Source organism: Sphaerimonospora thailandensis (assembly GCF_016863115.1).
GTDB lineage: Bacteria > Actinomycetota > Actinomycetes > Streptosporangiales > Streptosporangiaceae > Sphaerimonospora > Sphaerimonospora cavernae.
The window spans coordinates 1-57,671 of the sequence record NZ_BOOG01000043.1; the positions used below are offsets into that span (position 1 = coordinate 1).

The following is a 57,671-nucleotide window of genomic DNA, read 5'->3' on the forward strand; positions in this document are numbered from 1 at the left end:
AGGCTGGCGGTCTTGCCGTAGCTCAGCGGTAGAGCTCCCGGCTCTGGGACCGGGTGGACGCCGGTTCGAGCCCGGCCGGCAAGGTCACCATCCATCGCCAACCGGCACGACCATCATGCCCGCCGTTAACCTGTGGCGCCCGGCAGGCCGTATCGAGCAGACTGGGTCTCGGCCCGCCGTAGCTCAGCGGTAGAGCTCCCGGCTCTGGGACCGGGTGGACGCCGGTTCGAGCCCGGCCGGCGGCGCCACCCACGATCAACGGGGCGCCCCTGCCGAAGCCCAGCGGCAGGAGGACCAAGCGCGCCGTCGACTTGTTGCCGGCCGCCCTGGAAGAGCTTGCAGGAAGCCCACCAGGTCACGGCGGACTGAAAGCAGCAGCTCAGGTAGGAGGGAAACCGGCAGGTCGACGACGTGTTCGGGATCGGATTCGCCGCTGAGTCCGCCGTCCTGGCACACGCGTAGCCGCTCGCCGTCCAGTGCGATCGATGGAGACGGGTCGTGTCCCAGCCACAGGTATTCGCCGCTGGGGACCTGTGCCCACTCCCGCCAGGACTCCAGCCCGCAACAGCATCCCGGGACGACCGTCACACCGGTGCCGAGGTCGCGCATCTCGAGACCGCCGGGAAGGATCAGCCCGTCCCTGCCGAGGAGACCACCGAGCAGCGCGGTCGTGTCCGACCCGGCCAGATCCGGACCATCCCCGGCATCCAGATTCATCTGTGCCAAGGTGGCGACGACCGCGCCGATCTCGGCGGGCGCGAGCCGGTCGGAGATCGCGATCCGGCCTGCACTCTCGGCGACGGGCCAGGCCCGGAAGCCGCCGATCCCGCTGAGCTCGGCCACCGGGAGGAACCGTACCTGCCGGTCGTCAGAACCCATCCGGGCGCCTCGACAGCCAGTCGTGGTGCGCGGCCTTCAGACGGTCGCGTTCTTCGGTGGTTTCCAGAATGCAGTCCGCCCCGCCGTCGTAGGGGTGATACAGCCGGCGCAGCCCCGTGTCGGTGATGAGGACGTCAGCGCATTCGTCGTCGGCCACGGCGCGCAACAGCGGGTCGATCATCCCGGGCTGCCACGGGCGTTCGCTGACGTACAGATGCACGAACCGGCACTCCCCTGGATCGCCGTCCCGCACCGTCGTCCAGAGCTCGGATCCGGGGTTCAGCGTGTGCGGGTCGCGCCCGCCGAAGAATTCGACGGGCTTCCCCATGGGTCCGTAGCCGGCGAACGCGTCGTGGGCTTCACCCGCGCCCAGGTCTCGCTGCCGATGTCATCGGCCACCCCTGACCAACGCGGACACCGCTTCCACGCCGGCCTGTTCGAGCTCCACCTGTTTCACGACCTCGTGCTGCTGCAACGAGCACTCTGGGACGGATCCTCCGCGATCAACCTGTTCGCCATCGAGCCCGGCACCGACCGAAAGCACCGCCTCCTGCGCGCCCTGCGCTCACCATCACCCCCGCCCCTCGCCGACGTGCTCGACGAGGGCGAGTTGCTGATCGACCTCACCATCGGGATGGACATGGGTGTTGGCGTGCCGCCTGGTGCGAGGCGAAACGCCTCTCCCGGCAGATCATCAGGGAAGTACGCGCTAGAGAGATCTGGGCATGATCAAAGGTGATGAGTAGTCACTGGCATTGCCCGAGAAAGGGGACAGACACTGACGAGTCGAACCGGCATCGCGTCTCGGCGCCACTTCACGACGATCGACGTCCCACTCGATCGTCAGGTCCAGTTCTGGGAACGCTACAACGCCGACTCCCTGATCGCTCTGCAGTGTGACGTGCCGACCGAGCAGCCGTTCCGGGCGCTCGAGGTCAACGTCCAGCTCGGCGAGCTCCATCTCGCATTCGTCCGTGGCAGCCGACACGCGATCCATCGCACTGCGGCCGTGGTCGACGACCAGCCGGCCGATGCCATCGCCATCTACGCAGCGCTGCGCGGGGAGGTCGTCCTGGAGCAAGCTGGCCGACGTCACGTCCTCCGCCCGGGTCACCTGCTGGTCTGCGACGCCGACCAGCCGTTCGCGCGTACCTTCGCGCGTGGGCTCGAGGAACTGGCGGTGAAGCTGCCCCGGAGCAACTTCGAGGCCGCCACCGGCCTGTCGTCCGTGCCCGCGCCCGTCGTGCTCGACACCCGCGACAGCAGCAAGGCAATCGCCCGAGCCCTCGTCCGCATCGTCGGACAGGCGGTCAGGCCCAAGGACGCCGTGCCCGCCGACGAGGCGGCGGTGCTGGACCTCGCCTCCGCCCTCGCCGCGGGCGAGCGGGGGCCTCGCTCCTTGGCACATCGCAGCACCGCCAAGGCCTTCATCGAGGAGCATCTCACCGACCCCGGTCTCGGGGCAGTCGAGGTCGCGGCCGCAGCAGGCATCAGCGATCGGACCCTGTCGCGAGTCTTCGCCGAGGCCGGCACCAGCGTGCCGCGCTACATCCTTGCCCGCCGACTCGACCTCGCCTACAGCCTGCTCGCCGGCGGCGACGCTGCACGACTACGCACGGTCGACGTCGCCGCGCGATGTGGGTTCAACTCGAGGGCGTACTTCTCCCAGAGCTTCGAGCGCAGGTTCGGCGTGGCGGCCGGCGAGGTGCGACGCGCACATAGTTGAAGGTTCGCATTTCCGCCATCGCCCTACTCCCGGCGTGACGCCGGTCACCTCCGGCGCCGAGAATCGCCGGAGCGCCCGGCACCTGGGCCGGCGAGAACGGAGTCAAGCGCGATGCCAGTGTTCGATGACGGCCAGGCCGCAACCGCCCTGCCCGAGTCCGGTCAGGGGGTGGAGACCGACGTGCTCGTCGTCGGGTCGGGACCGGCGGGCGCGTCGGCGGCGTTGTTCCTGTCGACGCTTGGCATCCCCAACATCATGATCACCAAGTACCGGTGGACCGCGAACACACCGCGGGCGCACATCACGAACCAGCGGGCGATGGAGATCTTCCGCGACATGGGGATCGAGCAGGAGGTGCTGGACGACGCGACCCCGCACGAGCTGTGCGGCGACACCGTCTTCTGCACCTCGATCGCGGGCGAGGAGATCGGGCGCATCCTCACCTGGGGCACCCACCCAGGGCGGGAGGCGGACTACCAGCTGGCGTCCCCGTGCCTGACCGTCGACATCCCGCAGACCTACCTCGAGCCGATCCTGGTGCGCAACGCGACGATGCGCGGCACACAGAGTCGGTTCTCTACCGAGTACCTGTCGCACACCCAGGACTCCGATGGCGTCGACGTGCGGGTGCTGGACCGGCTGACCGGCCAGAAGTACACCATCCGCGCCAAGTACCTCATCGGCGCTGACGGCGCCCGGTCGAAGGTCGCCGCGGACATCGACCTGCCCTACGAGGGCCAGATGGACATCGCCGGGTCGATGAACATCACCTTCAGGGCCGACATCTCGGCGCTGGTCGACCACCGCCCGTCGGTCCTCTACTGGGTGATCCAGCCCGGCTCGAACGTCGGCGGCATCGGCACCGGCCTCGTGCGGATGGTCCGTCCGTGGAACGAGTGGCTGATCGTCTGGGGATACGACATCAACTCCGAGCCGCCGAAACTCGACGACGAGGCGGCCAAGAAGATCGTCCGCGACCTGCTCGGCATGCCCGAGCTCGAGCCGGAGATCACCGGCTACTCGCTGTGGGGCGTCAACGAGATGTACGCGACACACCTGCAGAAGGGCCGGGTCTTCTGCGTCGGCGACGCCATCCACCGGCACCCGCCGAGCAACGGCCTCGGCTCGAACACCTCGGTGCAGGACTCGTACAACCTCGCCTGGAAGATCGCGGCGGTGCTCCGAGGCCATGCCGACCCGTCGCTGCTGGGGTCCTACTCCGCCGAGCGGGCGCCCGTCGCCAAGCGGATCGTCACCCGCGCCAACAAATCGGCGCGGGAGTTCGGGCAGCTCTTCGAGGCCCTCGGCATCGCCGACCTCGAGGACCCCGCCGACATGGCGGCGGCGATCGAGGAGCGCAAGGCCAACACCCCGGAGGGCATCGCCAAGCGCGCCGCGCTGGTCGAGGCGATGGAGCTGAAGAACTACGAGTTCAACGCCCACGGCGTCGAGCTCGGCCAGTTCTACGAGTCCTCGGCGATCGTCTCCGACGGCACCCACCCGCCGGCCAGCGCGGACCACGACCTCTACTACGTGATGTCGACCAGCCCCGGCGCGCACCTGCCGCACGCCTGGGTCGGCGACAACGTCACGAAGCTGGCGCTGATGGACCTCGCGCCGTACACCCGGTGGACGCTGCTGACCGGCGTCGCCGGCGAGGCGTGGGCGCACGCGGCGGACAAAGTCGGGCACGAGCTCGCCGTGCCGCTGGAGGCGGTCGTGATCGGCCCGGGCCGTGAGGTCACCGACCTCTACTACGACTGGGCGAAGTTGCGCGAGGTCGACGAGAGCGGCGCGATCCTGATCCGCCCAGACAAGCACATCGCCTGGCGGTCGATGTCGATGGTGGAAGATCCCGAGGAGGCGCTACGCTCGGCGCTGACCAGGACCCTGGGTCGATGAGGTTCGTCCATGACACCCTCCCCCAGCGCGTCGTGTTCGCCTCCGGCGGTGCGACGGAGGGCGTCGCGACCGAGGTCGGGCGCCTGGCCGCCGCGCGGGTGATGGTGATCGCCGCGCCGGCCGCGGCGGAGCTCGCCGACCGCGTCACCCGGGGCATCCCCGTTGCGCTGCGCCACGACGAGGTGGTCATGCACGTCCCGCTGGACGTGGCCGAGCGGGCCCGGGAGGCCGCGGCGGCCCACAACGTGGATGCGATCGTGTCGGTCGGAGGCGGCTCGACGACAGGGCTTGCCAAGGCCGTCGCGCTCACCACCGGCCTGCCCGTGGTCGCCGTGCCGACCACGTACGCCGGCAGCGAGGCCACCGACGTGTGGGGACTCACCGAGGGGGCGACCAAGTCGACCGGCAGCGATCGGCGGGTACTGCCGCACTCGGTGGTGTACGACGCCGAGCTCACGCTCGGCCTGCCGAAGAGGATGACCGTCGCCTCGGGGCTCAACGCGCTGGCGCACTGCGTCGACTCGCTGTGGGCCCCGAAGGCGGACCCGATCAATGCAGCCCTGGCGACTGAGGGGGCACGAGCACTCGCCGACGGGCTGCGACGAGTGGACGCCGACCCCACCGACCTGGCCGGGCGCGAGCACACCCTCTACGGTGCCTACCTCGCCGCCGTCGCGTTCGCCTCGGCTGGCTCCGGTCTGCACCATAAGATCTGCCACGTGCTCGGCGGGCGCTACAACCTGCCGCACGCGCAGACCCACGCCGTGGTGCTGCCCTACGTGCTCGCCCTCAACGCGCCGAACGCCCCCGAGGCCGAGGCCAGGCTGGCCCGGGCCTTCGGCTCCGCGACCGCGCTGGAGGGCCTGCAGTCGCTCCGGGCGGCGCTCGACGCCCCCCGCGCCCTGCGCGACCACGGCCTCGCCGAGGCAGATCTGCCGGACGCGGTGACCGCCGTCCTCCCCGTCGTCCCCCCGAGCAACCCCACCCCCGCCACCGCAGACAACCTCGGTGCGCTGCTGCGCGCCGCCTGGGAAGGAGCCGACCCGTCATGAGCACCGACATCTCGCCCGAGCAGGCCGCCCGCGAGCAGGGCCTCGTCGACCGGGTGCTGCAGTCCTTCGACCACTGCCCCGACGCGCGCCTCAAGGAAGTCATGCAGGCGCTGGTGCGACACCTGCACGACTTCCTGCGCGAGGTGCGGCTGACCGAGGCGGAATGGGCGAAGGCCATCGAGTTCCTCACCCAGGCCGGCCACATCACCGACGACAAGCGGCAGGAGTTCATCCTGCTGTCCGACGTGCTCGGCGCCTCGATGCAGACCATCGCCATCAACAACGAAGCCTACGGCGACGCGACGGAGGCGACGGTCTTCGGGCCGTTCTTCGTCGAGGGTTCACCGGAGGTGCCGATCGGCGGCGACATCTCGTCCGGCGCGATCGGCCAGCCGTGCTGGATCGAGGGCACGGTGCACGACACCGACGGCAACCCGGTCCCCGATGCGCGGATCGAGGTATGGGAAGCGGACGAGGACGGTTTCTACGACGTGCAGTACGCCGATGGCCGCACCGCCGCGCGGGCACACCTGTTCACCGACGACTCGGGAAGCTTCGCCTTCTGGGGCATCACGCCGACGCCGTACCCGATCCCGCACGACGGCCCTGTGGGGCGGATGCTCGAGGCGGTGGGCCGCTCGCCGATGCGGGCTTCGCACCTGCACTTCCTGGTCACGGCGCCCGATCTGCGGACACTGGTGACGCACATCTTCGTGCGCGGTGACGAGCTGCTCGACTCCGACACCGTTTTCGGCGTGAAGGACTCCCTCGTCAAGGACTTCCACACCCATCAGCCCGGCACGCCCACGCCGGACGGGCGCGCGCTGGACGGCACGTGGTCACGCGCCCGGTTCGACATCGTGCTCGCACCCATACGCACCTGAGAACCGTCCTCCCCGCGACCGGGGAGTGGCACACCAATGTTCGATCGGATGGACATGCCGAACCCCACTCACCTGTACGACCTGCTCGAGTCCCGCTGGGAGAACGTCGCCGACGGCTTCGCCGCCGTCTGGGCCGAAGGACTGACGGTCGAGGAGACCGCCCGGCGGCTCGGCGCCGACCTGGGCAGCGCGACGGCGCTCACGCTGGAGGACATCGGACTCGGCTTCGAGGGTGATGAGATGCCCGGCGACGAGGACGGGATCATCCTCGTCGGCCCCTGGGACGCCTGGACCCTGGCGGTGCAGATCCAGTGGATGGACGTCACAGAAGAACCCCGGTTGTCGGAGCTCTCGCGCGACGGCGGCCGGGCCATCGCGATCGGCTGGCACGGTGATGGGCGGCGGCCCCCGCTGGGCCACGCCAACCTCAACTGACTGGGCCGCAACGCGATCGCTTCCTCGTCCCCCGGGCAAGGGCCTGCGGCCGCTCGGCACGGCGGTGCTACCCGAGGCCAGCACCGTCAGTGCCACTGTCGTGGACGAGGACGGCGTCTGAAGCGCGAACCATTCGGATCCCGGTGACGTGAAGTGGCCACCGGTGACGTCGGCGGTCAGTGATCTGCTGTCGCTCGTTCTACGGCTGAGAACGGCTGCCAAGCTCACCGGTGCGCTGGAACTGGTTCTCGTCAGCTGAGCAGCCTCCGACCTGGCCGCACGCCCTCACCTCTCCCGGCTCCTGTAGGTGGCCCGCAGCTCGATCAGCTTCTCCCTGGCCACCTCGTCCAAGGCGTGGCGCAGATCCTGGTCCTCCTCCCAGGTGGCCTCCGCGCACAAGACCCTGGCCGCCTCGTGCGGCTCGGCGTCGCGCACCACGTACCAGACGGTGTCGCCACAGCCGTGCCTGTCGTGGTCGCGGCGCAGGACAGTCACGATGCCGGAGACGAGGATTTGCCTTGTCCATGGGTTCCTGGCCAGAATCTGCCGATCTACCGTCAGCCCCTCGTCCATGAGCTCTCCGCCGAGCATGTCGTCCTCCCACCGCCACACGCGGCGGCTGACACCCGCCGGCACATAGAGGGCGCCGCGGCCTTCGACGGGCACCGAGAACGTATGCGTGCCGCCGCGGCACAGCTCCTTGGCGATGCGCTCGCCGTCGGCGTACTCGCGCAGCCGATCCTCGCCCAGGTCGCGCCCGGACAACGAGCCCCACCGCGCCTGCTCGGCGTAGTAGCGGTCGATCAGCGGATCCTTGAACCGCCCCGCACGCATCCGCGGCGTGGTGCAGCAGGCAGGGGTGAGGTCCACCCCGTCCTCGATGTCGACCCCGGCCGCGCGTAGCAACTCGTGAACGGTGACGCCCCTGTCCTCCGCTTTGCGGCGCAACCTACGCAGCCAGCCGTCGAAGGTGTCCAGGTCCGGGTCCGCGCGCAGCGACGCCCAGTCCGCCACCGCCGAGACCGGCACCGGCACCTCCCGCCGCGCCGGAGGTTGCACGAGCTGCTCAGGCTCGAGGTCGATCGAGTAGTACAGCACTCCGCGCGCGATGTAGGAGAACGGCGCCGCGTGCGTGATCGGGTCGAAGACATCCCGGATCGGCCAGAACCTCAGCAGCCACGCCTCCGCGCACTCACCTGTGGCATGCCCGTCGCTCGGCTCGGGTTCACGCAGGTACATGTCCACGCCGTACTCGAAACGCGGCGGCCCGATCAGGAAGTCATGCCCCCTGCCGTCCATCATCGTCACGATTGCGACCACACCACTCTCCGCGACGAACGTCCCAGAACTGACCGGCGTCCACGAGGCGTCCGCGGCCCCCGGCTCGGCGTCCCAGGACTCCAGGCGCACGGCCGCGACGAAGTGGTAGAGCTCGTCGGTGGGAGAGTCCCACTCCGGCAGGTCGGTGCCGTCCAGCCCGAACGTGTTGTACTCGACGTAAACCTCGTCGTCGAGCCTCCGCAGCAACTGTGCCATGTCAACGCCTTCGCCTTGTTGATGATCACCCTGGCTAGGCGGAGTATGACCCACCGCACTGACAATCCGAGGCGACGTGCACATACGCCGCGCTGGCATCCACGTCGTCCACGTAGGACAACGCGGCGGGCATGTCCCAGAAGACGTCCTGATCGAAGTCAATGGTGTGCCGTTTACGAGATCGGCGATCGGTCCGGGGCTGGGGGCGGTGGATCGCCAAGCGTTAGGGGACCTGGTCACTGCCGTGGATCCGTCGTCGATAGTGGGGCGGCGACCCGTTGGGTGACTTTGGCGGTGGCCTACCCGTAAACCTTGAGAGGAGAAACGAGGTGAACGCCGATACAGCGAACCTGCTCTTCGATGTCGTCGAACGGCTGGAGAGGAGCATCGTCGCTCGCGACTGCCCCGCGATGGTCATGCTGGAAGGTCACCCACGAGCCACGGCCCCGGCGTTGTTGTGGTTTGTCCGGTTTAGTGATCGTTGGTCAGATGTCGTAGACGGGACCCGCCCGCGCCCTCCTGTCGATGCGGAGGTCACTGTCGCCGTCCACGCCACGACCGAATCGGAGCCGATACTGCGTCAGGGGAAGGAGACTTCTCCGGAACGCAGCAATGGCGGGATCAGAAGGGACGCCGAGCCACGACGGTAGAGCGCTGCTGGACGCCCGATATCCGGTATGCGCCGCTCGCCCGTGGGTTGGAGAAAGCCTTCCGTCCGGGTTACCTTCCTGCGGAAGTTGCTGGGATCAAGTTTGAAGCCCCACACGGCTTCGTAGATGCGGCGCAGGTCGCCAACGGTGAACGGCTCGGGGCAGAAGGCCGCGGCCACCGTTGTGTGCTCCAGTTGCGTTCTGGCTCTTTCCAGTCCGTCACGCAGGATCGCGGCGTGGTCGAAAGCCAGCGGCGTGCCGCCGTCGAGAGCTGTTGAGACGGGTGACCATTGTGCTGCCGTTGCGTCCGTGCCCGCGACGGGGAGCGGCAGGTCGGGGCCGAGGTACGGCCGTGCCCTGATTGGCTACGCGAACGTCCGGACCAGCACCATATCAACAAGGTCATCGACGACCCCTACGGGGATGTTCACCACTTCCTCGAAATCGGTGCCAGCGCCACCGGTGAACTGGTCACGACGGTCTTCCTCCGGGTGACTGTCAAGGGCCGGGCGCTCAGCCTCGATTTCGCCGCGTGCGCCCTGACCCGCACCCCCACCGAATACCACCGTCTCGACGGATACGGCGAGATCGGTGCGGGTGCCGTGGTCCGCTCCACCGTGCGCAGGCTCTTCGACCTCCCCGGTGAAGTCGCCGGAATCTGGCACCTTGCCGAGGCCCCTGTGTTGCTGGCCAATGTCGTACGCGCGCGTAAGAACCGCATGTTCAAACCCCGGCGCGGCATGGCGATCGGGGCCCGCCTGAGCATCCGGGAACTCCAGTCGACCCCGTGGAAGTACGCCCAACTGGACAAGGTGATCATCCACGATCACGTGAAACTCATCGAGCAACGCCTACTCACGGCGGTCGAAGACTTCCTCGGTGGGCACGGGATCGACACCTCGGCGTTCCAGAAGAAAGCACTGAGCATCATCAACACCGGCGTGCTCAACATGGGCGGCAGGACCGAGATCAACCAATCGGCCGTCGGTACCAACTCCCAGGTCCGCGCGGACGCCCGCGACGAACCCGGCGGAGGCTCCCAACCACACCCGACCAGCGATGGAGGTCAATGATGCGCGACAACAGCGGCGTCGTGAACTACGGAGGAACCACCCAGATCAGCCAGTCCGCCATCGGCCACGGGGCGCGGGTCACCCTGTCTGCAGACCATGACAAGGGCGCGGGACAGCCCAGACGCGCCGACGTGGGCGTGATCACCGTCAAGGGAAACGAGGCTCACGCCGTCCACAAGGTGCTGGGCCTGCATCGGGTCCCGACAGGCGGGCTTCCCTTCTGGGAAGGAGAAGTGAATGCGCGAGACAACCTCGTCCGCGTCGCCGCGATCCGCGCCTTGGCCCAGGGACAGCGGTCGACCGTCGTGGCCTTCGACCACCTCCGGCGGCACTACAACCCCGCGGTCGTCGCACTGCCCGGAATCGCGGGCGGCATCGACCCCGAGCTCCCGATCGGGGACGTCGTGGTCACTACCCAGGTCGTCTACTACGACCTGCGTAAGGAGACCCCGGATGGGCGACGGCGCAGAGGAGAGGAGAAGGACGCACCCGCCGCCATCGGCCACGCCGTGAACTCGTTCTTCACCGACTACGGCGAGCCCGCCCGGCTCGTGAGCACCGACGACGACGGCGCCACCCATGACTACCGAGTGCATACCGGACCGATCGGCTCGGGGGACGCGGTGATCGCCGACGCCGAGTCCGAGATCGTCAAATACCTGAAAGCGTACAACGACAAGATCCTCGCGGTGGACATGGAGGCCGGCGGCCTCATGCAGGCATTCCACGAGCAGGACGGGCCCGCTGCCGTCAACGGCTGGATCGTCGTCCGCGGCATCTCCGACGACGCCAGCCAGCGGAAGGATGACAGCAAGCAAGATCTCGCCGCATACCGTGCGGCGATGGTCCTGCGCAGCCTGCTCCCCTATCTGTCAATCGACGGTGGCTGACACCCGCCTCCCTCCCAGCCCGTGATCAAGGAGACGAACGTGGATGCGTTCATGCTCGGCGTGGTCAGCTCTCTTCTCGCGACCGCGATCACCGTCGTCGGGGGATGGCTCTTGTCCGTACGTTCCCGCCAGTGGCCGGTCACGCTCCTGTCCCGGCTGACGGGCCTGGGAGTCCGCCGCGTCTTCCCCCGCCAGCGGCAGGCTTCCCAGGAGCTGGCGGCCGAGTTGGCCCGTGCCCGCTGGGTACACGTCCTCGCCGGACGCGGGAACGAGTTGACACGAGACGGATTCGCCACCCTTTGGCAGACGGCGGGCAGTCGCCTCGAAAGCGTCCAGGTCCTCTTGCCCGACCCCGACCTCGGCCCCGACTCCTGGCTCTCCCACAGGGAAGCCGAAATGCGCCGCGTGGACCTGGGCTTTGCTCCCGGCATGCTCGCCGAGCAAGTACGCATCAACGCCGCCTACGTCACCGAAGTCGCCAGACACCGCGACCACGTCACCCTGCGCTTCTACGACCTACCCAACCTGCACCGCGTCATCGTCACCGACAACGCCGCGTTCCTCACCATGTACCGTCAGTCCGAACACGGCCGAGACTCCCCATGCATTCTCGCCCACCGGCCCAGCCTGATGTACGACTACGCGCTCCTCCTCTTCACGACTGCCTGGGAGCACAGCCGCCCAGCACCATGAACATCCCCAAGTGAGCGGCGACGGAGGCGTCGACATCATCGCCGTCGCAGCCACCGGAGAGCGGTTCGTCGTCCAGTGCAAGAGGTGGGCGAAATCGGTCGGCTCCCCCGAGATACGCGATCTTCTCGGCGCCCTGCACGCCTACCCCGGCCACCGTGGCGTCCTGGTCACCACGGCGGGCTTCACCGGCCCAGCCAGACAGGCCACCGCGGGCACCGAATTGATCTTGATCGATCGTACGTAACTCGCCGCGTGGCTGGCGGGCTCCTTCGTCCTCACGGTGCCCTTCCGCGTACGCCACGGTTCTCAGTCCTCACCTAGTCCCGGCGATATCACCAGCCCACAGTGACCTCACCCTCGGCGGAGCGTTCGACCAGCAGTCCTCAACCGTGCCCCTGGATTGCCTCTCTGTGCGGGAGCGTGGCATGGAGTTCCAGGTTCTCGGCTCGTTCACCCGCGCCTTCACAACTCCAGCAAACACAATGCGCGCATGGTCGACTTCAAACAGTAATATTACGTGTCCTGAGCTACTCCAGCTCTGCGCCCCCTGCGTGAACCCTCGTACGCCCCGTGGAAGATGTTGAGGCCCCGTTGAACCACCCCTGGATCATCTACCTGCGAGCCTGCCTGTCCGTTCGGGTCCACCGCGCCCGGACGGCCCCGACACGTGGAGCCTCAGCCGTGGAATGGGTGATCATCACGGCCATCATCGCCGGGGTCGCACTGGGCCTGGCCACTCTGATCAAAACCGTGGTGGAACAGAAGCAAGGCGACATTCAAGCCAACCTGAGCGGCGGCAGCACGGGGCCATGACCCGATCGCCGGCCGCCGTCGGCGTCCTCCTTGTCCTGGACGGTCATCTGGTGCTCGTAGGCAACCCCACTCGGCGGTGGTCGTGGACATGCGAACTCCTTTCGAAAAGGCGGTACGGGACAAAGAGAGGCAGGCAGTGCCGTACAGGTCGGCACGGCACCGGCGGCAGGAGCATCGAGCCGTACGGGCGGCCCGGTGTCATCGGGTCGTAGGCGATCCTGCCGGTCAGACTGATGTGGATGTCGAGCACGGGTCCCCTCCCCTTCACTGTGGCACTGCCGCCACACGGGTTTCCTGCGTCCTTGACCTGAAGGGCAGCCGCCTACGGTGACCCCGGCCGGGACGCCGAGACCATGGCGAAGGCCGAGTTCAGGAGGACCGTACGACCTCCCAGCATCAGGTGCCGGCAGCACCTGCCCGCCGTGCCGTCCGGCTCGCAGAAGGGTGCGCTTCAGCGATCTGGAAGCGGCGGTCGATCGCACCGCCGGGGACGGCCCAGTGTCGTCGTCGGACCGGCGGATCATCAGCAGGTCTCCGGAGTCGTTGGTGACGATGACGTTGAAGGACGGTGCTCCGGGTCCGCCCTCTGCACGCGGTAGAAGGCGACGCCGCACCCGTCTCGCAGGACCTCGTCGTACCGGAGGGCGGTCGCACGGGAACACTGTGCGGCCGCATCCCGCAGCTCCTCCCAGGAGGCATCCGAGATTTCCATGGAGCACCTTTCCGAGGAAAACGCAGGTCAGGCCGCGGCCGAGTGCGTACGAGCGACCCAGCCGAACGTGGCCGTACGGGTGTCCCGGCAGGACAGCAGGCGCCAGGCGCCGGGGGTCCAGGCGAAAACGGCGTCCTGGCCGTAGCGGTGGCCGAGTGCGCGGGCCGCACGGTCGTCCAGACCGGCGACGGCCACGCTGTCCTCGACATGCCCCGCGGCGAAATCCCCTCCGGCGGCGGGCCACCACCGCAGACCGAGGGCGTCGATCTCGGCGACCAGCGCCGCCTGGGCGCGGGCGTTGACGTCCCGGGCAGCCGTACGGCCACCCGGGTTGAACGCGGTGATCACGTGGACCGCCGCAGCCGGCGGCAGGACGCCGGCGCACGTCCCCGGCGCGGCCGGCGTCAGTTCCACAACGGCGGCGTCCAGCTGGAAGCGGACGACCGCCGTGCAATAGAGGTCCCAGGACGAGGTCATGAGGGGTCCTTGATGTTCCGGGACCCCCTTACCCGAGGGCAGGGAGATCCGCGCTTGCCCCTGCCGGGCCGGCAGCGGCCAGGTCTTCCCTGGAGGGCACCTTGCGCGGTGAGGCGAGGTTGCCAGCCGACTCTGATCCAGGGGCGTGGTCGGCTTCGTGACCCGGGCCAGATGCTGGCACAGCCGTCCGGTTTCTGTCCAGGTGTTGCAGTCGGTGGTCGTGGTGGGAGCCGAGGAGCGCCTCGTCCTGGAGGTCGCCCGCCGCTTCGGCCAGCCGGCCGTCCTGCGCTGGACGGCGGGGCTGTTGACCCCGATCGGCACCCACACCCGGGAACCTCTCGCCGACGGCGACGCGGTCGTCGTCACCCGGCTGCCGCAGCGGCCCTGTGTGATGACCGGCGAGGTCCGGGACGAGGTCTGCCGCAACCCGGGAGGGCCGTGGATCAGCAGGTCGAGGGTTGTCGGCACGGACTGGAACGACCGGCGCACCTGCCTCTACACGGCTCTCGGCTGCGACACCTGCCAGGGGGCCCGGGCCGGTGGAATCGCCGGCGCGGCCGCCCGCGTCGTATCCATCCGGCCCAGCGTTCCCAGCCGGTACGGCCTCGCACGGCGGGCGACCGTCACTGGACCGTAACAAAAAGACTGTGGATTTAATTCACATAAGCCGCATAAGGTGTGATCTCTACCTCTTACACCTTAGTTGTCCGGCTTCCTCCCGAAAGACCAATAGATGGAACTCCTCGACGCCTGCGCCAAGCTCGGCGCTCTCGCTCCTCACCTGCTCGACGCCGAGGTTCGCCGGTCGATCGAGACGCTGGCGGCCCGCGCCCCCGGCGTCGAGCCGATCCCCGACAGCGACGACGCCGAGGAGCTTCTGTATGCGGTGACCGACGAGGTGATCCGCATCGGCCATGAGATCGGGCAGATGGGCTGCGCGGACGACCACATCCTGGCCCGCCGGATCGTCGCCGACCTGCTCCGGCCGCTCCGCGAGCGGAACCTCCTGGACTTCGCCAATGCGCTCGGCATGCTCTCCTCGCTCCTTGCCGGGCGGGGACGCCACGCGGAGGCCGTGGACGCTCTCGAGGAGTGCGCACATGTGCTCCGGCCCCACCTGGTGCTCGGCGTGCGCCACCGCGGCATGTACGCCCACGCTGTGCGGGATCGGGGCACCTCGCTTGTCGAACTGGGGCGGGTGGAGGAGGCGGTGGCCGCCAACCGTGAGGCGCTGCGCCACTACGAGCGCTGCGTGGCCGACGACTCCAGCTATGCGCTGAACCTCGCGCTGACCTGTCAAACACAGTCCGGGCTCCTCCTCGAACAGGGAGAGCACGCCGAAGTGCTGGAGATCGCCGAGCTGGGCGTGTCCTGGGCTCGGGTGGTCGCCGCCACCGGCGACGACTGCCGGTTCAATCTCGCGATGATGCTGCGCTACCGGGCGAGCGCGCTGCTCCGGCTCGACCGGCTGGAGGAGGCGGTGGAGAACGGACTGAAGGCAGCGGCCGTCCTGCGAGAGATCGCCGGGCATCCGGTGAACGACATCCAGCTCGCGCTCATGCTGCACCTGATCTCTGACCCGCTGTCCGCGCTCGACCGGGACGACGAGGCGCTGGCCGTCGCGGCGGAGGCCGTTGAACTCGTCGAGAGGCTCGACCCCGAGCCCGCCCTGCGCGCACTCATGCTCTGGACGTACGGCAGGCGGCTGCTGGAGCACGGCCGCCTCATGGAGGCGAAGGACGTCTACCTCGCCGCCGTTCCCGGGAGCGAGGACTTCCGCGAGGGGCTCGCGCCGGAGCTGTACCGGCTGGCGGAGATCCTCGCCGGAGAGGGCCTGCTCGGCGAGGCGTCCTCCGTCCTGACGGTGACCGCGCGCCAGTACAAACTGCTGGCCGCCGCGGACGCCGGCTGGGCCGCACCGTACGCGGGGCTGCTCGGCCGCCTCGCGGAGCTGGAGTTCCACCGCGGGCACCACGAGGCGGCGCTGCGCCTCGCGGAGCGGGCGGTGGCCGCGGCGCGGAACTCCGGGGACCGCGAAACCATCGCACGGGCCATGGGCCACCTCGGCAGCAGCCTCGCGGGCGCCAGACGCCATGAGGATGCCGAGCGGGCGGCCCGCGACGCGCTGGAACTGTGGCAGGGGCTCTACGAGGAGAACCCGGACGCCTACCTGCCCACCCTCGCGGGCGCCTGGAACAACCTCGCCAACAAGCTCCGACCGCTGGGGCGGCGCGAGGATGCCGTGGTGGCCGCGCGGAAGGCCGTCGCCCTGTACGAGCAGGGCGACGAGCCGCAGCACCTGGCCAATGCGCTCAACAGCCTGGGCGCGCACCTCGCGTCGCTCGTGCTGCCCGAGCAGGCACGCGACGCCGCCGCGCAGGCCGTGACCATCTACGATCGGCTGGTCCCAGGCGAGCGCAGGCATCTGCGTGACCTGGCCGTCGCGCTGGACAACCTGTCCGGCTACCACGCGGTGCTCGGCGAACTCGACGAGGCCTGGGCCGCGGCCGATCGCGCGCTGACCATCCGCCACCAGTTGTGGCTCCTGGACCCGGAGGCCGTCGAGCCCTACCTGCTGGCATCGGCACGGCAGGCCTCCGACCACGCCTCGCAGACCGGACGCTTCGAGGAGGCGGCGTACGCGAACGCGATCAGAGTCGAGGTGTTCGAGATTCGCGAGGAGGCGGGCGTCGAGCTGGCGGAGGCACTCGCCGACCTGGCCAGTTCGCTGACCGGCACCCCTCGCCTGCGGGAGGCCGCGGAGGCGGCCGAGCGCGCGGAATCCCTCGCCGCCGTGATGCCCGAGGTGCCGGGGCTGCACGCCTTCTGCGTGGACCGGCTCGCCTGGTGCCGCGCGCAGCTCGGCCGTCCCGACGAGGCCGTACGGCTGGCCCGCCGTGGCGTAGCTCTGCTCGAACCGACCACCGGAGACGACCGCGACCCCCACTTCCCCGAGCTGGGCGTGCTGCTGTGCGACCTCACCGGCTACCTGCTCGCCTGCGAGCGGCCCGTCGAGGCGCTCGACGCCGCCACGCGGGCAGTCGCCGTACGCGAACGCCTGCACGCGCGCGACCCCAAGCGGTTCGGGGGCGACCTGGCCGAGGCGTTGCGGCGGCTCGGCGACGCGCTGGCCGCACTCGGACGCGGGCAGGCCGCGGCAGAGGCCCGGCTGCGTGCCGCCGACCTGACCGGACCCGTACGCGACGGCGCCCCCGCCGGGGAGACGTACGAGGGATGCACGGCGGCCGACCTGGCCAGGGAGTACGACCGGCTGGAGGGCACGGCGGAGCACCGGCCCAAGATCTCCGCGGCGCTGCACGCGCTCGCCGAGACCACCGCGGGCCTGGCCATCGTCCCCGCCGACGGACCGGACTGGCTGGCGCTCTCGCTCAGCGACCTCGCCGGCGGGCTGTGCCTGCGGGGCCGGCCCGAGGACGAGGCCGAGGCGCTGCGGGTCGTCGTGGCGCTGCGGGAGGCCACGGAGCCCATGACCGAGGAGGCCGCCGGGGAGCTCGCGCTCGGCGTGGGCAGGCTCGGCTCGGCACTCAACCGCGCCGGCCGGTCCGCCGAGGCGGCGCCCGCGAGCCTGCGCGCGGCGACGATGCTGGAGGGCCTCGTCGCAGCGGGGCATCCCGGGCTCCGTTACTTCCTGGCGCAGGCGTACGAGGACGCCGGGCACGCGCTGTCCCGCCTGGGCGAGCCGGAGGACGCGGCCGCGCGCATGTGCCAGGCGGTCGAGACGTACGACGATCTCGCGGCGGACGATCCCGGTTGCCGGGACCTCCTGGCCCGCGCCTCGGGGGCTCTCGGCGACCTGCTCACCGGCCTCGGCGACCTGTCCGGCGCGGCCGGGGCGTACGAGCGGGCCGTGGGCCTCTACCGCGCGCTCCTCGCCGAGGGGCGCACCGCCGTACGCGCGGACCTCCGCAGGGCCTTGATCTCGGCGGCGATGACCTGCGACCGGGCCGGGGACACGGCCGGATCGCTGACGTTCATCCGGGAGGCGATCGGGCTTCTCGAACAGGCCGTCCTGGTCGACGCGGACGCCAGGCCCACTCTCGCCGATCTTCTCGAGGCCGCCGCCGACGGGCTCGCCGAGGTCGGCGATGACGAGAACGCGGCCGGCGTGGCCCTGCACGCCGCCGACGTCGCGCGGCGTCTGCCGGAGGAGGATGGCGGGGCGGTGCGGACCGGGCGGTGCCTGCTGCTGGCCGGTCTGGCCACGTGCCGCCTCGGCGAGATCGGGGAAGGGCTCGGCCTGCTCCGCCGGGCGGTGTCGCTCCTCGACGCCGCCGACGGCACGGACGCCATGCCGGACCTCGGCCAGGCCCTGCACACGATGGCCGTGATGTCCTCCGGCGACGAGGCGTACGACGCCGCCGAGCGGGCCATCGCCTGCTACCGGCGACTCGACCGGGAGACGCCGGGGACGTGGCGGCGCGCTCTCGTGCTGACCCTGGCCCTACTCGCGCGCCGCGCAGCGGAGACGGAGCGCTGGCGGGTCGTCGCGGACGCCGCGGAGGAGGCGATCCCCGACCTGCTGGAGAACGCGCCCGACGACGAGCGCGCCCGCGAGGTGCTGCCGGAGCTCCTCGGCGACTACCGCACGGTGATCATCCGCCTGAACATCCCGGACACGCGTCTGGCGTACGCGGAGGCGGCGCTGCGCCGCCTCACCGAGACACCGGTCACGACCGCGGGCTGACGGGACGGCGCTTCGGCTCGGCACGCAGGATAAGAATGACGGGGCTCGTCTTGCTCGCCGTATCTCGGGCCCTCCTGCGTGAGAACTGCCGCAGGTGCTGAGCCCGCCACTGTCGGGCTGCGCCCTCGACCCATTCGAGGCGATCGGAGGGCACCGAGCCGAAGAGAGCAGTCTCGCTTCTACAACTCTCCGGCTGGCGAACCCCTATTCTGATCTTCATGCCCCCCGTGTCGATGCGAACGATCGCCGCTGGACCACTCGCCGTGATGTGCGGCGTCATGTGCACCGCCATCGCCACGGGATGCGCCGTGCCCCGGCAGCCGCCCGCTTCCCAGAAGAGCGCCGCGGCTTCCGAAGAAGGCCCCGTTCTTTCCGGGGAGAGCGTCCAGCCGTACGCCGGAGAGGCTGACCGCAGCGTCGTACGCGTCATCGGGACCGCGCGCGCCTGCGAACGCGATGTCGCGGGAACCGGGTTCGTCTACGCCCGGGAGCGGGTGATGCTGACCGCGCATACCGTGGCCGGAGCGGATCGACCCCTGAGGGTGTCGCTCGCCGACGGGCAAGGCTTCGACGCCGAGGTGGTGCTCTTCGATCCGCTTACGGACATCGCGGTGCTGTGGGTCAAGGGTCTCCCCTTGCCGCCCATGCCGTTACAGGCGAAGCGGGAGGCGTCGGCAAGGGTGGTTAGCTACGAGGAGGGGGGCACCACCCCGTCGGACCAGCCCGCCATCGTGGGTGATCGCCAGCGTGCCGAGTCTCGCGGGATCTACGACAATCAACTCGTCGAGTTCGACAGTTACATCTTCCGGGGGCCACGTGTGGGGCGGGGCATGTCGGGAGCTCCCCTCGTCTCCCGCGACGGACGGGTTCTCGGCATGGTCTTCGCCGCGGATACGGATCATGAGGACAAGGGGTACGCACTCACGACTCGGCAACTCTCGGCGGCTGCGAAGACGGGAAGGCACGCGACCGCCCCGGTCTCCACCGAAGGGTGCGCATGACCATCGCCCCCCGCATCCCGACCAGCCTGACCATCCGCCCAGGTGTCCAGCAACCGCTGCCGCGCCACCGCTTTGAGCGTCTCCAGCTCGGCGTCGTCGTGCGCCGACCCGATGTGCTCGATCTCCCGCGCCCCACGACGGGAGGAGGACACGATCTGCACCGCCCGGGCCCCTGAGGCCGTCTCACCGTCCGCGTACGGAGACACGGCCACCAGCGTAGAGACATGACCGACTTGGTGCGCACTTTTCGCCGTTCCCGGCGGGAAACCACGAGGTCAGCACCATGGGCTCAATTCTGATCTTTCGACGTGAGCCAGGTCACATCAGCGTCGTTGGCATCGCGCGCGCGGACATGGGAAACCTTCAGCCGCAACTGGCACACCGACACCCGGCACGTCTTCACCTGGACGCGGCCGGTTCCGGCCCCGCATCACCACAAGTGGCAGCACCGCCAATGGACAAGCCCTGGTAAGGATCATAAGCCTGCCGAATCTCGCGGCTGGGTGACGTGTCGACGGTCCGGGACGGGGGATGACGTCTGATCCTGCGGTCCAACGACGGTCCAGAAGACGAAAGGCCGAGTCCGCTTGTCCACGGCTCGGCCTTTGACCTGGGAAAATATGGTGGGCGATACTGGGATCGAGCCAGTGACCTCTTCGGTGTGAACGAAGCAATCAAGGCCATGGCGGAAGGGATCCCGCTCTCGGTGGTTCGCCTTTCGCGTGGTCGTGGGAGTATGACCCACTAACTAACCCAACCCGATGCCTTTACGCTGTAGATTCACTGAGCGCGATCCGGTCAAAACGGGCGGCTCCGGTGATTGGCGGGGGAGCTCATTTGAACACACTGGGTCGGAGCATCCTCGTTGACCGTGGATGCCCTGGTCACGGCCGGGATCGAGGGGCACCGGTCAGGACTGGTCTGACACGCTCAGCTTCACGGTCAAACGACGGTCAGACATCAAAAAGGCCTGATCACTTTTCTCGTGATCAGGCCTTTGACCTGCTAGAACTCTGTCGGAACCGCAGGATTTGAACCAAGACCGCGAAGTTAAGCCGTGAGCGCCATCGTCAACTGGGTTGTTTCTGCAGGTGACAGCTGATCTATGGAAACCGGTGACGGCGTGAGGGCGTAGACGGCGGGAGCGATCTTGCAGATCAGGCCCTTGCTCGCCCACTGGGACAACTGCACGCGGAAGCTGTTGAGGTTGGCGATCCCCAAGACCTGCGCGAGTTCTCGTCCCCGCCAGGCGCGGCCGGGATCAGCGCGAAGCAGCGCCAGCACCTTGTGTTTTCGACTGGGGGCCGGCTGCATATCCTGCTCCTGCTCCTGCTCCTGCTCCTGCTCCTGCTCCTGCTCCTGCTCGGGTGGCCGTGAGGGCGGGATGGTCTGCCCCTCGTAGACGTCGATCACGATGTGGGTGATGTTCATGCTGGTCAGCGGGCGGTCGTCATCACGCGGGCGAGCGTGGTAGCGGGAGATCGGGGATTTGACCTTGCGGGCGCTGGTGCGGTGGCGGCGGGGCGGCAGCAGATCGGCCAGGACGGCACGGCCGATGACGCCGACCAGGTCCACCGCGCCGGTCGCGACGACGCCGGACGCGGTGATGACCTGGTCACGGGCGGTCTGCACGGCAGTGGTGAAGCAGGCCCGGTCCGGATCGAGGCCGGGCACCGACTCGATGGCGGCCACCATGGCCATCCGCAGCACCTGATACAGCGTGAGCAGCGCCCACATCTCCTGCTCCAGGCCGACCGGGTCGCCTGAGCGCAGGACCCGCCCGCCCAGCAGGGTGTGCCGGAGCGCGAAGTATGCCGATTCGATCTCCCACCGCTCGTGATACAGCCTGATCAGGGCTGGGGCGGGATCGCGGCGGGGATCGAGCAGTGTGGTCGCCAGCCGGTAGCGGCCGGCGATCCGCCTGCCGTCGGCGCAGACCACGGTGATGTCGGCGTCGATGATCCGCACGCTCAGATCGCCGAACTTGCTCAAAAACGAGCCGTCGCACAGCGGGACCAGCACCGGTGGGCGGCGAGTGGACTTCAACCGGACCAAAAAGTGCGTGCCACGTCCGGCCACGGCCGACAGCAAGTCGTTGCCGTCGAAGCCGCGGTCGGCCAGCAGCAGCATGTCCGGTGTGAGCAGGTGCGCCAGCCGGGAGGCGTAGGTGGTCTCGCCGCTGGTGGCCGGGCCGAAGACCGCGCCGATCAGGCCGCGGGTGCCGGTCTCCACCAGCGTCATCAGCATCAGGGTCGGGTATCCGGCCCAGGCCAGCCGATACTTGATCTTCCCGAGCCAGCCGCGGTTGCGTTCGGCGTCCGGGGCCTTGATCGAGCCGCAGCCGTCGAAGGCGACGGTGCGCCAGCGCCGATACCGCGTCCCGGGCGTGCCCGGCTGGGCCAACGGCCCGGCCACGGGGTACCCATCGCCACACTGGAGTGCACCGTCGCCGGGTCCAGCACCTTGGCGATGCCGAAGTCGATGACGACCGGTCCTTCCGGGCCGAGGAGAACGTTGCTGGGTTTGAAGTCGCGGTGCACGATGCCGGCCTCGTGGATCGCCATGAGGGCGGTCATGGTACCGACTGCGAGCCGGGTCAGCCCGCCGGCGTCCCGTGGTCCTTCACGGCGAACCCGTTCGGCCAGCGACACCCCCTCCACATACTCACTGACGATGTACGGCTGACCGCTGTCCATGCCCGCATCGATGACACGAGCCGTGCAGAAGGCGGCGACCTGCCGAGTCGCCGTGACCTCGCCCAAGAAACGCCGGGTGTCATCGTCTCCCGGAAAGCGAGCGTGAAGCACTTTCACCGCGACCTTGGTACCGTCCGGGGCCTTGCCCAGATAGACCACGCCTTGCCCGCCCTCGCCAATAATGCGGCCCAGGACATAACCACCGAGACGCTTGGGAGCTATGCCACGGACTCCTCTCGACAGCGCCAGCAGGCGGGAGCGGTCGGCAACGTCAGCCCTGGCTACCCGAAGCCAACGGCCGATCATGGATGTTCTTCCAGCAAGGCAGTCCGCAGAATCAATCGCACTGTTTACTTGGTTATCTACTTATGGAGCACTTGAAGCCCGATACGGGCAAACGGTAGGGCAGTGCCGTAACGCAAGCAAGACGTCGTCTCGTCCGTGCTGGAAGAGTTGCCCGACCCCGTTCCCTGCCCCTACGAGGACGGTTGCTCATCGCCATAGGGCTCCTCCTCGTCTGGGATGACGGCGATGCGACGAGACCAAGGAATCCAGCCGCTCGGACGATATGCCGGCGGTCCTCTCGATGGCGGCCATGTACTTCGACGGCGCCACGCCTCCGATCTTGCGATTCGTGGCTGCGGACAACGGCGTCTTGTTGACGATGCTCTCGCGGCGCTCGTCGTCGATGCTGTGATCGAGGCACCACTTGTAGGGGAAGATGTCGGTTTGAACCGGATCTGGTCGTTGCCGGTCTTGAGCAACATCACCACCCCCATGGGGTGGTGCTGCAGGACCGTGACGAGCAACTGACGGATCCGCTCATCCTCCCATTTGTAGCCACGCTGGAAGTCGGGCAGCTGGATCTTCCCGCTGGTAGTCCAAACCAGATAGTCGGCCAACTGGTAGAGCGGCGTCTGGAAACCCATTCGTACTCGTCCTCCGGATAATCGATCTCGCCTGGCATATTGCGAGGCCGGGGCAGTCTGGGATGTGTCGACTACATCGCCCCACCAGTGGCGGCGGCATGGATCAGAAGGGTGCGGTGCCGGCGGTCCAGGTCTTCGACCAGCTCGCGCGGATGCCGGTCGCTGCCATGTCCCCGAAGTCGACGCCGGCGAAGGGGCCGGCGACGTACCGCACCTGGTCGTGCTCGGGGCCGGCCTTGCTGACGGTGACCAGTGCGAGCCGGTAGTGGGGGACGGCGTTCTTGCCGGTGATGATTTCGTTGTGAGTGACGTAGAAGTCCTCGGCCCCCTCTAGCCGCGCCTTGACCTCGATGCGGATGGAGGGTCCGCCGTCGGCGGGGAGGGACAGGACGTCATAGCCGGGGTTGTCGAACGCCTGCTCCTGCGGCTGCCGGCCGAGAGCACGCTCGGTGGCGAGCACCAGGTCGACGCCGCGCCGCTCGACGGCTTTGGTCTCCTTTGCACGGATGGGGGCGTCCGCTGCGATCTCGGTCTTGACCATGGCCAGCGGCAGCACGAGCGCGGCGGTCATGATGCGGGGCGGCTGGATGGCCAGCTGAGCCTGCTGGTCCAGCAGCGCCAAACGAATCTCCCGCCGGGCCTGGAGCTCCTGCGCCTTGCGCATAAGACTGTCAGAGCTCTCCTTCGGCCTGATCCCGGCCCGCTCCTTTTCCTGGGCTGCGATCGCTTCGCCGATGAGCCGGTTCGACTCGTGGGCCAGCCGCTGGTCGACCCGGATGCGGGTGCGTTTCACCTCCGTGAACCGGCGGGATGAGACCTCGGCCAGGTACTCCTTGAGCTGGTGGCCGATGATCCAGGTCTGGGCCCGGGACTCGGCCTCACTGAGCCAGCCCAGTTTTGTGGCTGCGGCCACGGCGGTGGTGTGCGGGGCGGCCACACAGTCGAGGTATGGCGCGGGGCCAGCGGGCGTGACCTGGCCGGCGGCGTCGACGTAGGCGTAGCCGAACCGTCGGGCGATCGACTTCCCGGTACCGTCGACGATCTCCTCAACGACACCGACCAGCAGGTTCGGCTCCTCGATCTCCGGGGAGACCAGGACGGTGCCGCGTTCGAGAGTGGGCCGGAGCTGGGTGATGGTGAGGTCGGCGACTGCGTCGTGGAGCGGATGCCCGGGGGCGAGCAGGTCGGCACGCGCCCTGTCGTCGACGTCGATACGGTCCAGCTCGAACGTTACTCGCTCGTAGCGGGTGGTGACGGGGCCGTGCTTGGTGACGGCACGAACGGCTGCGGGGACGTGGGTGATCTCGTAGCGGCCGCGCTCACGCCTCGTGAGCCGGCCGCCGAGGCGCTGGAAGGCAAGGCGGAAGGCCCACTCGACGTAGTGCGGCTGCAACCGGCGGGCGCGGGCCTCCTCCATGCCCCGCTGCATCCGTGCCAGATCGGCGTCCGACATGGCGTCATGGGTGAGTGCGCGTTCCTCGAGGAGCTCCTTGAGGCCATGGGCGACCGAGTCGTCGATGACCTGCTCCATCTTGGCCCGGGTCTCGGGGAGGTCGCCGTACCGGATGGCCTCGATCAGCAGCTCCCGCAGCGGCGTCTCATCGAAGGCCGACCCCAGAACGTCAAAGACCTTGCCGCCGTAGGCCTTGCGCTGCTCCTCGACCTTCTGCAGCAGCCGAGTGAACACTTCGCCCTCGCGGGTGTTCGCGGCCACGAGGTTCCACAGGCGGCACACCTCGGTCTGACCGATGCGGTGGACACGACCGAAGCGCTGCTCGATCCGGTTGGGGTTCCACGGAAGGTCGTAGTTGACCATCAGGTGGGCGGCCTGAAGGTTGAGCCCCTCGCCGGCCGCGTCTGTGGCCAGCAGCACCTGGCAGGCCGGGTTCTTGGTGAACTCCTCGGTGATGGCGCGTCGGTCGGTGCGTCGGACACCGCCGTGGATGGCCTGCACGATGTCGGGCCTGCCGAAGAGCGAGCGGATCTTTCGGGCCAGGTAGTCGAGAGTGTCGCGGTGCTCGGTGAAGATGATCAGCTTGCGTGGCTTCTCGGCGCCTGGGTGGATGAGGTCGTTGTCCTCCAGGATCTTGCGCAGCTCGACCCACTTGCGGTCGGTATCGAGATTGCGGACCCGACGGGCGACCTGGATGAGCTGGTCGAGATCGGCCAGCTCGATGTTGAGCTCCTCGATGGTGCGGGCCGCGGTGGCCGCGTCCAGCAACTCCTCCTCGACCTGCTCGATCTCTTCGGCGCTGCGTTCGTCATCGTCCCAGTCGCCCAGGTCGATCGAAGCGGGTTCGTCGGCGACACCGCGGCCATTGATCAGGTCGTCGCGGCGGCGCTTGAGTCGTTCCGCGCGTCGCACCAGGGACTGGTAGATCGCCTCGGGGCTGGAGGCCAGGCGTCTCTGGAGCACCGTGAGCGCGAAGCCGACGGTGTTGCGGCGCTTGTCGTCCAACCGTGCGGCCCGGTTCATCCCCTCGCGGACGTACTCGGTGACGCGCTCGTAGAGGTCCTGCTCGTCTTCGGTGAGCTCGTACGGCACCGTCTGGGCGATGCGTTCGGGGAAGAGGGGCTTGCCGTCGAAGGTGAGCAGGTCCTCCTTGACCATGCGTCGCATGAACCCCGTGGTGTCCGCGTTGTGTACGCCGGCCTTGAACTTGCCCTCGAAGCCGTCGCGCTCGAGCAGGGTGAGGAAGAGCTGGAAGTCCTCCTCCTTGCCCGCGTGTGGGATGGCTGTCATCAGCAGCAGGTGACGGGTGCGGTCGCGCAGGCTCTCGCCGAGCTGAAAGCGTCGGGTTTTGTTCAGCCACCGCCGAAGTAGTGCGCGCCCATCCGGTGGGCCTCGTCCACGACGACCAGGTCGAACTCGGCGTCGGCAAGCTGGGCGGCCAGATCCTCGTTGCGCGCGAGCTGGTCCATCCGTGCGAGGAGCAGCGGGTACTGCTCGAATACGGTCGATCCGAGTGCGGCGTCGACCAGGTCCCGGCTGAGGATGTCGAAGCGCAGGCCGAACTTGAAGTAGAGCTCGTCGTGCCACTGGTCGACCAGTCCGCCAGGGGCCACGATCAGACAGCGCTTCACGTCGTCGCGGAGCAGGAGCTCCTTGATGTACAGGCCAGCCATGATCGTCTTGCCGGCGCCCGGGTCGTCGGCCAGAAGGAACCGCAGCGGTGTGCGGTCGAGCATCTCGCCGTACACGGCTCGGATCTGGTGGGGCAACGGCTGCACGTCGCTGGTGGCCACCGCCAGCATCCTGTCGAACAGTCCGGCCAGGGAGATCCGCTGCGCCTCGGCGACCAGCCGGAAGTCTTCGGCATCGGCGTCGAACGGCCGGCTGCCCGCGTCGGAGGGACTCAGCTTGGCCTCGTCGGCGCGGAAGAGCACCTGCTGGCGCAGTCTCCCGTCGAGGGTCTTGTAGGTCAGCTCCAGAGCGTCGGAGCCGTGCCACTGCGCGGCGATCACCGAGACCGTCTCGCCGGGCACCACCCCGGCCACCCGGACCCCGGACGAGAGATCCTCAAGCCTCACCGACTACCTCCAAATCGACAGCCTGCAGACCGTACTGACGAGCACCAACGTTGACGAGCACAACATCGGCACCGATCTGTGGCCTTGGAGGTCCCGTTCCCCGTCGTGGGCGGGTGCTTTACTATCCCCTACGCTAACCCATCGATTCCCCGTAGCGAGGCATGAACAAGACAGAGCGCGAACAGATCCGTCGCCTCGTGGCGGACTTCAAGCAGTGGGGTCAACGAGCCGCAGACGTGCAGGCCTGGCACCACACTGTCAAGGACGCCGCAAGCAGCGGCGAGCGCAATCTGCGCTCACGCAGCGTCGAGATCATCCGGGCGGGTCAGGCCGCCTGGCGCGTAGTGCCGCTCCAGATGAACGACACTGGCATCGTCATGCGCCTGTGGGAGCGGGCGAACCTCCCGGTGACGACGGCCGGCGACCGTGCCTTGCTGCGGCTGCTCACCGAGGACGTGCCCCGCGCCATCGCTGAGGTCGGCCCCCTGCTCAGCGTGCGTCGTTTCTTCACCGGATCGGCGAGGAAGCAGTCGGCGGACGCCGCGGGTGAGTCCCTGCGTCGTCACCACCTGGCGGTCACCGGGGCCGACGGACCCACACGTCTGGAGCAGCTCGGCTTCTTCACCGCGCCCGTCGACCCGGCACGGCTCGGGTTCGATGCACTGCTCGACCCGGCCCTTCGCTTCGACCTCATATCCAGGCGAACTGGCCCGGAGCCCGAGATCTTGGACCGGTCGGTCTTCGAGGGCCTGTCCGAGGCGCTGGCCGCCATCGCCAAGGTCGTCGCGAGCGAGGCCTCGTACCGCTCGGCTGCACGCGATGCGGGCGAGAAGGTGCGACACGCCGAGGTTCAGCGGCTCCTGCAGGAGATGCCGGTGGATGCGTTGAAGGCCGCCACCCGCGACCGCCTCCGACTGGGTGCACTTTCCCAGGCGGGCATCGGCACCGTACAGGAGGTGCTGAACTGGGGTTGGTCCCTACAGACGCTTCCAGGCGTCGGGGAGACCTCGGCACGGCACATGCTCGGAGCCGCCCAGACGCTCTGGCAGACGACATACGACGAGATGCCCGTACGCATCGACATCAACAGCCGCCGCCCGGAGACCACCCATCTGCTGCGCCGCCTCGCCGAATGGGACTCGTGCCGTCAGACCCGAGGCGCATCAGCCGACCTTGAGCGTGCAGCCGAGCTCGCACCGTTGCGGACAGCCGTCAGAGGCGAGACGCGTCACCTTCTGGTGATTCCGACCAGAACGCTCGCAGCCGCAGGGCTCGTCGAGAGCATCCAGATCGTCAAGCGGCGAGCCGAACTGCTCGGCGCGTCGTCTGCTTCCGGCCCGAAGGGCGTCGGCTCGGACCCGTGGGACGACTTCCTCACCCGGCCTGCCGACTACTTCGCCATGCTCTCCGAGCTCGGTTTCATCACCGAGGACGAGAACGCGGTGCACGGGGATCTCCCGGAGGAGATCATCAAGGCGGTGCGCGACCAGGCGCTCAGCGGTGAACACCTGACCGCGTCACTGCGCGGCTATCAAAGCTTCGCGGCCCGCTTCGCCCTCGTGCAGCGCAAGGTCATCATCGGGGACGAGATGGGCCTCGGCAAGACCATCGAGGCCCTTGCCGTGCTCGCCCATCTGCGCAGCCGAGGTGAGACCCACTTCCTGGTGGTGTGCCCGGCCGCAGTCGTGACCAACTGGGTCCGCGAGGTGAGTAGCAAGTCGAAGCTGCGAGCGCACCGGGTCCACGGACCGGAGCGTGACCGCGCGGCCCGGACATGGGTACGCGATGGCGGGGTCGCCGTCACGACGTACGAGACCCTGGCGTGGTGGGAGCCGGCCCTGAAGGAGCTCCCCGATCTGGCGTGCACCGTGGTCGACGAAGCCCACTACATCAAGAATCCGCAGGCACTGCGGACGATCAGGACCAACGACCTCATCGCGCGCTCGGACCGCGCGATCCTCCTCACCGGCACGCCGCTGGAGAACAGGGTCGACGAGTTCCGCAATCTGGCGTCCTATGTCCGCCCTGACCTCACCGTCGATGCCACGGATCTCTCGCCGAGGACGTTCCGGCGTCAGATCGCGCCGGCATACCTCCGCCGGAACCAGGAGGACGTGCTGACTGAGCTCCCGGAGCTCGTCGAGGTCGAGGAATGGTTGCCCATGTCCGCGGCGGACACCGCCCGTTACCGGGCCGCCGTCGGGCGTGGAAACTTTATGGAGATGCGCCAGGCGGCCATGCTCCAAGGACCCAGGTCCGAGAAGGTGCAACGGCTGATCGAGATCGTCCGCGAGGCGGAGGAGAACCAGCGGCGGGTCATCGTGTTCTCCCACTTCAGGGAAGTACTGGACATGGTTGCCCGGTCGCTGCCGGGGCCCGTGTTCGGGCCGTTGACGGGGTCGGTGCCGGCGAGCCAACGACAGCAGATGGTGGACCGGTTCTCGTTGGCCAGGCACGGTGCCGTGCTGGTTGCCCAGATCGTGGCCGGCGGCGTCGGGCTCAACATCCAGTCCGCTTCCGTCGTCGTCATTTGTGAGCCTCAGCTCAAGCCCACCACCGAGGCCCAGGCCATCGCCCGCGCCCACCGGATGGGCCAGGTGCAGTCGGTGCAGGTCCACCGGTTGCTGTCCGAAGACAGCGTCGATCAACGAATCGTCGAACTGCTGGCCGGCAAGAAGCGGCTGTTCGACGACTTCGCCCGGGTCAGCGACATGGCTGACTCCACCCCGGAGGCGGTGGACCTGTCCGAGGCCGAACTCGTCCGAGAGGTCGTAGCCGCGGAGCGCCAACGCCTCGCCGAGCGTGCCTCTGTTGAGGCCTAATCCTGGCCCGTGTACTGGTGTGAATTGAAATCACAGCAACATTGACTAGAAGTCCTATTCATCGCTAGTCTTCTGGCAGGTCATGAGTTCCAGTGACAAGCCCCGGCTTGCTGGACGGCATCCCGCGCGCCGCGGGTGCCCCGGGTGACGACCTGCTCCACGCGGAGTGCGTGGAGAACGGCGGATCACCGGGGTGCGGCACTACCGGGGTCCCAGGCTCCGGAGGAACACATCCATGCCCGAAGACGGCATCATCACCGACCTGCCTCAGCGCATCGTAGGCATCCTGGACATCGAACCTGAGTGGACCGTCCAGGAGGACGGCATGCTCGGCTTCGTCCCCGGAGAGATCGGCGTCCTGCTGGCCGTGGAGGAGGACGCCGACGACGGGCCGGCGGTGCTGCGCGTGGAGGCCCGGCTGGCCCGGCACGCCCCCGACGGCCCGGAGACGTGGAAGTTCTGCGACCTCCTCAACAACCTGTCGCTGTTCGGCTCACTGGGCGGGCGGTGGGTGCACGATCCGGCCACCGGTGTGGTCGCGCTCGTCGCCGATCTGGCCGTGCCCGCCGAGGCCGAGCTGGTCGAGCCGTACGCCGAGTTCGTCGCGCTGCTGACCTGCCGCGCGGAGATCGCCGCGTTCAACTCCATCCCGCAGAAGGACCTCGGCGCGGGCAAGGCGCTCACACTGCTGCACGGGCGGCGCCGTACCGTCGCCCATCCGCTGCTGGACCGGCTGAGTGAGGCCCGCCGCGCCGGCGCCGATCCCGCGCCGGTGCGCGCGGTGGCCGAGCTGGCCCGGCAGCGCCTCGCCGAACGGCTCGCCACCTGGTCAGCGCCCCGATGGTTCTCTGCCCCCGTGGACTGGTTCGAGCTGTGGAGCGGCTACGGCACGGTGCTGGGGATCGACGAGGTCGAAAACCCCGAGCTGGGCTGGGGCATCATGATCGGCGCCTCGTTCCTGCCTGAGGCCAAGCGGCAGGCCTTGATCGCCGAGGGCACGCTGCCGGACATCCCCGGTTTCGCCACCGACCCGCACACGCTGACAACGCTCAACCGGGACGCCGCCACCCTCGGCGGTACGGCACCCGGATGCTGGACCGTCGGCAGCCGCGACAACACCGTGCACCGTCTGTTCCTCCCCGCAGCCTTGCTCGCCACGGCGACACCGCAGACCGCGGCGCTGTTGGTCGAGCAACTCGCCTGGCAGACCGCCGACCAGTTCCACGCCGGCTTCCGCTATCGCGCTGAGGGCGTGCGCGTGCTGGCGGCCCCGGAATGGCTGGGCGATGAGGAAGCCGACGTGATCGCCCGGCGTGAGCCCTACAACGACGGCCCCCGGCCCCGCAACCCACACGCGGTCTGTCATTTCGAGGACGCGCTCGGCCGCGTCTGCGGCATCAACGCCGACTCGCTGGCCCTGTGGGAGTCCCGCCTGACCGACGACGACCGCGCCACCCCCGGCGTCCTGGACTTCCCCCGCATCACCAGCGGCTACATCGTCGGCGGCGCCTCCCACCGCCGCCGCACCTGACCACCCTTGGGCACTCCCCCGAGCATCCCCCGATCCCTCGCGCAAGGAACATCGATGACGACCATTCGCATCCGGATCGACGACCAGTGGATCACGGTGATCTCCGCCGGCATCGGCACCATCGCGGGAGAACGGCCCGCACCCACCGAAACTCCCATCCACATCATCGGCGGCACCGGCCCGGACGGTTCCTGGGCGGCCGAGTACGGCAGGCCGGACGGCCCCGCGATCCCGGCATACGCGGTCACCGGGTTGACCCACGAGGAGGCCTGCGAGCTGGGGCGGACGTCCGGCCAGGAGATCGTCTACGCCTGGAGCTACAACTGTCTGGCCGTGTTCTCCTGCGCCGACGGCTCCTGCTCCCTGACCGGCTGGCGGTCGGGCACATTCGCTGAACAGCCCGCCGGGCACGAACCCGCCACAGCTGTCAACGGCGAGCGGGAACCGGCGCCGTCGGCCGAGCGGGAGCCCGAGAAGCCGGCTGCCGCCCAGCCTCTGCCCACGCCCCCGACTTCCACGCCCCGGCCCGCTGCTCCGCCCAGGCCGCAACGGCTCGTCGCGGACTGTCTGTACCCAAGCCGGCCGCTCGGTGAGACCGAGGACGTCCTGCTCGGCGTCCGCGCCTGGCGCATGTTCGGCAGGAGGATCTCCCGGGTGCTGCACGTACGGGACGGGAGGCTGGAACTGCTCAGCCGCCACGGCAAGGACCCGGTGGAGACGGTCGACCTCGGCCCGGTCCCCGACGATGCCCTGGCCACCGCGCTTGCCCGGGTGCCGGATCTGCTGACCTTCCCCTCCGAGGCCGCGGTGGAGATCGAGTGCCCTGACGAGGACGCCGAGCGGGTCTCCGGCCTCGTCACTCCGATCTTCGACGAGTTCTACACCGTGGAGGACCTGTACGAGTACGACGACGACTGGGATGACGAGGAGTGGGACAAGGAGGACTGGAACGACTACCGTGCGGGGCGCGACCGCGCCTGGCCGCGTGAGGACGAGCGGACCTACGGCTGGTACGACGGGCTGACCGCCGTCCGGATCCACATCAACGGCATCCTGCACCTGGCCGCCGAGGTGGACGATCGATGGATCCTCGTCCCGATGGACCCGCACCGGGAGTTCCCTCCCTTGCCCATGCCCGCCCACCACTACACCGAGGACTCCTACGGCTTCGACGGCGGCTCCCCCATCAACAACAGCCATTGGTGGACCGGGTCGGGCAACATCCGCGGCGATCTCCACATCGCCTGGGCCGCCTGGGACGAGGGCGGCGAGGTCCTCATCGCCCGCTGCGACAGGCAGGAGTTCGAGCGCCGCGTGTACGCCTGGGGCTACCTGGACCGCCCGGACGAGGGCGTGATCGAGGAATGACGGATCCGGACGGCGAAGGGTCGATCACGATGGACATCACCGAGGCCGGAAGGCTCTTTCCAACGGCGGAGATCGCCCCCGACGGCGAAAGCGGCAACGGCCAGGCCTTCGACGCGTGGCTCGGCGAGGGAGCCGACGTGGCCTTCTACCGGGCTCTCGACGGCCGCCTGCTCGCCCGCCAGGCCCGCCGTGCTCACCCGCCCTCGACCAAGCTCTTCAGCGACAGGTACGACTCCGCCCAACTGATCGGCGTGTTTCTCAACCCCAACCCCCTCCCCGAGGCGGAGGAACCGGAGGACCCGTCCGAAGACCCGGACGACCTGGTCGATGACGACGAACCTGAGCTCGGCGATGACGATGAGGACGCAGATCAGGACAACATGGGCGATCTCGTCGACGCTTTCGCCGTCAGATGGAGTGCCGAAGAGTGCCCTTGGCCGGCCGTACAGACCCTCAACGCACGGCGCGCTCGGCAGTTCCTGCTTGCCGCGATCAAATCCTCCGGAAGTGAACGTGGCGGGTCCGGCTTCTACAACGCCCTCCTGATGCGTGATCACCGCCTCGCCTTCTATGCCCGGACCGTTTACCGTCCCCGTGCCTCCCTCGGGTTCTATCCCGGGCCCGAAATGCCCCAGCGGGAGGTGATGTGCCGCCACTACGGTGGCCCCACACCGCGCCTGCTGCCCGCCGTGCCGCCGGAAATCCTCGAAGATCTGTGCGATGAGCCGTGGCAACTGGTCGCGACCTACCAGGATCGGGAATATGTGCACTCGACCATGTTCGGCTGGAACTGGAAGGAACAGGTGTCCACCCTGCCTCTGGAGTCATTGCTCACGGTCCACGTCTCCGGCAACGGCGAGTACGGAATGCACATCGAAAACGAGATTCTGAAGCTGGTCCGGGTCGGGGAGGACGGCACCGAGAGCGTCACCGACCTGGGCAGACTCGGCTCGGGCGACGACCCGCTGGCCCTCGCCCTCCGGGCCGTCCCCGACCTGCTCACGTTCGACCCGCACACGGCGATCGACATCACCACCGACACCCCATACAAGCTGGCCGACGCCATCCGCCTCAGCACCGACCCCGACCGCGACGAGATGATCGACTTCATGAACCGGGACGGCAGCGACTTCCTCGAGGGCTACGAAGAAGGGATCGTCAGCTACTTCGACAACCTCGTGCCCCTCCGGCTTCGCATCAACGGCCTCATCCACTTCGCCGCCAGACTCGACGACGGCTGGGCACTCATCCCCGTGCACCACCCATACAGCCTCCCCGCCCCGGTGCTGAACCGCACGTTCCTGTCGATCGAGTACCACTTCGACGCCGGCGGCTACTCCAGCGGCGGAGGTCTCGAGACCATCGGGGAGATCCGCCCTGGTCTCAACGTCCGCTGGGAGGACTTCCAGGACGAGATGTGGAACCGGTCCCTGACCCTGTCCCGCGGTGACCTGGCGACCTTCGCCGCCGAACAACTGGGCGAGATCAGGTTCGGCCACCACATCCTCGACTCCCTGCTCGGCACCGAAGACGACCTCTCCGAGACGGAACTCACGGAAGGCGACGGCGAGGACGACACCTATGAAGAAGAGATCGTGGTGGCGGCTTGCTACGACGAGCGGTACTACGACTTCCACGCCCCCGAGATCGGGTTCGAGCCGCGCAACGAGGAAGGACTCCGCTTCCTCAACGCCCTACTCCGGCAATACTCCGAAGGGTCCGACACGGCGGCGCGCATCCGGGCTGTGCTCGGCTACTGATCATCGCCCCGTACAGCCCCTACCAAGAAGGCCAGAAGAACATGCCTGAACTGGCCGGCGCACCCCGCCGTACCGCGGCGGAGATCCTCGCCATCTGGCCGTCCGCCACCGTGACCGTTGACCCCAGCTACTACGGCGGCCCGTTGTTCATGGTGCTGAAGGAGTGGGAGGACAGCCTGCCTGCCGAACCTTCAGCTCCGACGGCCGATGACCTGGACGACGGCTTCAATGAGGAGGATTGGTACGCCTACAAGTACAACGAACGGCGCATCCCCTTGCACCTGGCCACCGACGAGTGCCACCGACGAGTGGGTGCCGGTCGAGATCGCCGAACGCTTCGGCGTCCCCGGCGGCGGATACGGGATCGACTACTGGCCTGGTCGTTCGACGGTGCTTGCCACCTCTTATCAGAGCGCTGTGTCAGCGAAACAGCTCGAGCCTGTCTCGTGCACGCTGCCTGTCTTCGTCCCTGAAGAGATCCGCGAACTCGTCTTTCAAGACAGAAGGTCGCGTAGTTAAGGATCTCGGGCGCATGGCAAGCGGTTCGTGAGTACGGCGGGACCAGTGGAAAAGAGGAACGGGACCTCTGGTAAAAGGGTGATCGACCAAGATCTTCCCGAGCCCCGAGGTCCCGTTGCGTACTGATTCTGCCACCACCACGACGCTCACCCGCACCCTCACGGTTGCCGGTGGCGTCTTCGCGCCCGGCCATCTGGGAGAACTGACCCAGCACCTGCCGTTCGAGCTGGTGGATGCGGTGCTGGAGGACGCCGGGAAGATCCAGCGGCGGTTGCGGAACCTGCCCTCACGCGTCGGGGTCTACGTCAGACCGGTGCGGCGGCGGCGAGCAGTGTCTCAATCTCGGTGCACGGAGATCGACGTGCTCGTGTCCTCCCACCATATGGACAGGGCCGCGGCAGCCATGGCGAATCGCAGTGCCCGCTCGAGTTCGAGTCCCTCAGGCCTGGGCCACGGCCAGCGCGCCCACGAACGCGCCCCCGCCGCCGTCGGGTTCCACCACTCGTATACCAACAGGGCCGACAACTGGAGTCGCCTGTCAACACGGGTGGACCCCGAAGGGCCACATGCGGCTTGTCAGGAGCATTCGCGCAGGTCGGTGCCGCAAGGCAGCCCCGTCCATGCCGAAACTGACAGCAGGCCACGGGAGACACTTGCTGCAGTTTCAGTCTTCTCCCGAGACGCAAGCCACCCCGTACGATCCAGAGTCGATGCTCTGACCAGCGGGAATGTCTGATCACTCCGAACTGGACCCGTTGGGACGTAGCCGGCTAGTAGCGATCCGCTCAGCTCAAGGAGTTGGCTTGGGTTGGCATCGAAGAGTTCCGGAAACTACGCTCCTCCTGCGAGGAAAGAGTGCTGTAATTTCCTGGAGCTACTGATGCGCACGGAGGGTGGGCAAGTGACTACGAACAAGCCTAAGGCTGTGGTGCTGTTGAGCGGCGGCCTTGACTCGACCACGGTCCTGGCGATCGCGCGGGATGAGGGGTACGAGACGTACGCCCTCAGTTTCCGATACGGTCAGCGACACACCGAGGAACTCGAGGCTGCGAAGAAGATCGCTGTTGAGTTGGGCGCTGCCAAGCACGTGATCGCCGACATCAACCTCGCCGTCTTTGGAGGCTCGGCTCTCACGGACGATTCGCTCGCGGTCCCTCATTATGAGAGCGTAGACGATCTGGGCGAGGAAATTCCGATCACATACGTACCCGCCCGAAACACCGTCTTCCTGTCTTTCGCGCTGGCTTGGGCAGAGACCCTTGGCTCTTCGGACGTTTTCATTGGGGTGAACGCTCTGGACTACAGCGGGTACCCGGACTGTCGTCCCGAGTACATCGAGGCCTACGAACGTATGGCCAACCTCGCGACCAAGGCAGGTGTGGAGGGCACGCAGCAACTCAAGATCCACACTCCTCTGATCCAACTCACCAAGGCCCAGACGATTCAGCGTGGGTTGGAGCTGGGCGTCGACTACTCCTGGACGCACAGTTGCTACGACCCGATCGACGGCCACGCCTGCGGGACTTGCGACTCCTGCCTTCTTCGTGGGCGGGGTTTTGTCGAACTGGGTTTGGTCGACCCCTCCGTCACCTCAGCGAAAGCGTAATGCGGTCGTGTACCGGATCAAGGAGATCTTCTACACACTGCAGGGCGAAGGAAGTCATGCTGGACGGCCTTCCGTCTTCTGCCGGTTCACTAGCTGCAACTTGTGGACTGGCAGGGAGAAGGACCGACACCGGGCTATATGTCAGTTCTGCGATACCGACTTCGTTGGTACGGATGGTCCAGGTGGAGGGCGTTTTCGGACCGCGGCAGACCTCGCAGTGGCAGTAGCCAAGGCCTGGCAGGGGCGACTCCACGCGCGTAGCCAACCCTATGTCGTCTGCACAGGCGGGGAACCGCTTCTACAGTTGGACACAGCGGCAGTGGATGCGCTGCATGCTGAAGGATTCGAGGTCGCCATTGAGACCAATGGAACCCTTCCTGCGCCGAGTGGCATCGACTGGATCTGCGTGAGCCCGAAGGCCGGCACAGAGTTGGCGCTCACTTCCGGGAATGATCTAAAGCTGGTCTACCCGCAGGTCGGGGCCGAGCCGCACCTATATGAGGATCTCGATTTCGACCGCCTGCTACTTCAACCGATGGACGGTCCAGACCTTATCGCTAACACGAGGTCTGCGATCGATTACTGCCTTGAGCATCCCCAGTGGCAACTGAGTATCCAAACCCACAAGACCTTGGGCATCCGTTGATAGAGATCTTCCGTGAGTTCACATTCGAAGCCGCCCACCGACTTCCCAATGTGTCGCCAGGGCACAAGTGCGCGCGTCTGCACGGTCACAGCTACCGTGTAGAAGTGCATGTAAAAGGTGAGATTGATTCCTCTACCGGATGGCTTATGGACTTCGCGGAACTTAAGGCCGCATTCAAGCCCTTGGAGGAGCAACTCGATCATTACTACCTCAACGAAATTCCAGGGTTGGAGAATCCAACCAGCGAGGTTCTCGCTAAGTGGATCTGGGACCGCCTACGGGACGTACTTCCGTTATCAGCCGTAGCCGTTCGAGAGACATGCACCTCAGGGTGTGTCTATCGAGGGGAGAACTGATGCTGGAGGATGTGCAGGCCCGACCCGATACTCGTGGGGTCGCACTCGAAGAGGTCGGAATCAAGGGGTTGCGCTACCCGGTTCTTGTTGCGGACGGCCAAGGCGCCAAGCGCGAAACCGTCGCTACTGCGGTGCTGTCAGTCAGTCTTGCACCCGACGTCAAGGGGGCACACCTCAGTCGATTCGTGGAAGTGCTGCACGGGTCTCGCGACCAGTTGACCCTCGAATCGGCGCTCAGGCTTGCCGACGATCTTCGGCATCGGATGGGCAGTCCGAGCGCTCAGATTCATTTCACGTTCCCTTATTTTCTCGAACGTGAGGCGCCGGTCACGCGGGCCCCAGCCTACGTGGAATATACCTGCGGGCTCTCTGCGTCGAGCGACCCTCGCGGCGCTGAGGTGACTCTCACCGTGGACGTTCCGGTCACGAGTGTCTGTCCATGCAGCAAGGCAATCAGTGATCGAGGTGCCCATAACCAGAGGGGGCACATCTCCATCGAGGTGAAGCCGTCAAGTCTTGAGACTGACTTGTGGTTCGATGAACTCATCGAGATCGCCGAAACAGCCGCCTCGTCACCAGTGTATGCGCTGCTAAAGCGACCAGATGAGCGGTACGTGACCATGGCCGGCTACGATAACCCCGTCTTCGTGGAGGACATGGCTCGGAACGTATGTCTCGTTCTGGACACATCCAGTCGTGTCGCCGCCTACCGCCTGCAGGTAGTCAACGACGAGAGCATCCACAACCATGCTGCGTACGCTGCTGTCTCCTGGAAGTCCTCGAAGGGCGCATAAGGCAGATGGACCGTAGCGACGATCACAGTGAGCAGGCAGTGCATGTCGTCGTGACCTGCACCAACCGCAAGCGCGTTCCCGCAGATGACCGGCTTCGCGTCCGAAGCCTCGAAGCTGGAACCGTTGGGATGCGTTTTCGTTCCTGGCTGGAGCGGTTGGAGGCTGCCGAAGTTCGAGTTCCGGCACGTGACCTATACGCTGGCGAGCACTGGTTGATCGCTAACGATCTGGCCAAGACTCTCGGGGCGGACGCACATTTTTGGGTCTGTTCGGCTGGCTATGGCCTCATCCCTGCGGCAACGCCCATCGCGGCCTACGCCGCGACCTTCGCTTCTGGTCATGAAGATTCCGTGGCTGAGGGCGTCGACGGTGCTCGGGAGTGGTGGCGGCAACTCTGCCGGTGGGAGGGTCCACAAGCCGGCCAGCCACGCTCGTTCGAAGAGTTGGCGAACCAGCATCCAGACTCGGCAATCGTCGCTGTCCTGTCAGAGCCGTACCTGAGGGCCTGTGCGTCTGACCTGCGTGCAGCAGCATCGCGCTTGGCTGAAAGCGACAACCTAGCGGTCATTGGACCCGCAGACCGAAGCCCCGAGCTGGCAGATCTCATCGTCCCAGTGACCGCAGCACTCCGGGCGTTGGTCGGTGGAAGTCTCCTCTCGCTCAACGTGCGCGTTGCGAGGCGCCTTCTGCAGGATTCGCGCGATCAGGGCGTGCGCCGTTCACTGCTGCTCAAGCTCATGGAGACGTTGACGGCCGAAGTGCCTGAACAGGTACGGAGACAACCGGGCATCCGCATGACTGATGAAGAGGTACGTTCTTTCATCAGACATCATGGAAAAGGATTCCGCTCGGCCACACCATTGCTGCGCAAGCTGAGGTCCTCTGGCCTCTCATGCGAGCAGGCACGTTTTCGTACGCTCTTCCTCGACGAAGTGAGCCGCTTGGCGGAGGGGCGAGAGTGAGTACACCGCAGAAGCAGGCCATGACAGAGGTGCGCGCGCTGCGCATCATCCAAGCCAAAGACAATCCCCTTTACATTTTTATGTTGCGCGCCAAAGATGTTCTGCAGTTCGCCGATATCTCAAGGGTTAGTAGAGACGAAGCGGGAAAGCTCATCGGATATCAACGTCCCCAGGTAAAAAAACATATTCAGGAGATCGTTCAGTATCTGGACAGCGACCTTCCGATCTTCCCCAACCCCATCATCATGGCATTATCGCCTCGCGTTCATTTCCGGAGCACGCGGGGTGGCAACCGACATCTCGATGATGGTGTTTCCGATACTGGGCGGCTCTTCATTCCACGCTCAGACGAAGGAGAGCCAAGGCCTGCGTGGATCGTGGACGGTCAGCAACGAGCACTGGCCCTGGCTCAGACACAACGACAAGACTTCCCGGTACCCATTGCGGCGTTCGTTGCGGATACCATCAACCTGCAGCGTGATCAATTTGTTCGAATCAATAATACCAAGCCGCTTCCCCGGGGACTTGTGACGGAACTCCTTCCCGAGGTGAACAGTCCACTCCCGCCGAGATTAGCTATTCGCAAGGCCCCATCACAGCTATGTGACATTCTAAACTCTGATAAGAGTTCACCGTTTTATGGTCTCGTTAGACGGGCGTCGACAACTGCCTCCAACCGGACAAGTGCCGTTGTTACGGACACCGGCGTCGTCGACATGATCCAAGAGAGCCTGGTTTCCTCCTCTGGTTGCTTGTTTCCCTATCGCGACATCGTGAAGGGGGAAACCGATTTCGGTGGAATCATACAAGCACTGTTCCTGTATTGGTCAGCGGTCCGCGACACCTTCCCCGAAGCATGGGGAAGGCCGCCAGAAAAGAGCCGCCTCATGCATGGCGCTGGAATCCGATCCATGGGAAGACTGATGGACAGGATTCTTGGCACCGTTGATCCGCTACAAAAAGATGCATCCGATACGATACGGAAGCATCTTCAACTAATTGCACCGCACTGCAGATGGACATCGGGAAGTTGGGACGAGTTGGGTCACCGCTGGAACGAAATTGAGAACGTACCCAAGCATGTTCAGGAACTCTCCAACTACCTAATCCGCACCTACCAGAATGCTCGTAGGGTTCTCACGTGAAGTTCTACTTTCCTGACAGTCAGGACCAGGTAAGCCCGACGTTCAATTTCGACACGGAGGAGCACTCGCCATATCGCGTACGCCAGCGTGATGACAAATACGCTCACGAAATACTTGAGCCTCAACCATACGACGGATTACTCGTGAGCAAGGCTATTGTTGATGGCTCGGTCAAAGGTGCCGGTAAGTACTCGATGCCACAGCGAGAGCGACTGTACCGCTTGGGTGTGACCAGATACTTCAGATTGCACGAGCACGTCGATACGCTTGGCGACTGCGGCGCTTTTAACTATATAAACGAAGAGGTTCCCCCCTACACCATCGATGAGGTTTTGGACTTCTATGAGCGGTGCGAGTTCGACGCCGGCATCAGCATCGACCATGTGATCTTTGGTTATGACTCTATTACCGCCGATGCTGATGTGAACCCGGCCTGGAAAGAGAGAAGGCAGATCTCTCTTCGATACGCTTCGGCATTCATCGAGGAAGTCAAGGACAGAAGGTCTGCACTCGAACCCGTGGGAGCGGCACAGGGATGGAGTCCGACTAGCTACGCAGACAGCGTCCGGTGTTTGCAGGAGTTCGGCTACCAACGGATCGCCCTTGGGGGCATGGTTCCTCTCAAGACCCATGATATTCTTGCTTGCCTCAAAGAGATCGAGCAGGTGCGTTGGCCACAAACCAAACTCCACCTTCTCGGTATCACTCGAGTCGAGTCGATGGAGGAATTTGCCGAGTACGGAGTCACCAGTTTCGACAGCACCTCTCCCTTCCGGCAAGCCTTCATGGACGATCGAAACAACTACCATACTCTTGACGGCGCATATACCGCTATACGAGTTCCCCAGGTAGACGGAAATCCCACACTAAAGCGACGTGTCCTGGCCGGAGCGGTATCCCAGCCAAAGGCTAAAGTAATGGAGCGGGAGTGCCTTCGGCGCTTGCGTGGCTACGACTCGGGTGCGGAAACAGCAGACCGGGTACTCGAGATTCTCGGCGAGTACGAATCGCTGACCGAACCCGCGAGCAAAAAGAGCAAGCTACCCGCGTACCGCGAAACGCTAGAGGCCAAACCGTGGAAGTATTGCCGATGCACTCTGTGTACAACTCATGGAGTTGAGATAATTGTTTTCCGCGGCTCGGAGCGGAACAAGAGACGCGGTTTCCATAACCTAGCAGTCTTCGCTGAGAAGATTCGCCATATCAAAAACCCCACCTCGAACAGGAGATCAAATGGCTGACCGCCATACGCTTCGTCTTCCAGCGCTGGAGGTCAGGCAAGGATCGCGTCGCATCTACTGTTTTGCAGTCGACGGTAAGAGACTCCACGAATTCGCGGCCGTATCCAGGATCCGTCGCGATCCGGAAGACCAACTGCAGGGGTATCAGCGCCCAGAAGTAGCAAATCATATTCGTGCCATTCAGAGGTACCTTGAGTCCGAGAACCCGATGCTTCCGAACGCCTTGGTCCTCGCGTTCGACAGTCGCGTGATCTTTGAGCCAGCAGCGTCGTCGGCGGACAACGCGGTCGGATACTCGGTCCTCGGAGAGCTCGTCGTCCCAATCGATGAAACCTTGGAAGATGATCAGAAGCCTGCGTGGGTGGTTGATGGACAACAACGAAGCGCTGCGATCCGTGAGGCCGACATCGGCGAGTTCCCAGTTGCTGCAGTTGCCTTTATAGCGGACAGCGAGGCCGAGCAACGTGCTCAGTTCATCCTTGTCAACAACACCAAGCCTCTTCCAAAGGGCCTCATCCACGAACTGCTCCCGGACACGAGCGGCCACCTTCCGCCCGCCTATGCCCGTCGGCAACTGCCTGCTGTTCTAATGACCCGCCTCAACGGAACGTTCAAGGGACCCTTCTACGGTGCGATCGCTACGCCAACATCTCCCGATGGCTATATCAAGGACAACAGCGTCCTGCGGATGATCGAGCACAGCCTGTACGAGGGTGCCCTGTATAAGTATCGGGATCCCGCCACCGGCGCTGGCGACATCGAGCAGATGCTGCTCCACCTGAACACTTACTGGGGACTCGTTCGGGATACATTCCCACAGGCATGGGAACTTCCTCCGCGGCTATCCCGCCTGACCCACGGCGTGGGTATCCAAGCCATGGGGTTCATCATGGACCACCTCACGGAAGACCTGATGCCGAGCGATATCAACTCAGCGGTCAATGAGGGGCTGAAGCGCCTTGAGGCGTGCGCCGCTTGGACGTCTGGGGTCTGGAATTTCGGTGACGGAGATGCCCGCAAGTGGAATAGTCTCCAGAACACGCCGAACGACGTCCGAATGCTCACGAACGGCCTGCTCCGTCTGATCAACCAGCAGCGTCTGTTCGACTGAGCAATCGTCCGGCCACTCGTTCGCCGAGGGCCGGACGATTGTGCGTAGCTTACCGAGGCAGTGCTGTCACCTACTGGTCGGTCAAGACGTTTACAGCTGCGCGCAGGAGCGAGGCTGAACCGCTTCCATCGGCAAAAGCAATCTTGGCTTTCGTCTTGGCTGTAATCGCGCCGGTCGCGGCATGCGTGGCGCATCTGGTGGCAAGAGCGACTCTGGTGGCGTGCTGAGCCTTCTGCTTCAATGAGGCCGTGGAGGTCTTTTCGCTGCTTGTTAAAACTTTGATACCAGGGGCAAGTTTTTCGAGAGCCTCAGCGACGCGCGCAAGGACCTGCTCGTCGAGGGAGTAAAGCAGGATGACCTCCCCCTTGCCGTTTATCCGTTCCTCTATCGCTGAAGGTACGAGGCTTTCATCTGGTGTCCATGACGGTTCAACGTTAAGTTCTTTTGCGAGTTGCTTGGAGAAAGTCAGTGTGGAGGGATCGAGCCGAGTCGAACGCCTTAGGAGGGGCTCAAGCAGAGCAACCGCGAGATTGAGTCTGGCACTCTCATCGGGGCATGGGGCCAGGACAAGTCGGTCCGCGAAATCCAGTACGATTCGCCAGTTGTCGATCGATACCCACTGGGGCGATGTATCCCTTAACTCGTCCAACAGTTGGCGATAATCGCTCGCGGAAGGCGATGAACGAAGATAGCTTTCCGTGAGGGCATAAACCGCATTGAGGTCGCCCGGAGCCAGGCGACTTCCGCTAAGGGCGTAGTTAATGAACTCTTTTGTAGATTGCGGCGCAACGTACGTGTACTCATCTGCTTCGATGAAGGCTCCCGCGAGTCTCCAGCACCGATCCCATTCTTGGTCCGTCAGATCCGCCAGAAGGTTGGCAACCTCACTATCCGAGACCGCGGGAGGTGGCCACTCACGCCAGGTCGAATCGGCAAGGACTGCGTTGGGATCGATGCCATCCTTCGCCACGGCCTTAAACAGACCCAGCCAGGAGGTGATCGATTGCTGAAGCGCCGTCTCGATCAGTGACGACTTTGCCGGGTTGGGTTCCGTCATTTGGTCAGCCGCGCTCGTAGTACGCTTCCGTGCAGTATCCAGCAGAGCGGCCGGGATGATCCCTATCTGTCCCTGCTCATCAATAGTGCGGAGCAAGATCCTGAGATAGTCGACGTCACCTCGTCCGACAGCAGCGGTCAGTTGGACCGTGAGCGCCTGCGGCCCAAGGTGATGAGCATACTTTTTCACCGGCAGCGGAAGATCTAGAGTCCGAAGCCGCTCATAAGCAGCCTCGAAGTCGCTCTCGTTCAGCGGATCTTCGAGTACCGTCGACCGTACAGCATTGAGCACGGCCTCCCACACCGGGACGGGCGGATTCTGCTGGAGTACGTCGGATAGATCCTCCATTTCAAGCAGTTGAGTACTGAGCCCGAGTCGGTCGAGACGTTTGATCTGTAGATGCGCAAGGTTGGTAGGCGTCATGCCCCCACGCACCCGAATCTCTTCGAGAAGCCGTAGGGAGCCTGCCTCACCGCCGGCCGCGAGTTCCGCTTCGAACTGGGCGATCAAGCGGCCCAAGGGCCTGGGCGTGCTCCACGTCCTACGCGGCTGTGCGCTCAAGGTCACCAGCATCAGTCCAAGTGATTCGCGAAGTTTCCTCCTCTTCCTCGAGTTCTTACCCGCCTGGAGGATGAAGGTCGTGTCCTCCGAGAAAAAGTCGATCACTGCCCTGTCAACTGGGTCGTTTCGATCCAGGGTCGCCGGCGTCAAGTCGCCGGACAAACAGTAGGACGGTCCCGCGAACGAAACGATCAAATTTCGGATCGCCGCAACCCCAGAGCGCTTCCTTACGATGACGTACATCGCAAATTCATCGATGATTTCTTGGTATCGGGGGAGCGCGATAGGGAGGTTACTCTTTGTGAGGGCGTATTCAATGAATGGTGCAACGTATGGGGTGAGTTTAGGTTGGTCCGCATCGTTACCCTCCCCCATAAACCTCACAAGGAACTCTCGCATGCGGGAGCCATCAACCTCAGGTTCTCCCGTGCTCACTCCGACTCCTTCCACCGCGCACGAAAGTCGATGTGTGCCTGAGCCACGCTTGGATCGCTGGTTCGGTAGGTGACAGACTCTTCGCTGTCACCCATGCCCGATATCGTAAAGTTCATCGAACCCGTCATAATCCAGCCATTCCCGCACAGTGTCTTCTCGTGCATGTTCGGGTCGCGAATAATCCGGAGTCGCTCCTTATCCCTGATCACTTCGTTGAGGTGTTCGATGAAAACGGTGTTATGTGGATTATGCCTCGTAGCGACACAGATCTTTGCACCTGCGGCGGCTATAAGAGCGAGCATGTGTGAGAGCCTGCAGACGCTCGGCGGGTCATCGCCGAGGATCGAATCGAAGGCACCCTGGCTGTTGTCGAGTACCTTGACATCCGAAATCCACCCGGAGACGACCCAGAGAACCTTACCCGGATCTAAGAGTTCACCGATGAGAGCGGTACCAACGATGTCATCAACCCGAAGGCCGAGGTTGTTGCCGGTACGGACGGTACGCTCCAACGACATCACCAGACTGCCTCCTGCAGTTCGACCTTGACGACGAAGAGGTTGGCCGCACGTCGGACACCGGTAACTACCCCATGCGTGCGTAGGACGTCGCGGTCTACAGGCAGGGCCGGTACTCGGCGTAGCGCCTTGCCGAGGCGTCGGGATTCGCTCGCTGGGCAAGTGAGCTCGACAGCGCCAACCGAGTCGCTCCCAAGCGCGTTCTGATACGTCCCTTCCCAGTCCAGGTCCCTAAGGTCAATCTGCGGAAGGTGCTCATCGATGATCGTTTCCAGGAAGAGACGATCGAGAACAGGCGGACGATCGTAGTCCACGTACGGCTGATAGTGCCTGAGGTGGTGGGATCGGGCGTCCAATCCACGTGGCCAGAGCATGCCGAAGACCTGGTCCGCGCTAAGTCCGGGGCCTTCCACATTCACCTTGCCGGCGCCAACCGCGTAGGCGATCACCCGTGCGTCCACCTCGATGCCCAGGCGTGATTCCAGTTGGCTCCACGCTTGGAGGAGACGCAACGTGGTCGCGTCTGTCTCTGGGGAGCTACCCGGCCGGAGTAACCGGGTGGACAGCGTAGCGATCGCGCTGTGCCGTGGAGTTCCATCAAGATCTGTCCACGCGTCGCGCAGTCTTCGCAGGGCATTGGCGGACTGCTCAGCCGAAACTGCTGATCGGAGTTCTGCTATCGCGGTAGCCGCCGGTCCGTATGGAGCCTCCTCCACGATATGTTTCAACAATCTACTAACCGTGGCATCGGTGTATTCGTACTCGTTGGGCCTCATCGCATTAAGGACAAGCGACCAGAAGGCTCCCGGGTCCTCGGAGTATCTGGTCGCCAACTTCTCGATGATTCCCAAGCCACCGATCGACGTTTCTGTGATCCAGACGATGTCCGGATCCATCTCGCTCCCGGGCAAGACATCAATGATCAGATCTTGTTCCTGAGCTTCGGGGCAAGCGCGGAGGGCGGCAGCGAGGACCGCCGCCGCGAGAGTGTCCCGATAGGAACGGCGTGCGAGATCTGCAGTTATCGTGGCAACGTTATCGTCCGTGAGAAGATGCGAGGCCCGTTCCAGCGCTGCGATGGCCGTTGGGGTATGACTCAGTTGGACAAGTTCAGCGACGAGTTTACTGTTGGCCTGAGCCGAGTTATCAAGATCATTTTCACGATAAAGGACGCCGAAGATCTTCGGTAGGTCATCTCGCCAAGACCCATCTGCAAGTGCGGCGCGTATCTCCTTCGGCGTCCTGGCTCCGTCGAGGCTTGCGAGAGAGAAGGCCGTGATGTAGATGAGGGAGAGCCATGCCCGTTTGAAAGAGTTGGCGACGGTGCCCAGTTGTGGGTCCTCCGCGACTGCCCGGAAAAAAGCCTGGGATCTCCACGCCGGCGACGTCAGGTGCCTCCGAATGCTGCCAATGTGCAAATCGATTGGTTCGAGTTCAATACGGAGAGCATCAACCTCAAGTCGAAAGCCCAATGCGGCAGGCTTCCCTTCGAGGGTGTACTGTACTGTTCGCCGATCCGTCTCCGAACGACGCTCAAAGGCGATATCGCACTGCGCTCCGTAAGTCATGCGTCGGATCTCAACCGAATTTCCAGCAGCATGGGTGCTGAATCCAACACTTCTGATCCGGTTCCGCCACGTTGCTGCCAGGGGTATGTCGCCTGGGTAGGGGGGCCTGCCTTCTGGGACCCTCACTTCGGTCGCCCACTGAGGCATGCCCTGCGAACGGTCAGCGATCTCCCTCCGTGGCTCGGTAAGCCTCAATCGATACGGGCGGAGCACTGCCACGCCCTCGGGGAAGCTATGGGTCTGAGGATGCCAAATGCCTTCGTTGATGCTATCGGGTACGAGGGCTTCCGCCAGTTCGAGGGCATCGCCGCTCTCCGGGACTGGAATCCATGTACGGTGCTCGTCGCGTAGAACGCCATAGCGTCGACTGACCCTCCCGGGAACTGCTTCCCTGAGTGCCTTCGCGATCGGCAACCGCTCCTCTGCTGATCCTGTATCGAAAGGCAGATCAAACTCGACCTCCGGAGCGTTGAGTGGATCGAACAAAGAGCGAGTCACAAACTCAGGCATCATGGCACCGGGCGATGTCCCTGGATCACGCCGAAGGCCATTCCATCCCGTCTTGAGTCGCCGCAATGAACTGGGCACCACTGAGAGAAGCAGCGAGCGTGGTTCCTCCCAAAGAAGAGCCTGGGCCTCCTCGTCCTTGATGTTCAAGGCAACTGTTAGATGCTTGGCCAGATTGTCCTGCAGCACTTGCTCCTTGAGGAGACTCTCGAGCAACTCGGCCAAACGCTCGGCAGCGGCAGGGTTGCTACCAACCCTTCCCTGTCCCGGCGCGGTGAGGAGATACCTGGGGTCGTCCCAAGAGCCCTGCTTCCGCAGACTGAAAGCAAGCCAGTCGAGCAGCGACTGTGCCGCCTGGATCTTGAGGATGTAGCGATTATTGATCGGAAGTCGGCGTGCGCCCAGTTCCGGGGCGAAGAGCGTCTCGTACCCTTGATAGCTCAACCGGTCTCGCCCATAGTCGGACAGCGTGACGATTGTGATCGGCCGCGTCCCCCGAGTTCTGCCAGCACGGCCTCGCCTCTGGATGAACGCCGCTGCGTCATAGGGCGCCTTATGCTGCAGCACGAGGCCCACGCGAGGGTCGTCGAAGCCTACCTCAAGCGATGCAGTGGCGACCGTCAAGTTGGTGTTCAGGTCCATGCCGGCGTCCTGACTCGAGGTACGCCCGATCCTCAACTCGCCTACGTTCAGGTCAGCATCGAGTGTGTGACCGATCTTTTCGATCAGGTCCCACGATTGGCCATCGCGTAGACGCTCGCTCCACTGCGGAAGGCTGGGTGCTCGGAGACCAGCAAGAACCGGTTTCTTACGATTGCGGAAGCCTGACCTACTCTGTCCGCCTTCCGCATCCCGTAGGTTGTTGTAGAACCGGTTAGTCACGTCCAGGTCATCTGTAAACAGGAAGCCCGTCGAGCCGTATAGGAACGCCTGTCCTGCCGTATCCATTATCCGACCGAACAGCATGGCAGTCTGAATTGATGTGGAGAGGTGGCTTGCTCCCGAGGTAGGGTCGCTTCGCAGCGCGATCGAATACTCTCGACCCTCCTCTTCTAGTTCGTCATCTGCCGGTGTGATGTACTCGACCATGTGATCAGAAAGGCCGGTTAGTTCGGCAAAGAACCGATTGGCATCTTTCAGGGTCGCACTCAGACCAACGAAAGTGACACGACGCCCGACGGCGTTTCGCCATCGGCGCAACAGCAAGGCAACTTGGGCACCTTGTGTACCCGAATAGGTGTGGACCTCATCGAGGAGGACCAGTTGAGGAACGTCGTAACCTGTCCACCCCAAGAGCTTGCCAAGCCCGACATTTGAACTGTTTCGGTTCAACTGCTCGGTGGTCGTAAAGAGCAAGTCCGGAGGTCGACTTTGCAGCGACTTCCTCGTGAGCGCGAGGGTTCCGTTCGGAACCACATAGGCACACTTTAGGCACTTGAGAATTTCCTTGCCAGCCTTCCGGTCGGCATGGCTCCAGAGGAGATCACCTGTCGGGCATTTCGGGCAACTTAAATATGGACAGACCAAGCCGGTATCGCATTGCTTCCAGGCTCTCCGCGCCATGTTGTTGGGCATGTCAAGGGCGCCGACTTCATAGGGAGTGTCCGCATACAGGGCCCCAATTCGCAACGGACGTCGTTTTATCCGAACAAGCATCGGTGCGAGATCGGCAGCGGTACCAACCGCTGTACGGAGTTGGTCCCGGAGCAGTTCCTTCCGTGGGTAAAGAGCCAGAGTGTGGAGTCGCCACCTGCCCGGTTGTGCCGCCTGTGCCATCGCGGCGAATGCAGGAAGGTAAAATGACAGGGTCTTGCCGCTACCGGTTCCCGCACCGATGATGATACCCGAGGAGTGGCCATAGCTGAGGGAGGAGTAGACGGCGGCAGTCGCTGCGATCTGGAAGCGACTCAGTTGCCGAGTCCCTATCTGTGCCCTCGCGACCGCGTCCTGCAACGCTCCCCACCCAGAGACCGAATGAAAGCGTTCTAGCGCCTGCCGTATCGGGACGTCGCGACTCGGATAGCGGCGTTTGGCGGTATGGATCCGATAGTCAGCAACGAGAACAGGTCCTCGAGCCCACCAGTTGGGCGGAAATGATCCATCGCGCTGACGCCAGTCAAACAACTGACGCAGGTTAACTGTGAGCCGAAGCGCCTCGGCGAAGCGGGTACGGAAGCGCGGAGGCGACGTCGCAGGGAGTTTGAAGAGCAGGGCGCGGTCGACGAGTTCGTCAAGGACATCATCAACGTCCAACTCCAGTGGTGGTTGCTGGTCGACGAGGGCCGTGAAGATGACATCCCTTACCTCTTCTTCGGAAAGCGCCCGATCGGTGATCCCCCATGAGAGAAGAGGGAGTTCTCGATCTTCCAACAAGTTGAGCAGTTGCCCCGCGAACTCTCGACTTAGAGCATCCTTCACGAGGTCTTCCTCCGAACTTCGATCTCATGATCGATCGAGAACCTCCGTAGGAGTTGAATCTCCTCATCCAAGAGGTCCTTAAGCGTCAGAGTCTGGCGCGTCAAACGATCCAAGACTGACACCAACTCGATCGGTACATCGGGCGCGTGATGGAGTTCGTCTGAGAGTTGGCGCAGTATGTTTACAAAGATCCCAACATCGGGAGCAGCGAGACTGTTGCTTGAAGCGATCTTCCGTAGTTCGTTCAGGCGGGCTCTAGCCTGAGCAAGGTCCGCCTGCTTCAGCATCGGCAGTCTATGGGTGGGCAGAGCACCGATCCGTTCGGCCGCCCACGCACGCCAGACCTCGTACGCGGCCTCTCTGATGCTCGCCGCAGCCTTCTCGATCTTCTGCTTAGCTGCATTGAACGCTGAGTCGGACGGGAGTGCACCACCCTCGGCCCTACGGGCAAGCTCATTGTGGCCATGGGAGACGCTGGAGAGATCAATGTCATGCGCGGTCTCCTTGACCACTGCCCGGGCAACCCTCAGTTGGCTATCCAACTGACCCAACGCTGTCCTGACGGCCTGGACCCGCTGCCGGACCCGCTGTGCCTGCTGTTCCCCTTGCTGGCCGAGTTCGAGGCGCCGGACTTCACCGCGCAAGATGTCCGCCTTGTCCAAGACGGAGATCGAATCTGTCATTTCTCGGTACCCTCCATCGCACTCAGCGCTGCCCACTCCTGGAGAAGTGTCTGCACTTCGTCTGTGATTGAGTCCCCCGTGCCCCCGTGCCGCTCTCTTGCATCTGCGAGCGCCCTGGTCAGCCAGGTATCCGAAGCAACTAGGAAAGCGCAGATCACCTGAAGGCTGGCCCCATGGTCACGGGCGGCCGCTACGAGTGCCCTGTCAAACTGGCCCTCTGCCGACGCGGAAGTAATGCTTTCGAGATCCCTTTCAGCAGCGGCTATCGCACGCCAGTCCGCGCCCTCGGCTGCTGCAGCCAGTTGAAGAATCCTCTGCCGCTCCATCAGGTTCGGCGACAAGCCGACAGTGTCAGCTGCTTCGAGGCTGGCTCGAATAGCATCGACCGTAGCCTTGCCTTCTCCACCGCGCGGTGCGCGCGATCTGATCTCCGCGACCATCTCTTTGAGTTGGTCGACCTGCTGGCTGACTGCGCCTTCGAGGCCGCTGAGTCCTGAGACGGTGTTACCGACCCATTTCGGCACCCCACCTGAGGAATCCCACCGCCAAGACCGGGCAGCTTCCAAAACGAGTGGTAGGGCCCGAGCAGCATCGATCATGCGAACGGCACCTGTCACCCCCTGGCTGATACCCAGACGAGATCGGAGAGCGCCTACCAGTGATGCACGCTCACGCAAGTGATTCTCAAGCCGTAGGCGCCAGGCTGGGACTCGAGATGCAAGATCTCCGCGCTTCCAAGTACTGCCGTCGTCGAAGGCAACATCCATGAGTTCGATGTCGCTCATTCCAGGCCAGGCCCGGCCGGCAAGCGCGGCACCCACGAGCGAGACCTTTAATCCTACCACCAGGCTCTCGTCGGAACTCTCTATGAACTTCACAAGCGCATTCGAGAAGCTTCCACCATGGTTCTCGGCAATGCGAGCCAGTCGCCAGGTCGCTTCCGAACGCGCCCCGGGAGCACCTTCTTGCGCTAGCAGCAGCGATTGGAAGAACTGACTGTTTGTTGCATTCCTGAGGAAGGAAATGGGAGCCCTCTCGACCCCGGGGAGATTCTCCCCCGCCCCCTCGATGGAGACAGTGATCGCCTTGGCCGGCCAGACCTTTTCGATCGACCCCTCCCCCTTCTGAGGCAACTCCTTCATAAGGGGAGACGACCAGAGGTAACGACGAGTGACCGCGTTTATAGCCAGGGTGCGCAACTCACGAGCGAGGACTTGATCCAATCTCTTGTCGCGCGCCGCCCAATCTTCGAGCCTCTGCAGCTTGCCCTTGAGTGACTTCGAAATCCCGTCACTACGAGGCACCAGCGAAACGGTCTTTTCTCCTACCCTCTGACCTCGGTCAGAGTCGCCCTCGCCATTCGATGGGAGCAGATCCTCATCAAAAACAGGTAGGCCGAATGCATTTCGGATACCCTCCTCTATATGCCCAGCATTGTCTGGGGCATCTGCCCAGAACTCGAGAATAAGCCGGTGCCTGTGCGGGTCGACATGATTGTGGTTTCCAATGAACTCATCGACACTCGTTGGCAGAGCGGTGTCAATCTCTGCTGTCCGGAACCGCTCACGGAGGCGTTCGGCAGGAAAGGAACCATCCCTAATCTCATTGGCTGAGTCAACCAGGACCGGTCGAATAACGCTACCGAGGAAGGTACGAGGCACGAAGGCCCATGGCCGGTTGGATGGTGCAACCGAATGGGCCATGCGGAGAAGCGAGGATCGATTAAACGGGTAAAGGCCGTATCCCTCGCTCGTCAGGCCGAAGGACTCATGACATTCAGTCTTGAGGGAGCAATTCTCGCAGGCGTTTGTAAAGTTTTTTCCCCCGGCCCTCTCAAGCTCCTCTCGTCCGACGCGCGCAGCGTTGAGATATCGGCCGGCAAACGACGCAATCTCCTCCACCCCCGCGTTTCCCTCATCAAACACCTGATCAAGGTCATAGACGTAACCTGTGGTCGAGGCAGATACCCGACTCATCACGGTCTCGGGGAGGTCACGGAAGTAACCCGTCGTGACTGCCATCAGCGTACGCATACTCGCATAGCGTTGACGTCCCTCTCGAGTCGCGGCTTCGGTCAGCGCCTCCAAGAGTTCGCGCTGCACCCCCTGAATAAGCGCGAAGTCCTCCACCAGGAGAATAATCTCTTTGTCCTGCGTTTCATACGCTTCTCGGACCTCTAGCATCGCCTTAGCTAGTCGACCGGTACCGATATTAGAAGCACTCTTTACGGCGCTTTCCATATGCGTATTCAGCATATCGACAGCGTCCTGCCGAAGATTCGGTATAGACAGCAACTTCTCAAGAAGCCTCTGCGCAATCACAGAGGCTTGCTTCACCTCTTGGACTTCCAGTGGAAGGTCTTCGACCGAGAAGCCTGGCGCCCGTTCAGGATTCTCAAGATCCCGATTGTTCAGAAGTTGTGCGGCATACTGTGGGATATATTTCCCAGGAGCGAGGAGATGCTGCTGGATGTAAGGGTCTTGAAGGAGCGAAGCAAGCCCCTTGGGACCAGAAAGGACGCGCGCCTGCCTAGATGGGACATCATCTGGTCCAGTTTTCGCTAGTGCCTCATTCAGTGCGTTGATAAGACGGCGCGACAAACTTTCCTCGTCCACGCCCTCACTGAAGGAGCGGACGTCCTTGCGGAGTTGGTCTAGGGAATCTCCCTCTACACCTTCGAGAAGTTTTTCAACAACGGATTTTAGACTGGTTTCCGACTTTTCGAGGTAGATCACTCGCCGTCGTGCAGAGGAGGGGATATGTTCTCGTACCCACCTGACTAGATGCGATTTTCCGGATCCGGAGTCACCCACCACTGGCATCAAGAGAGTGCCTGTGGTCAACTTACTCTCCAGGAAGTCCCGTAGAACTGTTCGCTCGTCTACTGTTATACCCGTTGGCTTCAGGTCTCGGCCCTTAATAAGCGAACGGCTGATCCTCAACGGGGCATGCGTTGCCAGGAAGACCTCAGCGGATGGATTGACGGCCTCTGTGCTGATCGTTGCAGATGCGGTTTCAGGGGCCCAGCAGAGGTGGTTGCGAAGATCAGACATTGTAATCCTTGATTACAGTGATTGAACTGAAGGTGTGCGCGGTCAATGGGCGTTCCGGATCATTGATGCTCAGCAACTGGTTAGCGTCGGCCTCTCGTTCGAACTTCAGCCACTCCTCGTACCCCCCACGCAATAGAGCGAACGAAAGGGCTGAACCGGCAAATGTATCCTCGGGATCTTCAACACCAAGACCTCGCGAATATACCCCGCCCGGCAGGACAGGAATTTTTTCGCGCAGCACACGCACAAACTCCACTGCATTGACATTCGCATTGTGCTCCCAGGTCTCCATCACGGTCTGCCTGACAGCGACAGTACAATCAGGCACGTACTGGCCGACGTCTCCCATAGTAGGCAGCGCTGCCGCGGCCAGGCCGAGAGCAGGAGCCCATGCCGTGAACCTGTTCCAGCGATTGGGATTGGTCACGGCGGGACGAGCCTCGACTATCAAGGCGCCATCTTGCAGAACTTCGAAATTGTTGGACCCTACTATCGTAGTTGTCGGGTCCAAACTGAGAAACCAGCAAAGTGCGCGAGTTAGATCAGCAGCACCGGTATGCTCTTTCCCGTTCTTAATGACTTTGTTCTGCTCAGGATTAAAAACTGCCCTTCGCAGGACAATACAGAAATCATCCCAACTGCTGCCATCCAGACTGGCCACTCGTCCTTCCAGCGAGATCCGATCGTCATCGGACTTCTGGATAATACCCAGCCCCAGCAGCGTGTTAATAGCCCGGTCGAACATCTTATGATCCCCACCGGTCAGCGATGATGGACTGAGTAGCTTGCGGGCTCGTTCAACTGCCATCGGGCGCTTCTCGTGCACGAGAAGGCGCACCAGGGCCCATGTAGGCATGGGAAGCGATGCTTCAACATTGAGCAGAGTCATCTAGAGCGCCCCCAATGCGCTTTGAATGGAGAGAGTGCTGCTATGAACGTCAATAAGACGATATCCCGGTTTCTTGGGATGCGAAAGATCCTGATGGTGAATTAAGTAGGTCGAGTCCATGCTCCAGAAGCGCTCCTTTACGTCGTCATTCATCACTTGCTGATTGGAATCGAGCATCCAGACAACTGAGCCTTGATAACTACAGAGGAGGTCTTCATCCTGATCTACGATGACCACCTCGGGGCGAACGGACTTCTGAATCTTTCCAAGGATACGCTCATCGACACCCGGTCCCCCGATCACCGCGATACCCCGACGACATAGCGCCTCGATGAGATCGGGAACAAGGCTTCTAGCTTCCCTCTCATCCCTCCACCAGATGCTGAGGTTCCTATCGCCCTCAGCCAAGTAGTTCCACAGTGGGAGATTCGAGTCAGCCCGCCATTGGGTAAGTGATGGGTGCGGTTGCCAACCAGTACGATAGAAGCCTCCTGGAGGTGGAAGCGCCTCCTTGCGACGGCAATGATTGCATCCTCGGCATGTCGGCGAGGTGCGAAGTGGACCGTCAGCAGTCGGTAAAGTGTAGTAGCCGACGAGGATGTCGGCCATGCATATATCGCCGGCGACGGCAGCCTTGAGTTGCGTCAGCGCATTTGTCTGGCTCGCAAGCATTCCGCTGCGCGCGGCCTCGATTGCGTTATTGAAGTATTGTGGATCATTGGTCTTGCCGTCGAGAATCACAACATCCACACGACTAGACAGCAACTTGTAATAGGCCGCCAGTCGCTCGGTCCACTCATCTTCCGGTTCGTCCCCACTGGGACTCGGCACCGGCGGGGTCCTGACTTCCACCAGTTTCGCTCGCACCATCAGATTGAGTGTGCGGATGTTCCAGGTGCGGTTCATCTCTGTGCTGACCGAAATGTTTGGCGGTCGCGTGTCCAAGTCGATCAGGTAGCCGTCCGCTGTCTTGGCTATCTTGTTGTTGAACATGCTTATCCACCTAGGCCATGCTTGGCCCTTGATGATGACCGGACTGTTGATGCTCTTGGCGATTTCGCTATCTCGCCGGGTTGTCACCATGTAGGCAACGGATGGGCTTCCGTCACGGCCGCCGCGGCCGACCTCCTGGTAGTACCGGTCCACAGTCTCTGGTAAGCACGCGTGAACCACGCTCTTGACATCGGGCAGGTCGATCCCCAGACCGAAGGCAGACGTACCGACGATCACGTCGTACCGCGTCGGGAGCGGTCCGGACGCTCCGTTACCGCTCCATCCCTCCATCCGTTCGCGCCGTTGGTCGGCGCTAGCGTCGCCAGTGACGGATGCCGTGCGGAGGAACCCTATCTCCTTGATCCGACTCTCCCACTTGTAGGCATCATCGACCATAGACACATACAAGATCATCGGTCGCGGCAACTTGGCCACCGCTTCCAGAACTGCCTCTTCGCGTTCTTTCGCCGGCAAGGACTCGATGTAGTAACTGGGTTCGCTCCTCAACTGGGAGGCCCAGACGACCTGCGTTGTCTCGGATTCACCATAGAGATCCTTGATGGCGTCGACCTGCTGCGCGGTCAGTGTGGCACTCATCACGATGGTCCGTGGTTCCCGTCCCTTCGGTGAGCGACGGATCCACGCACGGCGCTGGCCTGCCATCGTCTGGAAGTCGGGGCGGAAGTCGTTGCCCCATTGCTCGATAAGATGCGCTTCGTCGATCACAAAATATCGCAGCAACCCTGCTTCCGCAGCATCGTCCAGTGCAGAGTGGAGGCCGGTAGTGATTGACTCCGGAGCCGCGTAGATGACCGGTTGACGGCCGGTGCGGATATCTTCGCGAAGATCACGCTTCAAGTCGTCTGGGAGATCACCCGTGTAGGCGTAGCGTCCACTCGGAGCTGCCCGCCGGCTCTGGCCCAGCAACGCCCTCGTCCGCCGCTCCATGTCGAGGGCTAGGACAACAGTCGGCACGACGACTACTGATACTCCAGCACCCTTGTCATCGAGAAGGATCGGTGCAAGTGCAACCGGCGTTTTACCGTGCCCTGTCGGGAGACAGACGATGGTCGTGGTTCCGGGAGGTGCCATGGCGACTGAGCGAGCAGCCTGGCGCTGGCCGATCGAGTAATAGCTGTCGTAGCCGAGGGACGCGGTCCAGAAGGGGTCGGCCGGAAGGCCAGCGAGAGTACGTCGCTGCAGCGAATCCTGGCCACGGTAGACCTCGCGGAGGTCGGCTTCGACCGCCTCCTTCGCCAAACCGTCAGGGGTGGGCGGGTGCCAGGGCACTGCCCTCACCACGAGTTGCTTCGAGTCCCCGGTGGCAGCCTGGCATCCGCATTCCCACCACTGAGCGAAGGTGGGGAGCAGTGGGTCGACCGGGACGGTGAGAGGCGAGTGATTCCCACGAGCGACTGCCTCTAGGAGGATCTGGCGGGTAAGCGCAGCCACATCCCGCCACCCTGATGCACCGAAGGACAAGGCGGCGAGTGCGTCCGCCAGTCGACGAGCAGTGCCGCTGGCACCATCAGGAGCCACGACAGTCGGCCACTCGGCGTAGAGTTGCTTGGCCTGAACCCAACTGTTCGTGCTCATCGGACGCCAATCTGCTGGCCGAATCGGATGATGCAAGTCACTGCGACAACCTTCACTGTTGGTCGCGTGAGATTGTCGATCAAGGCCTGTGTAACTGCCACGTCTGTGAGTAGGCTCTCGGCGTCGCCTACGAGATGCCCAGCTAGTTGACGAGTACGGGCCTGCGCTATGGTGACAGCAACACGCTGTCTTGCCTCATCCTGAGCACGCGCACATCGCTCGGACAGTTCCTTCGTTTCAGCCAAGTGAGCTCTTGCGGCCAACTCGGAGGAGGAGGCTGAGACGCGGTAACCATCCCATCCGTTGAAGATCTCCAGCAAACCCTGCAGGCGGATTGCGTTGAAGTTCTGATCCTTCTTGTTGTCATAGGGTTGGTCCAGCCATGCCCGAGCCTTCTCATTGATGACTGGTTTGCCGGATCCCGCGTCGATCCAGACCTTTAGCGTGAACGGCGCGAGAAGCTTATCCGCCTGGCGCCGCAGGGCGCGACTCGCGTCGGGGTGATCACCTGCGAGGGCGAGAGCGCCAGTGAGATCTGCCTCAACTAGGTAGTCGAAGCCGAAGTACGCCTGCGGTTCTCCTCGGTAACCCCTGTCAAGTCGCCGGAAAGCGGTTGCCTGGCCACGATCCTCGAGGTACACGGCCTCAGCCAGGACATCGACAAGAGGGTTACCGATGCGGAAGAGACGGGTGCCTGGGTGCTTGAGTGCCATGTTGCGGTTGAACGTGCCGCGCAATACCTCGGGCGTGAGTCGCGTGCGCGCGGCACGCCACAGACGCGGCTCGATCTTCGGCGTCGGCCCGGAGGCATCGAAGATCATATTCGGGCAACCGTCGACGGTCCTCTCGTTGTAACGAAGCCCGATTCCACCCGAGGTGTCGACATAGCCGGACAGAGCCTGGCTGATGTCGCGCCAACCGAATTCCATTTCCTGCAGGGAGGTGGCG

At 64.5% G+C, this 57,671-nt stretch carries 44 protein-coding genes, 3 tRNA genes, 3 pseudogenes and 2 riboswitches (1 of these 52 running past the window's edge); of the genes and pseudogenes, 31 read left to right on the forward strand and 19 right to left on the reverse strand.

The features are described from left to right. Positions 1 to 11 precede the first annotated feature (11 nt). Both Mth01_RS21170 and Mth01_RS21175 read left to right on the forward strand, forming a co-directional pair. Positions 12 to 84 (forward strand) — tRNA-Gln (locus tag Mth01_RS21170). Between the two features lie 87 nt (positions 85 to 171). Continuing rightward, positions 172 to 248: transfer RNA gene (locus Mth01_RS21175), tRNA-Gln, on the forward strand. A gap of 7 nt (positions 249 to 255) precedes the next feature. On the opposite strand, the gene Mth01_RS21180 is transcribed toward Mth01_RS21175, so the two are convergent. Both Mth01_RS21180 and Mth01_RS21185 read right to left on the reverse strand, forming a co-directional pair. Beyond that, positions 256 to 879 (reverse strand): hypothetical protein, encoded by a 624-nt coding sequence (locus tag Mth01_RS21180; protein ID WP_204017657.1) that lies wholly within the window; start codon positions 877 to 879, stop codon positions 256 to 258. Then, entirely contained in the window at positions 869 to 1,207 is a 339-nt protein-coding gene (locus Mth01_RS21185; RefSeq protein WP_204017658.1) for a DUF3885 domain-containing protein, read from the reverse strand. Before Mth01_RS21185 ends, Mth01_RS21180 begins: the two co-directional genes overlap by 11 nt. A 24-nt stretch (positions 1,208 to 1,231) precedes the next feature. On the opposite strand from Mth01_RS21185, the gene Mth01_RS21190 reads away from it, so the two are divergent. The 6 genes from Mth01_RS21190 to Mth01_RS21215 all read left to right on the forward strand — a co-directional run bounded on the left by Mth01_RS21190 (position 1,232) and on the right by Mth01_RS21215 (position 6,878). Further along, positions 1,232 to 1,618, forward strand: a complete 387-nt coding sequence (locus Mth01_RS21190; RefSeq protein ID WP_204017659.1) for a hypothetical protein — start codon at positions 1,232 to 1,234, stop codon at positions 1,616 to 1,618. 162 nt (positions 1,619 to 1,780) lie between these two features. Continuing rightward, positions 1,781 to 2,605, forward strand: a complete 825-nt coding sequence (locus tag Mth01_RS21195) for a helix-turn-helix domain-containing protein (protein ID WP_204017660.1) — start codon at positions 1,781 to 1,783, stop codon at positions 2,603 to 2,605. Positions 2,606 to 2,716: 111 nt separating this feature from the next. After that, on the forward strand, positions 2,717 to 4,507 hold the full coding sequence (locus Mth01_RS21200; protein WP_204017661.1) for an FAD-dependent oxidoreductase: 1,791 nt from the start codon (positions 2,717 to 2,719) through the stop codon (positions 4,505 to 4,507). Continuing rightward, positions 4,504 to 5,559 (forward strand): maleylacetate reductase, encoded by a 1,056-nt coding sequence (locus tag Mth01_RS21205; RefSeq protein ID WP_204017662.1) that lies wholly within the window; start codon positions 4,504 to 4,506, stop codon positions 5,557 to 5,559. Before Mth01_RS21200 ends, Mth01_RS21205 begins: the two co-directional genes overlap by 4 nt. Continuing rightward, positions 5,556 to 6,443: an intradiol ring-cleavage dioxygenase gene (locus Mth01_RS21210; protein ID WP_204017663.1), complete on the forward strand. Its 888-nt coding sequence runs from the start codon at positions 5,556 to 5,558 to the stop codon at positions 6,441 to 6,443. Before Mth01_RS21205 ends, Mth01_RS21210 begins: the two co-directional genes overlap by 4 nt. Before the next feature lie 36 nt (positions 6,444 to 6,479). After that, positions 6,480 to 6,878: a hypothetical protein gene (locus Mth01_RS21215; protein WP_204017664.1), complete on the forward strand. Its 399-nt coding sequence runs from the start codon at positions 6,480 to 6,482 to the stop codon at positions 6,876 to 6,878. Between the two features lie 285 nt (positions 6,879 to 7,163). Here the strand turns inward: Mth01_RS21215 and Mth01_RS21220 are convergent, their stop codons facing one another. Both Mth01_RS21220 and Mth01_RS21225 read right to left on the reverse strand, forming a co-directional pair. After that, positions 7,164 to 8,414 (reverse strand): hypothetical protein, encoded by a 1,251-nt coding sequence (locus Mth01_RS21220; protein ID WP_204017665.1) that lies wholly within the window; start codon positions 8,412 to 8,414, stop codon positions 7,164 to 7,166. A 580-nt stretch (positions 8,415 to 8,994) separates the two neighbouring features. Next, positions 8,995 to 9,408 (reverse strand): annotated as a pseudogene (locus Mth01_RS21225) (NUDIX hydrolase); the annotation flags it as partial. On the opposite strand from Mth01_RS21225, the gene Mth01_RS21230 reads away from it, so the two are divergent. The 5 genes from Mth01_RS21230 to Mth01_RS30170 all read left to right on the forward strand — a co-directional run bounded on the left by Mth01_RS21230 (position 9,355) and on the right by Mth01_RS30170 (position 12,533). Beyond that, positions 9,355 to 10,137, forward strand: a complete 783-nt coding sequence (locus tag Mth01_RS21230; protein ID WP_204017666.1) for a hypothetical protein — start codon at positions 9,355 to 9,357, stop codon at positions 10,135 to 10,137. The pseudogene Mth01_RS21225 and the gene Mth01_RS21230 overlap by 54 nt on opposite strands. Then, positions 10,137 to 11,027, forward strand: coding sequence for a 5'-methylthioadenosine/S-adenosylhomocysteine nucleosidase family protein (locus Mth01_RS21235; RefSeq protein ID WP_239089873.1), 891 nt, complete (start codon positions 10,137 to 10,139; stop codon positions 11,025 to 11,027). Before Mth01_RS21230 ends, Mth01_RS21235 begins: the two co-directional genes overlap by 1 nt. Before the next feature lie 39 nt (positions 11,028 to 11,066). After that, positions 11,067 to 11,720: a hypothetical protein gene (locus Mth01_RS21240; protein WP_204017668.1), complete on the forward strand. Its 654-nt coding sequence runs from the start codon at positions 11,067 to 11,069 to the stop codon at positions 11,718 to 11,720. 10 nt (positions 11,721 to 11,730) lie between these two features. Beyond that, positions 11,731 to 11,964, forward strand: coding sequence for a restriction endonuclease (locus tag Mth01_RS21245; RefSeq protein ID WP_204017669.1), 234 nt, complete (start codon positions 11,731 to 11,733; stop codon positions 11,962 to 11,964). Between the two features lie 437 nt (positions 11,965 to 12,401). Then, positions 12,402 to 12,533, forward strand: coding sequence for a hypothetical protein (locus tag Mth01_RS30170; RefSeq protein WP_275408994.1), 132 nt, complete (start codon positions 12,402 to 12,404; stop codon positions 12,531 to 12,533). Between the two features lie 739 nt (positions 12,534 to 13,272). On the opposite strand, the gene Mth01_RS21255 is transcribed toward Mth01_RS30170, so the two are convergent. Beyond that, positions 13,273 to 13,722, reverse strand: coding sequence for a DUF3293 domain-containing protein (locus tag Mth01_RS21255; protein WP_204017670.1), 450 nt, complete (start codon positions 13,720 to 13,722; stop codon positions 13,273 to 13,275). Positions 13,723 to 13,767: 45 nt separating this feature from the next. After that, positions 13,768 to 13,885, reverse strand: a riboswitch (SAM riboswitch). Between Mth01_RS21255 and Mth01_RS21260 the strand changes: the two genes are divergently transcribed. The 4 genes from Mth01_RS21260 to Mth01_RS21275 all read left to right on the forward strand — a co-directional run bounded on the left by Mth01_RS21260 (position 13,868) and on the right by Mth01_RS21275 (position 19,604). Beyond that, a complete protein-coding gene (locus Mth01_RS21260; RefSeq protein WP_204017671.1) occupies positions 13,868 to 14,359 on the forward strand; it encodes a hypothetical protein in 492 nt (163 codons plus the stop codon). Its footprint overlaps the riboswitch before it by 18 nt. A 96-nt stretch (positions 14,360 to 14,455) precedes the next feature. Further along, positions 14,456 to 18,427 carry a tetratricopeptide repeat protein gene (locus Mth01_RS21265; RefSeq protein ID WP_204017672.1) on the forward strand — a complete coding sequence of 1,324 codons (3,972 nt, stop codon included), beginning with the start codon at positions 14,456 to 14,458 and terminating at the stop codon, positions 18,425 to 18,427. Between the two features lie 218 nt (positions 18,428 to 18,645). Further along, positions 18,646 to 19,428, forward strand: a complete 783-nt coding sequence (locus Mth01_RS21270) for a trypsin-like peptidase domain-containing protein (RefSeq protein ID WP_204017673.1) — start codon at positions 18,646 to 18,648, stop codon at positions 19,426 to 19,428. Further along, entirely contained in the window at positions 19,425 to 19,604 is a 180-nt protein-coding gene (locus Mth01_RS21275; protein WP_204017704.1) for a hypothetical protein, read from the forward strand. Before Mth01_RS21270 ends, Mth01_RS21275 begins: the two co-directional genes overlap by 4 nt. Before the next feature lie 445 nt (positions 19,605 to 20,049). Here the strand turns inward: Mth01_RS21275 and Mth01_RS21280 are convergent. The 6 genes and pseudogenes from Mth01_RS21280 to Mth01_RS21300 form a co-directional block, all read right to left on the reverse strand. Then, positions 20,050 to 20,188, reverse strand: a tRNA-Val gene (locus Mth01_RS21280). Between the two features lie 290 nt (positions 20,189 to 20,478). After that, on the reverse strand, positions 20,479 to 21,843 hold the full coding sequence (locus Mth01_RS29855) for a transposase (protein ID WP_239089874.1): 1,365 nt from the start codon (positions 21,841 to 21,843) through the stop codon (positions 20,479 to 20,481). 44 nt (positions 21,844 to 21,887) lie between these two features. Beyond that, positions 21,888 to 22,430, reverse strand: a pseudogene (locus tag Mth01_RS21285) (serine/threonine-protein kinase); the annotation flags it as partial. Between the two features lie 170 nt (positions 22,431 to 22,600). Continuing rightward, positions 22,601 to 23,053: a GmrSD restriction endonuclease domain-containing protein gene (locus tag Mth01_RS30450; RefSeq protein WP_204017675.1), complete on the reverse strand. Its 453-nt coding sequence runs from the start codon at positions 23,051 to 23,053 to the stop codon at positions 22,601 to 22,603. A 103-nt stretch (positions 23,054 to 23,156) separates the two neighbouring features. Beyond that, a complete protein-coding gene (locus tag Mth01_RS21295; protein ID WP_204017676.1) occupies positions 23,157 to 25,796 on the reverse strand; it encodes a helicase-related protein in 2,640 nt (879 codons plus the stop codon). Between the two features lie 62 nt (positions 25,797 to 25,858). Then, the gene (locus Mth01_RS21300) at positions 25,859 to 26,584 is read right to left on the reverse strand and encodes a DEAD/DEAH box helicase (RefSeq protein ID WP_204017677.1); all 726 of its coding nucleotides are present in this window, start codon (positions 26,582 to 26,584) and stop codon (positions 25,859 to 25,861) included. A 161-nt stretch (positions 26,585 to 26,745) separates the two neighbouring features. Between Mth01_RS21300 and Mth01_RS21305 the strand changes: the two genes are divergently transcribed. From Mth01_RS21305 to dbpB (Mth01_RS21370), 14 genes and pseudogenes are all read left to right on the forward strand, one after another. Further along, entirely contained in the window at positions 26,746 to 29,406 is a 2,661-nt protein-coding gene (locus Mth01_RS21305; protein WP_204017678.1) for a DEAD/DEAH box helicase, read from the forward strand. Positions 29,407 to 29,484: 78 nt separating this feature from the next. Continuing rightward, a riboswitch (SAM riboswitch) is annotated at positions 29,485 to 29,593 on the forward strand. Positions 29,594 to 29,641: 48 nt separating this feature from the next. Then, a complete protein-coding gene (locus Mth01_RS21310; protein WP_204017679.1) occupies positions 29,642 to 30,937 on the forward strand; it encodes a hypothetical protein in 1,296 nt (431 codons plus the stop codon). A 54-nt stretch (positions 30,938 to 30,991) separates the two neighbouring features. Further along, on the forward strand, positions 30,992 to 32,305 hold the full coding sequence (locus Mth01_RS21315; RefSeq protein WP_204017680.1) for a hypothetical protein: 1,314 nt from the start codon (positions 30,992 to 30,994) through the stop codon (positions 32,303 to 32,305). Then, positions 32,302 to 34,065 (forward strand): hypothetical protein, encoded by a 1,764-nt coding sequence (locus Mth01_RS21320; protein ID WP_204017681.1) that lies wholly within the window; start codon positions 32,302 to 32,304, stop codon positions 34,063 to 34,065. Before Mth01_RS21315 ends, Mth01_RS21320 begins: the two co-directional genes overlap by 4 nt. A gap of 41 nt (positions 34,066 to 34,106) precedes the next feature. Beyond that, positions 34,107 to 34,538 carry a hypothetical protein gene (locus Mth01_RS21325; RefSeq protein ID WP_204017682.1) on the forward strand — a complete coding sequence of 144 codons (432 nt, stop codon included), beginning with the start codon at positions 34,107 to 34,109 and terminating at the stop codon, positions 34,536 to 34,538. A gap of 161 nt (positions 34,539 to 34,699) precedes the next feature. Further along, positions 34,700 to 34,888, forward strand: a pseudogene (locus tag Mth01_RS21330) (transposase domain-containing protein); the annotation flags it as partial. Between the two features lie 597 nt (positions 34,889 to 35,485). Further along, positions 35,486 to 36,190 carry a 7-cyano-7-deazaguanine synthase QueC gene (queC, locus tag Mth01_RS21335; RefSeq protein ID WP_239089875.1) on the forward strand — a complete coding sequence of 235 codons (705 nt, stop codon included), beginning with the start codon at positions 35,486 to 35,488 and terminating at the stop codon, positions 36,188 to 36,190. 7 nt (positions 36,191 to 36,197) lie between these two features. Next, positions 36,198 to 36,836: a 7-carboxy-7-deazaguanine synthase gene (gene queE / locus Mth01_RS21340; RefSeq protein WP_239089876.1), complete on the forward strand. Its 639-nt coding sequence runs from the start codon at positions 36,198 to 36,200 to the stop codon at positions 36,834 to 36,836. Further along, positions 36,791 to 37,192: a 6-pyruvoyl trahydropterin synthase family protein gene (queD, locus tag Mth01_RS30175; RefSeq protein ID WP_456154379.1), complete on the forward strand. Its 402-nt coding sequence runs from the start codon at positions 36,791 to 36,793 to the stop codon at positions 37,190 to 37,192. The genes queE and queD overlap by 46 nt, the downstream gene beginning before the upstream one ends. Then, the gene (gene folE2, locus Mth01_RS21350) at positions 37,192 to 37,986 is read left to right on the forward strand and encodes a GTP cyclohydrolase FolE2 (protein WP_204017686.1); all 795 of its coding nucleotides are present in this window, start codon (positions 37,192 to 37,194) and stop codon (positions 37,984 to 37,986) included. Before queD ends, folE2 begins: the two co-directional genes overlap by 1 nt. Before the next feature lie 5 nt (positions 37,987 to 37,991). Continuing rightward, a complete protein-coding gene (locus Mth01_RS21355) occupies positions 37,992 to 38,948 on the forward strand; it encodes a hypothetical protein (RefSeq protein WP_204017687.1) in 957 nt (318 codons plus the stop codon). A gap of 20 nt (positions 38,949 to 38,968) precedes the next feature. Beyond that, positions 38,969 to 40,093, forward strand: coding sequence for a DGQHR domain-containing protein DpdB (gene dbpB, locus Mth01_RS21360; protein WP_204017688.1), 1,125 nt, complete (start codon positions 38,969 to 38,971; stop codon positions 40,091 to 40,093). Beyond that, complete coding sequence (gene dpdA, locus Mth01_RS21365) at positions 40,090 to 41,334, forward strand: tRNA-guanine transglycosylase DpdA (RefSeq protein WP_204017689.1); 1,245 nt, start codon at positions 40,090 to 40,092, stop codon at positions 41,332 to 41,334. Before dbpB (Mth01_RS21360) ends, dpdA begins: the two co-directional genes overlap by 4 nt. Further along, entirely contained in the window at positions 41,327 to 42,445 is a 1,119-nt protein-coding gene (gene dbpB / locus Mth01_RS21370) for a DGQHR domain-containing protein DpdB (RefSeq protein WP_204017690.1), read from the forward strand. Before dpdA ends, dbpB (Mth01_RS21370) begins: the two co-directional genes overlap by 8 nt. Positions 42,446 to 42,515: 70 nt before the next feature. Here dbpB (Mth01_RS21370) and dpdD read toward each other — a convergent pair whose 3' ends face one another. The 8 genes in view from dpdD to dpdE are tightly spaced (each overlapping or abutting the next) and all read right to left on the reverse strand, a layout consistent with a single transcriptional unit that may run on beyond the window. Continuing rightward, positions 42,516 to 44,498 (reverse strand): protein DpdD, encoded by a 1,983-nt coding sequence (dpdD, locus tag Mth01_RS21375; RefSeq protein WP_204017691.1) that lies wholly within the window; start codon positions 44,496 to 44,498, stop codon positions 42,516 to 42,518. Next, the gene (dpdK, locus tag Mth01_RS21380) at positions 44,495 to 45,016 is read right to left on the reverse strand and encodes a phospholipase D-like domain-containing protein DpdK (protein ID WP_275408998.1); all 522 of its coding nucleotides are present in this window, start codon (positions 45,014 to 45,016) and stop codon (positions 44,495 to 44,497) included. The genes dpdD and dpdK overlap by 4 nt, the downstream gene beginning before the upstream one ends. Then, positions 45,016 to 49,509, reverse strand: coding sequence for a protein DpdJ (dpdJ, locus tag Mth01_RS21385; RefSeq protein WP_204017693.1), 4,494 nt, complete (start codon positions 49,507 to 49,509; stop codon positions 45,016 to 45,018). The genes dpdK and dpdJ overlap by 1 nt, the downstream gene beginning before the upstream one ends. Continuing rightward, positions 49,506 to 50,192, reverse strand: a complete 687-nt coding sequence (locus Mth01_RS21390; RefSeq protein WP_204017694.1) for a hypothetical protein — start codon at positions 50,190 to 50,192, stop codon at positions 49,506 to 49,508. The genes dpdJ and Mth01_RS21390 overlap by 4 nt, the downstream gene beginning before the upstream one ends. Beyond that, positions 50,189 to 53,245, reverse strand: coding sequence for a protein DpdH (gene dpdH, locus Mth01_RS21395; protein ID WP_204017695.1), 3,057 nt, complete (start codon positions 53,243 to 53,245; stop codon positions 50,189 to 50,191). The genes Mth01_RS21390 and dpdH overlap by 4 nt, the downstream gene beginning before the upstream one ends. Then, positions 53,238 to 54,134, reverse strand: coding sequence for a protein DpdG (gene dpdG, locus Mth01_RS21400; RefSeq protein WP_204017696.1), 897 nt, complete (start codon positions 54,132 to 54,134; stop codon positions 53,238 to 53,240). The genes dpdH and dpdG overlap by 8 nt, the downstream gene beginning before the upstream one ends. Further along, entirely contained in the window at positions 54,135 to 56,723 is a 2,589-nt protein-coding gene (gene dpdF, locus Mth01_RS21405; RefSeq protein WP_275408996.1) for a protein DpdF, read from the reverse strand. It lies immediately after the preceding gene. Further along, positions 56,720 to 57,671 carry the 3' end of a protein DpdE gene (gene dpdE / locus Mth01_RS21410; RefSeq protein WP_204017698.1) on the reverse strand. It continues 2,456 nt past the right edge of the window, so the window shows 952 of its 3,408 coding nt (coding positions 2,457-3,408); the start codon falls outside the window, past its right edge; the stop codon is at positions 56,720 to 56,722. The genes dpdF and dpdE overlap by 4 nt, the downstream gene beginning before the upstream one ends.

Excerpts from the sequence above, each read along its gene's own strand:
- Mth01_RS21180 (WP_204017657.1), bottom strand. The coding sequence starts at position 879 with ATGGGTTCTGACGACCGGCAGGTACGGTTCCTCCCGGTGGCCGAGCTC.
- Mth01_RS21185 (WP_204017658.1), bottom strand. The coding sequence starts at position 1,207 with ATGGGGAAGCCCGTCGAATTCTTCGGCGGGCGCGACCCGCACACGCTG.
- Mth01_RS21200 (WP_204017661.1), top strand. The coding sequence starts at position 2,717 with ATGCCAGTGTTCGATGACGGCCAGGCCGCAACCGCCCTGCCCGAGTCC.
- Mth01_RS21205 (WP_204017662.1), top strand. The coding sequence starts at position 4,504 with ATGAGGTTCGTCCATGACACCCTCCCCCAGCGCGTCGTGTTCGCCTCC.
- Mth01_RS21210 (WP_204017663.1), top strand. The coding sequence starts at position 5,556 with ATGAGCACCGACATCTCGCCCGAGCAGGCCGCCCGCGAGCAGGGCCTC.
- Mth01_RS21215 (WP_204017664.1), top strand. The coding sequence starts at position 6,480 with ATGTTCGATCGGATGGACATGCCGAACCCCACTCACCTGTACGACCTG.
- Mth01_RS21220 (WP_204017665.1), bottom strand. The coding sequence starts at position 8,414 with ATGGCACAGTTGCTGCGGAGGCTCGACGACGAGGTTTACGTCGAGTAC.
- Mth01_RS21235 (WP_239089873.1), top strand. The coding sequence starts at position 10,137 with ATGCGCGACAACAGCGGCGTCGTGAACTACGGAGGAACCACCCAGATC.
- Mth01_RS21255 (WP_204017670.1), bottom strand. The coding sequence starts at position 13,722 with ATGACCTCGTCCTGGGACCTCTATTGCACGGCGGTCGTCCGCTTCCAG.
- Mth01_RS21265 (WP_204017672.1), top strand. The coding sequence starts at position 14,456 with ATGGAACTCCTCGACGCCTGCGCCAAGCTCGGCGCTCTCGCTCCTCAC.
- Mth01_RS21270 (WP_204017673.1), top strand. The coding sequence starts at position 18,646 with ATGCCCCCCGTGTCGATGCGAACGATCGCCGCTGGACCACTCGCCGTG.
- Mth01_RS21275 (WP_204017704.1), top strand. The coding sequence starts at position 19,425 with ATGACCATCGCCCCCCGCATCCCGACCAGCCTGACCATCCGCCCAGGT.
- Mth01_RS30450 (WP_204017675.1), bottom strand. The coding sequence starts at position 23,053 with ATGGGTTTCCAGACGCCGCTCTACCAGTTGGCCGACTATCTGGTTTGG.
- Mth01_RS21295 (WP_204017676.1), bottom strand. The coding sequence starts at position 25,796 with ATGACAGCCATCCCACACGCGGGCAAGGAGGAGGACTTCCAGCTCTTC.
- Mth01_RS21305 (WP_204017678.1), top strand. The coding sequence starts at position 26,746 with ATGAACAAGACAGAGCGCGAACAGATCCGTCGCCTCGTGGCGGACTTC.
- Mth01_RS21310 (WP_204017679.1), top strand. The coding sequence starts at position 29,642 with ATGCCCGAAGACGGCATCATCACCGACCTGCCTCAGCGCATCGTAGGC.
- Mth01_RS21315 (WP_204017680.1), top strand. The coding sequence starts at position 30,992 with ATGACGACCATTCGCATCCGGATCGACGACCAGTGGATCACGGTGATC.
- Mth01_RS21320 (WP_204017681.1), top strand. The coding sequence starts at position 32,302 with ATGACGGATCCGGACGGCGAAGGGTCGATCACGATGGACATCACCGAG.
- Mth01_RS21325 (WP_204017682.1), top strand. The coding sequence starts at position 34,107 with ATGCCTGAACTGGCCGGCGCACCCCGCCGTACCGCGGCGGAGATCCTC.
- folE2 (WP_204017686.1), top strand. The coding sequence starts at position 37,192 with ATGCTGGAGGATGTGCAGGCCCGACCCGATACTCGTGGGGTCGCACTC.
- Mth01_RS21355 (WP_204017687.1), top strand. The coding sequence starts at position 37,992 with ATGGACCGTAGCGACGATCACAGTGAGCAGGCAGTGCATGTCGTCGTG.
- dbpB (WP_204017688.1), top strand. The coding sequence starts at position 38,969 with ATGACAGAGGTGCGCGCGCTGCGCATCATCCAAGCCAAAGACAATCCC.
- dbpB (WP_204017690.1), top strand. The coding sequence starts at position 41,327 with ATGGCTGACCGCCATACGCTTCGTCTTCCAGCGCTGGAGGTCAGGCAA.
- dpdK (WP_275408998.1), bottom strand. The coding sequence starts at position 45,016 with ATGTCGTTGGAGCGTACCGTCCGTACCGGCAACAACCTCGGCCTTCGG.
- Mth01_RS21390 (WP_204017694.1), bottom strand. The coding sequence starts at position 50,192 with ATGACAGATTCGATCTCCGTCTTGGACAAGGCGGACATCTTGCGCGGT.
- dpdH (WP_204017695.1), bottom strand. The coding sequence starts at position 53,245 with ATGTCTGATCTTCGCAACCACCTCTGCTGGGCCCCTGAAACCGCATCT.
- dpdG (WP_204017696.1), bottom strand. The coding sequence starts at position 54,134 with ATGACTCTGCTCAATGTTGAAGCATCGCTTCCCATGCCTACATGGGCC.
- dpdF (WP_275408996.1), bottom strand. The coding sequence starts at position 56,723 with ATGAGCACGAACAGTTGGGTTCAGGCCAAGCAACTCTACGCCGAGTGG.